This window comes from Gemmobacter aquaticus, from assembly GCF_007859075.1.
Classification (GTDB): domain Bacteria; phylum Pseudomonadota; class Alphaproteobacteria; order Rhodobacterales; family Rhodobacteraceae; genus Gemmobacter; species Gemmobacter aquaticus.
In genome coordinates, this window is sequence record NZ_VOAK01000011.1 from 1 (window position 1) to 57,161 (window position 57,161).

General features: G+C 61.6%; 52 protein-coding genes and 6 pseudogenes (1 of these 58 running past the window's edge). 32 read left to right on the forward strand and 26 right to left on the reverse strand.

Annotation, left to right across the window (positions count from 1 at the left end):
- On the reverse strand, positions 1-138 hold a 138-nt coding region (locus tag FQU74_RS01975; RefSeq protein WP_146284773.1), incomplete at its 3' end, for a transposase.
- A 167-nt stretch (positions 139-305) separates the two neighbouring features.
- Between FQU74_RS01975 and FQU74_RS01980 the strand changes: the two are divergent.
- Positions 306-518: pseudogene (locus tag FQU74_RS01980) on the forward strand (ATP-binding protein); the annotation flags it as partial.
- 82 nt (positions 519-600) lie between these two features.
- Here the strand turns inward: FQU74_RS01980 and FQU74_RS01985 are convergent.
- The gene (locus tag FQU74_RS01985; protein ID WP_188781574.1) at positions 601-1,242 is read right to left on the reverse strand and encodes a hypothetical protein; all 642 of its coding nucleotides are present in this window, start codon (positions 1,240-1,242) and stop codon (positions 601-603) included.
- Positions 1,239-2,765 carry a coiled-coil domain-containing protein gene (locus FQU74_RS01990; RefSeq protein ID WP_158635509.1) on the reverse strand — a complete coding sequence of 509 codons (1,527 nt, stop codon included), beginning with the start codon at positions 2,763-2,765 and terminating at the stop codon, positions 1,239-1,241. Before FQU74_RS01990 ends, FQU74_RS01985 begins: the two co-directional genes overlap by 4 nt.
- Positions 2,766-3,299: 534 nt before the next feature.
- Here FQU74_RS01990 and FQU74_RS19210 point away from each other — a divergent pair.
- The gene (locus tag FQU74_RS19210; RefSeq protein WP_206664986.1) at positions 3,300-3,548 is read left to right on the forward strand and encodes a hypothetical protein; all 249 of its coding nucleotides are present in this window, start codon (positions 3,300-3,302) and stop codon (positions 3,546-3,548) included.
- Between the two features lie 225 nt (positions 3,549-3,773).
- Here FQU74_RS19210 and FQU74_RS19555 read toward each other — a convergent pair whose 3' ends face one another.
- Positions 3,774-4,139, reverse strand: coding sequence for a hypothetical protein (locus FQU74_RS19555; protein ID WP_229704337.1), 366 nt, complete (start codon positions 4,137-4,139; stop codon positions 3,774-3,776).
- Positions 4,140-4,715: 576 nt separating this feature from the next.
- Here FQU74_RS19555 and FQU74_RS02010 point away from each other — a divergent pair.
- From FQU74_RS02010 to FQU74_RS02040, 7 genes and pseudogenes are all read left to right on the forward strand, one after another.
- Entirely contained in the window at positions 4,716-6,836 is a 2,121-nt protein-coding gene (locus FQU74_RS02010; RefSeq protein ID WP_158635511.1) for a glycosyltransferase family 2 protein, read from the forward strand.
- 253 nt (positions 6,837-7,089) lie between these two features.
- Complete coding sequence (locus tag FQU74_RS02015) at positions 7,090-7,632, forward strand: hypothetical protein (protein ID WP_146284777.1); 543 nt, start codon at positions 7,090-7,092, stop codon at positions 7,630-7,632.
- Positions 7,633-7,638: 6 nt separating this feature from the next.
- Entirely contained in the window at positions 7,639-8,622 is a 984-nt protein-coding gene (locus tag FQU74_RS02020; protein ID WP_146284778.1) for a glycosyltransferase family 2 protein, read from the forward strand.
- A 1-nt stretch (position 8,623) separates the two neighbouring features.
- Complete coding sequence (locus FQU74_RS02025) at positions 8,624-9,760, forward strand: glycosyltransferase family 2 protein (RefSeq protein WP_146284779.1); 1,137 nt, start codon at positions 8,624-8,626, stop codon at positions 9,758-9,760.
- A 327-nt stretch (positions 9,761-10,087) separates the two neighbouring features.
- Complete coding sequence (locus FQU74_RS02030) at positions 10,088-10,744, forward strand: hypothetical protein (protein ID WP_229704336.1); 657 nt, start codon at positions 10,088-10,090, stop codon at positions 10,742-10,744.
- A complete protein-coding gene (locus FQU74_RS02035; protein WP_146284781.1) occupies positions 10,744-11,634 on the forward strand; it encodes a DUF6473 family protein in 891 nt (296 codons plus the stop codon). The genes FQU74_RS02030 and FQU74_RS02035 overlap by 1 nt, the downstream gene beginning before the upstream one ends.
- A gap of 299 nt (positions 11,635-11,933) precedes the next feature.
- Positions 11,934-12,188, forward strand: a pseudogene (locus FQU74_RS02040) (transposase); the annotation flags it as partial.
- A 4-nt stretch (positions 12,189-12,192) separates the two neighbouring features.
- Here the strand turns inward: FQU74_RS02040 and FQU74_RS02045 are convergent.
- The 4 genes and pseudogenes from FQU74_RS02045 to FQU74_RS02060 form a co-directional block, all read right to left on the reverse strand.
- Positions 12,193-12,324, reverse strand: a pseudogene (locus FQU74_RS02045) (helix-turn-helix domain-containing protein); the annotation flags it as partial.
- A gap of 115 nt (positions 12,325-12,439) precedes the next feature.
- Positions 12,440-12,796 (reverse strand): hypothetical protein, encoded by a 357-nt coding sequence (locus FQU74_RS02050; RefSeq protein WP_146284782.1) that lies wholly within the window; start codon positions 12,794-12,796, stop codon positions 12,440-12,442.
- An 18-nt stretch (positions 12,797-12,814) separates the two neighbouring features.
- Positions 12,815-15,958, reverse strand: a complete 3,144-nt coding sequence (locus FQU74_RS02055; RefSeq protein WP_146284783.1) for an efflux RND transporter permease subunit — start codon at positions 15,956-15,958, stop codon at positions 12,815-12,817.
- A 12-nt stretch (positions 15,959-15,970) separates the two neighbouring features.
- The gene (locus tag FQU74_RS02060) at positions 15,971-17,449 is read right to left on the reverse strand and encodes an efflux RND transporter periplasmic adaptor subunit (RefSeq protein WP_158635513.1); all 1,479 of its coding nucleotides are present in this window, start codon (positions 17,447-17,449) and stop codon (positions 15,971-15,973) included.
- A gap of 1,158 nt (positions 17,450-18,607) precedes the next feature.
- Here FQU74_RS02060 and FQU74_RS02065 point away from each other — a divergent pair.
- The 8 genes from FQU74_RS02065 to FQU74_RS02100 all read left to right on the forward strand — a co-directional run bounded on the left by FQU74_RS02065 (position 18,608) and on the right by FQU74_RS02100 (position 26,450).
- Positions 18,608-19,078, forward strand: a complete 471-nt coding sequence (locus FQU74_RS02065) for a nucleoside deaminase (protein ID WP_146284785.1) — start codon at positions 18,608-18,610, stop codon at positions 19,076-19,078.
- Between the two features lie 191 nt (positions 19,079-19,269).
- Positions 19,270-19,731: a universal stress protein gene (locus FQU74_RS02070; protein ID WP_146284786.1), complete on the forward strand. Its 462-nt coding sequence runs from the start codon at positions 19,270-19,272 to the stop codon at positions 19,729-19,731.
- A 281-nt stretch (positions 19,732-20,012) separates the two neighbouring features.
- Positions 20,013-20,648, forward strand: coding sequence for a sulfotransferase family protein (locus FQU74_RS02075; RefSeq protein WP_146284787.1), 636 nt, complete (start codon positions 20,013-20,015; stop codon positions 20,646-20,648).
- Positions 20,649-20,896: 248 nt separating this feature from the next.
- Positions 20,897-21,268 carry a hypothetical protein gene (locus FQU74_RS02080; RefSeq protein ID WP_158635514.1) on the forward strand — a complete coding sequence of 124 codons (372 nt, stop codon included), beginning with the start codon at positions 20,897-20,899 and terminating at the stop codon, positions 21,266-21,268.
- Positions 21,269-21,337: 69 nt separating this feature from the next.
- Entirely contained in the window at positions 21,338-22,783 is a 1,446-nt protein-coding gene (locus FQU74_RS02085) for a multicopper oxidase family protein (protein ID WP_146284789.1), read from the forward strand.
- A 309-nt stretch (positions 22,784-23,092) separates the two neighbouring features.
- Entirely contained in the window at positions 23,093-25,426 is a 2,334-nt protein-coding gene (locus FQU74_RS02090; RefSeq protein ID WP_146284790.1) for a heavy metal translocating P-type ATPase, read from the forward strand.
- 32 nt (positions 25,427-25,458) lie between these two features.
- The gene (locus FQU74_RS02095; protein WP_146284791.1) at positions 25,459-25,938 is read left to right on the forward strand and encodes a DUF411 domain-containing protein; all 480 of its coding nucleotides are present in this window, start codon (positions 25,459-25,461) and stop codon (positions 25,936-25,938) included.
- A 128-nt stretch (positions 25,939-26,066) separates the two neighbouring features.
- The gene (locus FQU74_RS02100; protein WP_146284792.1) at positions 26,067-26,450 is read left to right on the forward strand and encodes a RidA family protein; all 384 of its coding nucleotides are present in this window, start codon (positions 26,067-26,069) and stop codon (positions 26,448-26,450) included.
- Between the two features lie 508 nt (positions 26,451-26,958).
- On the opposite strand, the gene FQU74_RS02105 is transcribed toward FQU74_RS02100, so the two are convergent.
- Both FQU74_RS02105 and FQU74_RS02110 read right to left on the reverse strand, forming a co-directional pair.
- On the reverse strand, positions 26,959-27,450 hold the full coding sequence (locus tag FQU74_RS02105) for an ester cyclase (protein WP_146284793.1): 492 nt from the start codon (positions 27,448-27,450) through the stop codon (positions 26,959-26,961).
- Between the two features lie 229 nt (positions 27,451-27,679).
- Positions 27,680-28,585 (reverse strand): LysR family transcriptional regulator, encoded by a 906-nt coding sequence (locus tag FQU74_RS02110; RefSeq protein WP_146284794.1) that lies wholly within the window; start codon positions 28,583-28,585, stop codon positions 27,680-27,682.
- 237 nt (positions 28,586-28,822) lie between these two features.
- On the opposite strand from FQU74_RS02110, the gene FQU74_RS02115 reads away from it, so the two are divergent.
- From FQU74_RS02115 to FQU74_RS19560, 7 genes and pseudogenes are all read left to right on the forward strand, one after another.
- Entirely contained in the window at positions 28,823-29,248 is a 426-nt protein-coding gene (locus FQU74_RS02115) for a DoxX family protein (RefSeq protein WP_206664987.1), read from the forward strand.
- Positions 29,249-29,271: 23 nt separating this feature from the next.
- On the forward strand, positions 29,272-30,207 hold the full coding sequence (locus tag FQU74_RS02120; protein WP_146284795.1) for a VOC family protein: 936 nt from the start codon (positions 29,272-29,274) through the stop codon (positions 30,205-30,207).
- Positions 30,204-30,854, forward strand: coding sequence for a protein-methionine-sulfoxide reductase heme-binding subunit MsrQ (locus tag FQU74_RS02125; RefSeq protein ID WP_229704335.1), 651 nt, complete (start codon positions 30,204-30,206; stop codon positions 30,852-30,854). The genes FQU74_RS02120 and FQU74_RS02125 overlap by 4 nt, the downstream gene beginning before the upstream one ends.
- A gap of 27 nt (positions 30,855-30,881) precedes the next feature.
- Positions 30,882-31,382, forward strand: a complete 501-nt coding sequence (locus FQU74_RS02130) for a cytochrome b (RefSeq protein WP_146284796.1) — start codon at positions 30,882-30,884, stop codon at positions 31,380-31,382.
- Positions 31,383-31,604: 222 nt separating this feature from the next.
- Positions 31,605-32,392, forward strand: a pseudogene (locus tag FQU74_RS02135) (IS5 family transposase).
- 228 nt (positions 32,393-32,620) lie between these two features.
- Positions 32,621-34,474 (forward strand): OmpA family protein, encoded by a 1,854-nt coding sequence (locus tag FQU74_RS02140; protein ID WP_146284797.1) that lies wholly within the window; start codon positions 32,621-32,623, stop codon positions 34,472-34,474.
- A gap of 301 nt (positions 34,475-34,775) precedes the next feature.
- A pseudogene (locus FQU74_RS19560) lies at positions 34,776-35,015 on the forward strand (transposase); the annotation flags it as partial.
- A gap of 45 nt (positions 35,016-35,060) precedes the next feature.
- Here the strand turns inward: FQU74_RS19560 and FQU74_RS19215 are convergent.
- Positions 35,061-35,183: pseudogene (locus FQU74_RS19215) on the reverse strand (transposase); the annotation flags it as partial.
- 259 nt (positions 35,184-35,442) lie between these two features.
- On the opposite strand from FQU74_RS19215, the gene FQU74_RS02150 reads away from it, so the two are divergent.
- Both FQU74_RS02150 and FQU74_RS02155 read left to right on the forward strand, forming a co-directional pair.
- Positions 35,443-36,453 (forward strand): SDR family NAD(P)-dependent oxidoreductase, encoded by a 1,011-nt coding sequence (locus FQU74_RS02150; protein ID WP_146284799.1) that lies wholly within the window; start codon positions 35,443-35,445, stop codon positions 36,451-36,453.
- On the forward strand, positions 36,422-36,979 hold the full coding sequence (locus FQU74_RS02155) for a helix-turn-helix domain-containing protein (RefSeq protein ID WP_146284800.1): 558 nt from the start codon (positions 36,422-36,424) through the stop codon (positions 36,977-36,979). The genes FQU74_RS02150 and FQU74_RS02155 overlap by 32 nt, the downstream gene beginning before the upstream one ends.
- Positions 36,980-37,008: 29 nt before the next feature.
- Here the strand turns inward: FQU74_RS02155 and FQU74_RS02160 are convergent, their stop codons facing one another.
- The 15 genes from FQU74_RS02160 to FQU74_RS02230 form a co-directional block, all read right to left on the reverse strand.
- Complete coding sequence (locus tag FQU74_RS02160) at positions 37,009-38,058, reverse strand: SDR family NAD(P)-dependent oxidoreductase (RefSeq protein WP_229704334.1); 1,050 nt, start codon at positions 38,056-38,058, stop codon at positions 37,009-37,011.
- A gap of 28 nt (positions 38,059-38,086) precedes the next feature.
- Positions 38,087-39,856, reverse strand: coding sequence for an alginate export family protein (locus tag FQU74_RS02165; RefSeq protein WP_158635515.1), 1,770 nt, complete (start codon positions 39,854-39,856; stop codon positions 38,087-38,089).
- A gap of 460 nt (positions 39,857-40,316) precedes the next feature.
- Entirely contained in the window at positions 40,317-41,537 is a 1,221-nt protein-coding gene (locus FQU74_RS02170) for an MFS transporter (protein WP_146284802.1), read from the reverse strand.
- 271 nt (positions 41,538-41,808) lie between these two features.
- Positions 41,809-42,837 carry a trans-3-hydroxy-L-proline dehydratase gene (locus FQU74_RS02175; RefSeq protein ID WP_146284803.1) on the reverse strand — a complete coding sequence of 343 codons (1,029 nt, stop codon included), beginning with the start codon at positions 42,835-42,837 and terminating at the stop codon, positions 41,809-41,811.
- Positions 42,838-42,843: 6 nt separating this feature from the next.
- On the reverse strand, positions 42,844-44,520 hold the full coding sequence (lhpI, locus tag FQU74_RS02180; protein ID WP_146284804.1) for a cis-3-hydroxy-L-proline dehydratase: 1,677 nt from the start codon (positions 44,518-44,520) through the stop codon (positions 42,844-42,846).
- The gene (locus FQU74_RS02185) at positions 44,517-45,518 is read right to left on the reverse strand and encodes a 4-hydroxyproline epimerase (RefSeq protein WP_146284805.1); all 1,002 of its coding nucleotides are present in this window, start codon (positions 45,516-45,518) and stop codon (positions 44,517-44,519) included. The genes lhpI and FQU74_RS02185 overlap by 4 nt, the downstream gene beginning before the upstream one ends.
- 7 nt (positions 45,519-45,525) lie before the next feature.
- Entirely contained in the window at positions 45,526-46,770 is a 1,245-nt protein-coding gene (locus FQU74_RS02190) for an NAD(P)/FAD-dependent oxidoreductase (protein ID WP_170246187.1), read from the reverse strand.
- A 7-nt stretch (positions 46,771-46,777) separates the two neighbouring features.
- Positions 46,778-47,500, reverse strand: a complete 723-nt coding sequence (locus FQU74_RS02195) for an amino acid ABC transporter ATP-binding protein (protein ID WP_146284806.1) — start codon at positions 47,498-47,500, stop codon at positions 46,778-46,780.
- The gene (locus FQU74_RS02200; protein WP_146284807.1) at positions 47,493-48,146 is read right to left on the reverse strand and encodes an amino acid ABC transporter permease; all 654 of its coding nucleotides are present in this window, start codon (positions 48,144-48,146) and stop codon (positions 47,493-47,495) included. The genes FQU74_RS02195 and FQU74_RS02200 overlap by 8 nt, the downstream gene beginning before the upstream one ends.
- A 12-nt stretch (positions 48,147-48,158) precedes the next feature.
- Complete coding sequence (locus FQU74_RS02205) at positions 48,159-48,824, reverse strand: amino acid ABC transporter permease (protein WP_146284808.1); 666 nt, start codon at positions 48,822-48,824, stop codon at positions 48,159-48,161.
- A 69-nt stretch (positions 48,825-48,893) separates the two neighbouring features.
- The gene (locus FQU74_RS02210; RefSeq protein ID WP_146284809.1) at positions 48,894-49,703 is read right to left on the reverse strand and encodes an ABC transporter substrate-binding protein; all 810 of its coding nucleotides are present in this window, start codon (positions 49,701-49,703) and stop codon (positions 48,894-48,896) included.
- Positions 49,704-49,867: 164 nt separating this feature from the next.
- Positions 49,868-51,382 carry an aldehyde dehydrogenase (NADP(+)) gene (locus FQU74_RS02215; RefSeq protein ID WP_146284810.1) on the reverse strand — a complete coding sequence of 505 codons (1,515 nt, stop codon included), beginning with the start codon at positions 51,380-51,382 and terminating at the stop codon, positions 49,868-49,870.
- 161 nt (positions 51,383-51,543) lie between these two features.
- Complete coding sequence (locus FQU74_RS02220) at positions 51,544-52,506, reverse strand: dihydrodipicolinate synthase family protein (protein ID WP_146284811.1); 963 nt, start codon at positions 52,504-52,506, stop codon at positions 51,544-51,546.
- A gap of 111 nt (positions 52,507-52,617) precedes the next feature.
- Positions 52,618-53,322 carry a GntR family transcriptional regulator gene (locus tag FQU74_RS02225; protein ID WP_146284812.1) on the reverse strand — a complete coding sequence of 235 codons (705 nt, stop codon included), beginning with the start codon at positions 53,320-53,322 and terminating at the stop codon, positions 52,618-52,620.
- A gap of 70 nt (positions 53,323-53,392) precedes the next feature.
- A complete protein-coding gene (locus FQU74_RS02230; RefSeq protein ID WP_146284813.1) occupies positions 53,393-53,992 on the reverse strand; it encodes a TetR/AcrR family transcriptional regulator in 600 nt (199 codons plus the stop codon).
- 71 nt (positions 53,993-54,063) lie between these two features.
- On the opposite strand from FQU74_RS02230, the gene FQU74_RS02235 reads away from it, so the two are divergent.
- The 6 genes from FQU74_RS02235 to FQU74_RS02260 all read left to right on the forward strand — a co-directional run.
- The gene (locus tag FQU74_RS02235) at positions 54,064-54,834 is read left to right on the forward strand and encodes a crotonase/enoyl-CoA hydratase family protein (RefSeq protein WP_146284814.1); all 771 of its coding nucleotides are present in this window, start codon (positions 54,064-54,066) and stop codon (positions 54,832-54,834) included.
- Between the two features lie 13 nt (positions 54,835-54,847).
- Positions 54,848-55,228 carry a VOC family protein gene (locus FQU74_RS02240; protein ID WP_146284815.1) on the forward strand — a complete coding sequence of 127 codons (381 nt, stop codon included), beginning with the start codon at positions 54,848-54,850 and terminating at the stop codon, positions 55,226-55,228.
- Positions 55,225-55,530, forward strand: a complete 306-nt coding sequence (locus tag FQU74_RS02245; protein ID WP_146284816.1) for an antibiotic biosynthesis monooxygenase — start codon at positions 55,225-55,227, stop codon at positions 55,528-55,530. The genes FQU74_RS02240 and FQU74_RS02245 overlap by 4 nt, the downstream gene beginning before the upstream one ends.
- An 87-nt stretch (positions 55,531-55,617) precedes the next feature.
- Entirely contained in the window at positions 55,618-56,481 is an 864-nt protein-coding gene (locus tag FQU74_RS02250) for a helix-turn-helix transcriptional regulator (protein ID WP_146284817.1), read from the forward strand.
- Between the two features lie 104 nt (positions 56,482-56,585).
- Positions 56,586-57,062 carry a YbhB/YbcL family Raf kinase inhibitor-like protein gene (locus FQU74_RS02255; protein ID WP_146286171.1) on the forward strand — a complete coding sequence of 159 codons (477 nt, stop codon included), beginning with the start codon at positions 56,586-56,588 and terminating at the stop codon, positions 57,060-57,062.
- A 19-nt stretch (positions 57,063-57,081) separates the two neighbouring features.
- Positions 57,082-57,161, forward strand: partial view of a gamma carbonic anhydrase family protein gene (locus FQU74_RS02260; RefSeq protein WP_146284818.1) — the start only. It continues 523 nt past the right edge of the window; 80 of the gene's 603 nt are visible here — the first part of the coding sequence; its start codon is at positions 57,082-57,084; its stop codon lies off the right edge, out of view.

The following is a 57,161-nucleotide window of genomic DNA, read 5'->3' on the forward strand; positions in this document are numbered from 1 at the left end:
GCCATACTTGGCCCGCCACTTGTAAAACGTCGCACTGCTGATGCCGTGCTCGCGGCACAGCTCGGGAACAGGCATCCCGCCCTCCGCCTGACGCAGCACGCCCATGATCTGGGCTTCGGTGAAACGGTTCTTCTTCATCGGAATCTCCTCGTCCATCCTGCCGAGAAAATTCTACTTCCGCATCCCCTTAACCATCGGGAGGATTACCCGACGGCCTCACCCCGCGGGAGTTCCTCAACCGGTCGACAAAGGACCAAACCACTAACAGAACTAACTTCTGAACGAGGACAATACGGGGAGCAGGTCAGCGGACCAGCGTCGCGATCACCACCAACCTCAGCTTCAGCGAATGGGCCGCAGTCTTCGGCGACGCCAAGATGATTACGGCCTTGCTCGACCGTCTCACACACCGCTGCCACATCCTAGAAACCGGAAACGCCGGCTACCGCTTCAAGGCAAGTTCAACCGCCCCAGCCCGAAGAAAGAAGGACGCAAATCATGCCTTGACCCCAGAATGACACAAAATCCATAATCAAAGGTGGGTCACTTCTCGATGGAAAACCCGGGTCACCTCTCACTGCAAATCAACAGGTCTGGAGCCTAGGTGCTACCGGTCGCACTTTTCCCGTAGTCGAAGTTCTTTTGGGTGCTAAAAGTTGCTTGGGTGCAAAGATCCATCAGCATGTCCTGCACCCAGAACTGCCAATGCTGCGGTTCGATCCGAAATTCTGCCATGCGGCCAATGGTGCGCAGGGGCTTCGCCAGGCGCTCGATCACATGATATGCTGGCCTGTCGGTGTAATCATCGAACAGAACGGTGACCGGGCGACTGATGCGCAGGCAAGCCGTGACGAAACAGGCGGGGCGGAACCTGCCGTCGATCAGGATCAGGTCCGGGTGGCGGAAGAAGGGTTGAGTCCAGACCGAGGTGGGGTAATGGTGGAATTTTCGCCAAGCTGCTTCACTGACGGGGCGCCCCCATTCTCCGGTCGGACCGATATCGGCATGCCAGATGATGACGGGCGAAGGCAAGCTAACAGCATTGAACTTGCGTTGCAGGTCTATCGCCCAGTTCCGGTCGCTTTCAACACTGATTACCAACTTTCCGGGCAGTTCTGCGGCGAGAACGGTAGAGCCGCCTGATCCGTATTCGAGAATGACCGTGGCAGCCTTGTAGGCCATGCGCAGATGGTTCGCCTCGGCTTCAGGGAAAGTTAGAACAGGCCAGCCCACGTTGTTCATTTCTGAGGCCTTCTCCTGTTCAGCGCACGAAACCGGTCGATCGCGCGCCGGGCCGGACGAGTAATGCACCAAGATGTGCTATTGATAACCGCATTGTATCGCTCCAGATGCTGTTTGGCCTCGTCTTCCCAAGCCTTTCGCTTCATCTCCAGCTCGTGAAGCTGCGCCTGCAGTGTCGCAACCTGCAGGCTGTGCTCCTGGATCAGAAGAGTTCGCTCTTCGACAGAACGCTGGGTCCTCTCGCGTTCCTTTTCGAGCGTCGAAGTCAGAACCGCGATTTCACGAAAGCGTTCCTCACGCCCAGCCTCTGCCTCTTGCCGTCGAATGGATTGTTCCTCTCGCTCGGCCTCTAGCGCTGCGATCCGCTGTTTGGCCGTGTCTTCCCAAGCCTTTCGCTTCATCTCCAGATCGTGAAGCTGCGCCTGAAGTGTCGTAACCTGCAGGCTGTGCTCCTGGATCAGAAGAGTTCGCTCTTCGACAGAACGCTGGGTCCTCTCGCGTTCCTTTTCGAGCGTCGAAGTCAGAACCGCGATTTCACGAAAGCGTTCCTCACGCCCAGCCTCTGCCTCTTGCCGTCGAATGGATTGTTCCTCTCGCTCGGCCTCTAGCGCTGCGATCCGCTGTTTGGCCGTGTCTTCCCAAGCCTTTCGCTTCATCTCCAGATCGTGAAGCTGCGCCCGAAGTGTCGCAACCTGCAGGCTGTGCTCCTGGCTCAGAAGAGTTCGTTCTTCCAAGTCTCGGCTCAGTTCCGTGTTTTCTTTTTGCAGGCGGTCGAGACTGCGTTGCTGCTCGTGTAGGCGCTGGCTGTCCTTGCGGCTCTTCCATTCATACCGATGCGCGGCACCCAGCCGCTGAAAGACCTGACGGACATCAAAATAATCTGGGGTTTCCGGGGCGAGGTTGGCGAGCCCCTGAAACCGCTCCTGACGCTCGGTACCCCAAAGCAGGACGCTGAGACCGTCGCCACCGTCGAAATGCACGGTTGGGCAGCGAGCCCCTAGATCGCGCAGCAATACCGCGCCGGGGGTTTCCTCGAAGCCGGGTCGGCCGGTGCCATGCACCAGCACCACCGCACGCTCCGATAGCTTGCAAGTCCAGTCCTGCACCAAGCTGTTCATAGGGGTGTCGTCGCCCTGCAAGTTGACCAGCAGCAGATCGACGCTGCCGTTGTGGATGCGGCTGGCAACCTTAGCGGGAGGTTCGGTAAGGATCTGCGAGAATTCGGCGTAGAATTCGGAATTGCGCCAAAGGATGCCTTCAGGGATCGTAGCAGGCTTCCCGCCTGTCTGGTGCCAGATGCCCGTGCAGACCGCATCCGGCTCGATTTTATCCATGGCCTGGCAAGCCGCAAAGTACGACACCGCCTCCGTCATGTTGATTTCGACATAGCGGCGCGGGCGCAAGATGGACAATAGCCAGAACAGGAACGGCAAATGCTGCAGAATCGGCGATTCCTGCAGATAGCGCGCCCTCCAGAACAATGCGCGCGCCGCCTGCGGCGAGGTGAGATCGGACGAGGCCACGAAAGAATGGGCGACAAGTGTTTCGAGAGCGACAGATTTGTTTCTTGGGGGCATATTCGGAGATCAAAAGGTTGCGCAGGTACCATATCTTAGTCACCTGACTTAGTTCGTAAAAGGGCGTTGTTGCAGAACTCTGCGCATCGAGGATTCACATCGCGAATCCAGACTGCCAGGCGGGGCGGATCAGCAAGCCATCATCCTACCGCTGCCGCACGACGAACCGGTCCAGCTACACGGCTTCGCTGCGCAAGCGCGCGTCACTGAGCTCTACCGAAAATCGGACAGCGACGGAAGCTACGATCTGACCTCTTCTGGTCTCCAGGCGCAAGGAGATCAGGGCATGTCGAAACGCCGGAATTACGAAGCGGCATTCAAGGCGCGGGCATCTGCACGCCCGGGAAACCGGATCAAAGGCGAGGGCAGGCATCGGGCGCTGGATCATCCGTCGTCGGCGCCGCCCACAAAGAGCGAAGGTTCGCGCCGAGCGTGGCGGCGTCGCGTACCGCCGGGGAGGACGGTTTTGGGTGCCGTGGTGTGGTGGGCAGCAATCCCGGCCTCGATCTGGGCGGCCATCGCGAGAGCAAAGTTCGACCGCACATCGAGCTTCCCGGCTACAAGCCGGTTCGCGGGATCGGAGGCAGCGATGGCGCCGGGTTCGACGACCCGCAAGAGCGCGTCCTCGATGGTGTCGTCGCCCCGCATGCCGCCGAGGGCGATGCAGCGCGGTTCACCATTGTCGAGCAAGCCTCGCCAGCAGGAATGGCGCGGGATGTCGTGATGTAGCCCGGTGTAGGGGGACGTCAACTTGCGACCGCAGCACCGACAACGGAGGAGACCGGGGTAGCGACGATCAACTTACCACGGAGAGCCCTCTCGTAGTGGGCTGACATCGACCGTCGCCGCAGCAGATCAGGCCCATACTCGTTGAGGCTGTGCAGCACATTATGGGCCGAAGATTGCCCAACATAGAGGATCGCTTTGCGCTGCAGATGATGTGGCCCGATCTTCTCATGCATCATATCCGGCATCCTTCCGTTGGCTCGCCGCGCCGTTGGCGAGGTTGAGGATCAGGCGAACCATCAACTCGGCCGGCGTCAGCCGCGCCTCGTGGGGCAAGCTGCGCCATTGCGGCCTTGGAGTTCGCTTGCCGTCGCATAGAGGGCTGAAGAGGTCGAGCTTCTGGGGTTTGTCGGTCAATGTGGCATGGGCATCTCCCGAAATCACCTTTGGGGAGCCAGATGCTGCGTCCGGATCGACGGATCGCGATGGGAGTGCTGCGTCGCTCAAGAATGCCGCCAGGGCCGTCAGAGCCGAACCCGCCACCAGCGGCGCGGCTTTCAACTGCCAAGACCGGCAGACGGCCCGGTCGAACATCCAGATCGGGATCTCCAGCCAACGATCGTAAGCTATGCTGGTCAGGCCGAAGCGAAACGCCGCAATACTTGCCTGCTAGGTAACCGCATGGACGTGAACCCGCCGACCTGTCCACGGATGCCACGGATAGAGAAGCTCACGTTCCACGTTACTGTGGGCGTTCCTTGACCGAGTTGTACAACCACCAGCGGCCCCACACCGCCCAAGGCTGACAGCCGCCTGCCGTGGGCTACTTCAATGCAAGCGAAACCGATCCGCAGGTCCAGGCGACAGCTTAAATGACGCCGACAACTGCACAAAGACCAACGTGTAGTTTACCTAAGGGCAACCACAATAACAACCGGGTGGTTACGCTTGACAGCCCCCGGAAATTGAATAGAGGTGTTCTGCCGTCACAGATCCGCGAAGACATTTCGCAGATGAAGTAGCGCAGCGCAAAATTTTATTAAGCGACGCAAGATGAATAGAATAGGGCAAACTACACCATCTATTGATGGCTCTCCATCCCTATCCCGCCGAACCGATGACAGCCTGTTCAACGCAACGTGGTACCGGGCGCGCTATGGTGATGTCGACATGTTAGGCGCTGATCCGCTGCAGCACTTTCTAGCTTGGGGGCGCTTGCTGGAGCGCTCGCCCGGGCCGGATTTCGATACGCGCTTTTATCTGTCGCGCTATGCCGATGTCGGGTCGGAAAATCCACTGCGGCACTATCAGGCCTTACCCGAAAGCGACAACCGGCCAGTCACGCCCGCGCAACTTCAGGCCGAAATGCGTGCGTTGGTCCGGCAGATGGATGCCCAATGGCAACCAACCCCGCCGGCATCGCCACGCGGCGCGCCGCCAGTAGTGTCTTACTGTATTCCACTAATGGGCCGACTGGACGATATCCGCGGCACTCTGGCGGAGAACCTGGCGGCCCATGTGGAACTGGCCGATCAGGTCGAGTTCCTGGTCTTGCTCTTTGGCGACAACACAGAAAGCAAGGCTTGGATAAGCGAGAATTTTGGCACTGCTCTTGAGTCCGGGCTGCTGCGAGTAGTCTGCGATGACAGTCTCGATTCTTGGCATTTCGGCAAGGCAAAGAATGCCTTCAGGCCGCATATGTTGGGCCGTATCTACTCCAGCCTCGACGGCGACAATTTCGTTACCCAAGCTGAGACCCTTCGGTTGCTGGCGGTGGATGCCGAATTCGACGGCCACTTCCTACTGCACCACTTTTCCGGTCAGTGGGGCGACGGAACCAGCGGCCGCATCAGTATGCCGACTGCGGTCTACCGCAGTGTCGGTTATGACAGTTCCCTGCTACCCCGTCAGTTCGACGAGATCGATTTGATCCTGCGCGCTCTGAAGCGGTTCTCGTCGATGCCCTTTCTATGCATCGACGCCGACCAAAACATTTTTGGGAAGTCGTTTTTCGCTCGTAAGTTCCGTGACGAAGAGCGTCTGCCCAACCGGACGATCGCCATCGGCGATTACCCACGTCGGCCTCCTCTTAATCCGCGTGGCGAAGGCTATGCGCAGCAGACACCATATCTCAATCATATGGGTAATCTGAACGCGAGACTTAGCGGATTCGCTGCCAGTTCGGACTCCATCAGGCGCAATAGCTATTTGAATGACCTGACCGCGGACAAGCACAGGCTTCTCGATACGATGCCGCGGGAAATTCTGCTTTCAACCTTTTTCCACGCTCCCAGGGAAAGGGATATGAACTGCCGCATCCAAGCCGGGCGGGTCTGTGCTTTCCTTGTTGTCAAAAACGAGCGACATTTTCTGGCGCCACTTCTGGCACATTATCGCCGCTGCGGTGTCAGTGATTTCTTCATCGTCGATGACGGTTCGGACCAGCCTGTCGAGGACTGGATTACGGATGAAGATGTTCATGTATTCCACCCCAAGGTAGGCTCTTTCCGCACACTCAAGACTGCTTGGGTCGAAGCGCTAATGACATATTTCCTGCCTTCAGGCGCTTGGGCGCTAACTATTGATGCCGACGAATTCATTCATCTACCCTCCGATACCAATAGCTTTACGACCCTTGCCGCCAGTTTAGAGCGGGAGGGACATGACTTCATGCCGGGGCTGCTGATCGACCTGCTGCCCGCACCGGACACGCCTCTCGAGGCGTTGCAGCATGCCGATTGTGATTTTATTCAGCTTTTTACCCATTGCGGAAATGCGGACTACTCTCCTCCGGAAAGCTACCGCAGCCATGCTTCGGTTGCCTGGGCTTTCGGTCCCTATGCCCACCTTCCATGGCAGGTCGATGTGCGCAACCATGCATTCGGCACATTCGATTCGTTGCGAAAGATCCCCTTCCTGCGTTGGCAGACCCAGCGGCATCTCAATCAGGGGTTCCACACGCTGCACCACACCGATGGCCGTCCACAACCTGGCCACGACATCTGGGAACGGTCCATTCTGCCAGTGTATCACTACAAGCTAGTGCGACTGTTTTCGGAAGAGGCCCGTGCGCAGATGTTGCGCGAAGCGGGAAATTACCATTCCCGCACCAAGGAGAACCTGGTCCGGATCTTCGGTGGCGAAGCGGCAGGGGTTATGGCCCGGTTGCGCGATCTACCCACAATGCCGGCAGTGCAGATCCACGACCGACTCAAAGCTGCACGGGATCTCGAGACTATCTTAAGCCCCGCCTTGCCGGGAACAGCCGGCGGAGTGCGGCTCCATGGCTGACGACATGAGAATGATCAATGGTGCGCCATCAGAGCAACAGTCAGCGACGTATGCAGGAGCGACGTTTGGACCGGCATTGGGGCTAATGCCGTGGTGACAGATGATATTCCCCCTCTATGCGATCATGGTAGGCAGCCCTGGCCATGTGCGTCATTACCGCCTCGGATCGCTACAGATCATATGACACCCTGAGACTATTGCTTGCCCCTTGCGGTGGGCAACGATGTTACGTCTTGGTTAACGGGAGAAGTAGTTGCAAAGTAATCTTTTTTTGGGTCCAGATGCCGATGGCCGCTTCGCCCTGAGTGCCTTGCGGGCTTACGAGGCGACCGGTACGATCTCGTCTGAGAAAACCGTTATCCTGAATGGAATTACCCTGTCCTACGGAGGGGGTGGGCAACTGAGGGGAAAGTACGTGAGCAGGCGGGACAATATGCTGTCCCTGAGCCTTACCTGCAGGTCGCGCTCACTCCCGCAATGGCAATGCCTGACAGTTCCTCTAGGCGCGATGGACCTGACAGGGGCTGCCGCAATCGGCATCATCGTGCGCAGCTGGTCGGATCAGTCTACTGTGTCCCACTTCGCCCTCCGATCTGGGCGGGACGGGGATTTCGTGGATCAGGCCTTCGGAAAGACAATGGTATCCTTTGCCGCGGCCTCCACCCATCTAGACGTGATCGAAATCGCCAAAGCTCCCAACCTGCCCATTCAGGCTCAATGGCGAGATCTGGTCCTGTTTTTTCGCCCTGGACCGCTTGAGATCGAGCTTCTGGATCTTCGCTTCTTCGTCGTGTGACATCCGATGACAGATAAAGCTTCGCTGGGGATCGCCATCCCGGTCTGGAATCTTCCTGATGATCTGGCGCATCTGCTGGAGCAGGTGTCCCAGATGGGAATATTTTCCGAGATATTGGTCTCGGACGATGGATCGGACATGCCGTGCGATCCTGCGAGGCTGGGCTTCACGGAGGAGCGATTGGGCGCACGCCTGGTTTATCTCCGATCGCCCAAACAGCGGGGTGCGGGTCATGCGCGCAATCTCGCGCTTGCCTCGGCGACCACGCACAATCTTTTGTTCTTCGACGCAGACGACCATCTGGCCCCCGAGTTTCCAGCCATCTGGCAGCAACATCTGGATGCCGACTGTCCTGATTTTACGATCTTTCGGCACAGCGATACCCGTGTCCTGGAAAGTGAGGGCCGTGAAGGCACGTTTTCGCCCGACGAAGCGCGGTGGAAGTTGGCCTTGGGAGCCCGGCCATCCACAATCCTGACCCTGGCTGAGGCGGCGGAGCTATGTTCGATTAGCGCCTATCCTTGGAACAAGATCTACCGGACAGATTTTCTGCGCCGTGCAGGGATCAATTGTTCTGAGACACCGGTTCACAATGACGTCCGCCTACACTGGCTTAGCTTTCTCAAGGCGCAGCGGATTCAGGCCGACACCCGCATCGGAGCGGTCCATCTCATCCAGGATCGCGAACATCACTTGACGATACGCCGAGGCGCCGAGCGGCTGTGTCTGGGACCCATTCTCGAGGATCTGGTTGGCGAGTTTCAGTCGGCACTAGATCGCCGGATCTTCATGCGTCAGTTCATCCAGTTTGCCCACGATCTGTGTTTCTGGAATCTTGCTCACATTGACCCGCCGGTGGTGCCCGATTTCAAGCGGTTGATGATCAACTTCTACATGCGGCTTCGATTCGAGGATTTTCGGATATTCGCCGAATGTCGTCCCGATCAGGCCGAGGAAATCGTAGACTTCCTGCTGCGCGAAGGAGGTTGAGATGACCATCAGCTTCATCCTGACCAGCTACAACATCCGGCCCTATCTGCCCCAATGCCTGCGATCTTTGTCCAACGTCGCCCGGCCGGGCGACGAGGTGATCGTTGTTGATGACGGCTCCACGGACGGCTCAGCCGAACTTATCGCATCCAAGCTCAGTGACTTTGGCTTCGGTCCCGGCGTAAATCTGCAGCCGGTGTGCTTGGGGGCCAATACCATGGGCGGCGTTGGGATCCCCGCTAACATAGGCCTGTCGTTGGCCACCCAAGAGACCGTATTCTTCGTGGATGGAGATGACTGGATCATCCCCGAGGGCTTCAACCGCGCGCGAGCGCAGATGCTATTGACCCCTGCGGACATCCTTATTGCGAATTACAAGGTCTTCGACGAAACTCGCCAGACATCTAGCCAGCCTGCAGATGACGATAAGTGGCACAAGCTGGTTCACAAGGGCGACATCGAAATCCTGCGCGTTCAGGCCCTTTCCTTGATTGGGGTGCCCTGGCGCAAGTTCTATCGCCGCGGATTCCTGCAGGAACGAGCGTTGCGCTTTCCCGAAGGGGATTTCTTCTACGAAGATAATCCCTTCCATTGGGCAGTCTGCCTTGCTGCCGGCAGTATCCGCTTCCTAGATACGGCTGTCTGCCAACACCGGGTGAACCGGCCTGGTCAGACCATGGGCGAAAGCGGTATGGCGCTTACGGCATTCTTCACGCATTTTGAGACGATCAGCCGAATGCTACACCGGAGGGATGCTGAGTATCACCTGCTGGCCGTAAGGTGGCTTCTCGAGAACATGGCATGGCACACCAATCGCCTGTCCGCTGAAGCGTTCTATCCATATGCGGTTCATGCCGCTGCGGTTCTGTCCGCCATTCCCGAGCCAATCTGGGTCGAGGCCCTTGCAAGGAGCGGACATCTCCACCCTGTCTGGTTGGTCGCCGATCGGCTGCGGAAAGGCGATATCTCGGGACAAGTCAATAGTTGGGAGCATGCAAGGTTACATGGGCGGCTAGCTGAGATCGAAGCGCATTTGGCAGACATCGGAAAGACATCTAAAGAATCCTTAGACCGTCTGCGCGGCCAGGATGCCGCTGATCGCTTCGCTGCGATCAAGGCGACTTTCGATATGCGTTGATACAGAACTCCCCTCTGAGATGTTAGAGCCCCTTTTAACTTGAGCATCAGTTCACGTGGACGATTCAGGCGGCGCCGAGGGTAGAGAACCTAGTGGCAAGGGCTCAGAACTTGACGGCAGCCAGCAGGACGGGTAACCCATCGGTCGCGACGGAAAGTATAAGTACTTCTCTTATTCTTCGCCCTACGTGACGATGCCTCCTGTCTAGGTGAGGCTTAGGTAATTTGGAGAGATATCTTGCCCGTATCATCTAATAATTACTCCAATTCGATCCTAGTATCGTCTGCACGATCAGGTACGAATTACTTCCTTTCGATATATGCCAAGATGTTTCCTCGGGACCTGGTTCTCAAAGAAATTTTCAGGCCGCAATCCGACAGCTTGCATCTGCTTGCCCCTCATATTGGTAAAAACCCTGAGGCTATTGTTGAGATGGCAAACAAGGATCAGCTTAGCCTGTGGCGGGATGTCGTTTCTCGTTCTGAGGCAGTCGACCGGCGGACGATGGCTAAATTATTCTATTACCATACCCCCCGCAAGGGGCCACTGATGGAATACTTCCGCGCCCATAGCAACGTCATTCACCTGATACGCCGCAATATCTTTGACGTATACGTTTCTACCATGATTGCGCGTCGAACTGGCCAATGGCAGTTAGTCGGAGATCATACACCTGCTGTCGAACCAGAGCCGTTCGAGATCATTAGAGCAGAGTTTGAAGATTTCCGCTGCACTCGAATGAATGACATCAGCCTAACGCGCGAGTTTTTTTCCGGATCACCGAACTACCACGAAATTTTCTATGAAGACATTTGTGATCGTCCAGAAGACTGCAGGCAGGTGATTGGGGAGATATTCGGTGTTAATGCGGCCTCGGAGATATCTACCCAGCAGAGAAAGCAGAAATCTACCCCTAACAGCGCCCTAATAACGAACTACTCCGAAGTGGCGGATCTTGATTGCCCTATTTCGTGGAGCGTGTGATGACGATGAACTATCACTTCGAGAGCAGCCACATTGCGGACTACGATCTTTATACCCTTCCGGGTATTGGCTTCACCTTGCGCGGCCCGCGATGGCCACTCCACGCTTCCACTCCATCCATCAGCTTCTTGGGCGCGGCACAGACGTTTGGTGCCTTCTGCAAGTATCCCTTCGCAAATCTCATCGGCGAGATGTGTTCAGCGCGCGTCTTGAACCTTGGCAGAGGCGGGGCCGGACCAGGCTACTATCTGAAGCAGCCGAAGGTGTTTGAGTACGTCAATACAACCAAGTGTTGCATTGTGCAGGTCATGTCGGCGCGTTCGTCGATTGAAAACTCGTACATGACTGCTCCATACGGGCTGGCTTCTGTTGAGATCAAGAAAGGCCAATTGGCGGGCCAGACCCTCATAGGGCATAATGCATTTCAGAAACTGTTCGAAGAACTGCCGCGTGGCGAGTTCCTTGATCTCATCCGACAGACCCGCGAGGCCTACATTGAGCAGATGATAGACCTTTCGGCCCAAATCAAGGTTCCCAAGGTCTTGCTTTACGTCGGCAGGAATGAACCTCTCACAGATGCGACCTTAGATGAAAACAGTAAGTTTTCTGACATTTTTGGCATCCACCCGCACATGATTACCAAGAGTATGGTTGCTCGCATGGGTGCGCACTTCGACCAGACAGTAATCGTTCATGGAAGTGAAGGTTTCGATCAGCGACTGATGAGCCGTTTCACCGGAGAGTTTGTGTCAGTAAAACGGTCAGAGACATACACTGTAAACTCTCACGATGCCTATATCTCACCGACCCTCCATGTGAAAGCAGCCCAAGAACTTTATCCTACGATCAGTGCAATCATTCGTGGCAGGAGCAACGCGCAGACTCGATAGTTCACTTCACCCCAACGGTCAGCCTCCGCAACGAATGCCTTCTGTAATCGGGACGTGGCTGTCAAGCTTGATCGGCCCTTCCCTTGCTCCGTCTGGGATCATGCTTCTGTCCGCGGTCGGCATCTCGGCGCACCGCATAATGGTGGTCGAAGGTGAGGCTGACAATGCTGAACGGCGGGCTTGCAGATTTACGCACATTTGCAGCCCAGACACTCGTGCGGCCTTCGCCTGTGACCTGCCCCCCGGAAGTTTCCTCGCCGTGATGTAAAGTCTGCCCAACTTGAGAAGGATCAGACGACATGAGGAAGAGCCGTTTCACCGAGGCGCAAGTCATTGGGATGCTCAAGGAGCAGGAGGCAGGCTTGCCGACCTCCGAGCTTTGCCGGAAGCACTGGCTGAGCCCGGCCACATTCTACAAGCTGAAAGCCAAGGATGGCGGGATGGACCTGTCGGACGCAAAGCGGCTGAAGCAACTCGAGGACGAGAACGCGAAGCTGAAGCGCCAGGTTGCGGAAGCCATGTTCGACAATGTGGTGCGGAAAGATTTTATGGGGGATCCGTCTCTTCAGACCGCAGGATCCTCCGGATCGTATTCCGCGACACATGCAGTTCCCGCGCGATCTTCTTCACTGACCGGCCCTGAACGTAGAAGGCCCGCCGGACCCGCGCGATCGTATCCACTCGCTTCAACTCCCCCCTCAGTTCGCGGCCTCGCAACGAACGGTCCGACATAACATCAGGGGGTAAAACTGGACGCCGATACCGCGCCTCAGGGAGTCAAAGATGCTTGCCGAAACACACCTCGTCAGAATTTGGCCTGAACCGTCTTCCCGTCAGCGCCGGTGATCTGGATCGCCCCCTTTACGTCGGCGGGGATTTCCACGCCGGTATCGGCAGACAGGACACCCGGCGTCGTGGGCGCGAGTGGCGCGCGGACCGGTTTGCCGCCGATCAGCAGGATGGCCGTTCCGGTCATCGTCAAGGTGTCGACGGCGCTTTCGTCATCCATAGTGACATAGACGTTCACCACCGTGCCGCTTGGCACCAGTTCGACACGGTAGGGACTGGCGTCCACGCGCATACCACCGTTCGGTCCGATGCCAGGTTCGTGGGCGGCGAGTGGGGTCGCGAGGAAGATCAGAAGTGTGGCGATGCGGAGCATGACGTTTCCTTTCAAGGATCAGAAGGTTTGGACCGCCGCGCCTTCGGGGGCGGTCCGGTCGGAGGTCGTAGATTTGGCAGCCGCAACAAGGCGTTCCAGCGAGGCGCGACCGTAACGCAGGAAAAGAACCGGCGTCAGGAAGGTGTCGAGAAGTGTCGACGAGATCAGCCCGCCGAAGATCGTGATGGCAACAGGGCTGAGGATTTCCTTTCCCGGCGCATCTGCGCCGACCATCAGCGGGATAAGCGCCACACCTGCCGAAAGCGCCGTCATTAGCACAGGTGTCAGCCGTTCGAGCGATCCGCGGATGATCAACTCGCGGCCGAACGGCAGACCTTCATGCAACGCAAGATTAATGTAATGGCTGATTTTCAGGATGCCGTTGCGGGCCGCGATTCCGGTCAGCGTGATAAACCCGATCATTGACGCGACCGACAGTGGTTGCCCCGCAATCCACAGCGCCGCGACCGAGCCAATCAGGGCGAGGGGGACGGAGCCCATAATGATCAGCGCGCAAACGGTGGATTTGTAACGGCTGAAAAGGATCGCAAACACCATAGCAAGTGAAACGAGGGAAAGGAGGGCGATGGTGCGGCTGGCCTCTTCCTGCGCCTGGAACGTGCCTTCGAGCGTGGCGGTGTAACCTTCGGGGAGTTCGGCGGTGGCGAGCACGGCACGGATCTGTTCGACCACTCCGGCCATGTCGACCTTTCCGTCGGTATTTCCTAGAACCACAACTCGGCGACTGCCGTTTTCGCGCAGGATCTGGTTCGGCCCGTCGGTTTCGCGCACCTCGGCAAGTTCGCGCACCGGCACCCAGCCCGCGGGGGTTTCGATAAGCAGGTCACCCAAGGCCTGCGTCGTGCGATATTCATCCGCAAGTCGCATGACGACATCGTAGGTGCGTGCCCCGTCCACCAGTTTCGAGACGACGCGTCCGTTCGAGAGCCGCTCCAGCGCTTCGGTGATAGCGGCAGGCTGGATGCCGTAAAGGGCGGCACGGTCGTAATCGATACGGATTTCGAGCTGCGGAATGCGGACCTGCTTTTCCACCTGAAGGTCGACCAGTCCGGGGATCGTGGCGATGTCGGAACGCAAGCCTTCGGCCACGGATCGCAGGGTGTCAAGGTCGGGGCCGTAGACCTTGAGCGCCAGTTGCGCCCGCACTCCAGACAGCATGTGGTCGAGACGGTGCGAGATCGGCTGGCCCACGTTGACGGCGACCGGCAGGACCGACAGGCGCGCGCGGATGTCAGCGACGATCTCAGTCTTGGGGCGGTCGGAGGGGTTGAGGTCCACCTCAATTTCCGACGAATGGACCCCTTCGGCATGTTCGTCGAGTTCGGCGCGCCCGGTGCGGCGGCCCACGGCGCGCACCTCGGGTACTTCGAGGATCAGCTTTTCCGCGATCAGGCCGACGCGATGGGATTCAGCCAAAGAGATGCCCGGATTGAAGAGCATCGAGATGGTAAAGGTGCCCTCGTTGAATGGCGGCAGAAAGGCGCGGGGCAAAATTGTCGCCGCTCCGGTGGCTATGATCACCGCTGCCGCCGAGAGGATCATCAGGGTTTTCTGCCAGCGGAACACCACGTCGAGCGCCGCCCTGTTGCCGCGCTTGAGCGTGCGGACGAGCCAGCCTTCATGTTCATCGAGCCGTTTCAGACCAGGAAGCAGGTAATAGGCCATGACGGGGGTCAGGGTGATCGACACCAGCAGGCTGACCAGAATCGAGATGATGTAGGCCTGACCCAAGGGCGCGAAGAGCCGCCCTTCGATGCCCGAAAGGGCAAAGAGGGGGACGAAGACCAGCACTATGATCATCGTGGCATAGACGATGCCCGAGCGGACTTCCTGACTTGCCGAGACGACCACGGCGAAGGTCGAGCGCGGGTTGCCCGCCTCGCGGTTCTCGCGCATCCGGCGGAAGATGTTCTCCACGTCTACCACCGCATCGTCGACCAACTCGCCGATGGCGATGGCAAGGCCCCCAAGCGTCATGGTGTTGATCGACAGGCCGAGTAGCTGGAACACGATGGCCGTAACAAGTATCGAGACGGGAATGGCGGTGAGCGAGATAAAGGTGGTGCGAATGTTCAGCAGGAAAGCGAAAAGCACGATTGCAACGACGACAATCGCTTCGACCAGAACGGTCTGCACATTCCTGACCGATGTTTCGATGAAGTCAGCTTGCCGGAACAACACCTCGTCGGCACGCATGCCTTCGGGCAGGCTGGCGGTGATTTCGGTGAGGGCGGCTTCGACGCGGCGGGTCAGATCGACGGTATCCACATCGGGCTGTTTCTCGACCGAGATGATGACGGCGCTTTCGCCCATGTATCCGGCTTCGCCCCGTTTCAGGCGTGCGCCATAGCCGACATCTGCCACCTGATGCAGCAGGATCGACTGGCGGCCATCGCTTTTGACCACCACCTTGCGCAGGTCTTCGAGGCTAAGCGTGCTGCCGATATTCCGGATCAGGAATTCACGGGCGTATTGGTCGGTGAAGCCGCCGCCGGTGTTCACGCCAAAGGCGGTGATGGCGGTTTCGACCTCTTCCAGCGTGACGCCCAGGGCGCGCAGAGCGGCGGTATCGGGGGCGACGCGGAACTGGCGCACCTCGCCTCCGATGGGGATGACCTGTGCCACGCCGGGGATCGTAAGGAGGCGCGGGCGGACGATGAAATCGGCGGCTTCGCGCAACTCCATCGGCGTCACGCCTTCGGGCGCGGTCATGGCGACCAGCATGATCTGGCCCATGATCGAGCTGATCGGCCCCATCTGCGGGACGACACCTGCGGGCAGTTGCGCTGCGACAAGCGTCAACTTTTCAGCGATCTGCTGGCGGTTGCGGTAGATATCGGTGCCCCAGTCGAACTCGACATAGATGATGGACAAACCCACTCCGGAAACCGAGCGGACACGGTCCACACCGGGCAGACCGTTCATCTGCGTCTCGATGGGGTAACTGACCAGCTTTTCCACCTCGGGCGGGGCAAGGCCTTCGGCTTCGGTCATGATGGTGACGGTGGGGCGGTTGAGGTCAGGGAAGACATCGACAGGAAGTTTCATGGCGATGAATGCGCCGTAGCCCATCAGGACCACAGACAGAACAAGCACCAGCACGCGGTTGCGCAGCGACTGCGTGACAAGGAAAGTGAACATCCCTGCTCTCCCTTACCGCAGCTGGTTAAGAAGTTCGGCCCCTCGGGTGACCACGCGGTCCCCCGCATCGACGCCCGCAACGATGATGACCCGCCCGCCATCGAGCGGTTCGGTTCTCACGGCGCGGGGTTCGAAAATTTCGGGTCCGATGTGGACAAAGACAATGTTTTCGCCGTTCGCGCTGCGGATCACCGCTTCGCGCGGGGCGCTGATGCCCTTTGTGACGCTGGTTGTTTCGGCATAGACGGTCACGCGGTCACCGACACGCAAACCCGTCGCAGGATCCGCGATACGGAATTGAACCGGCTGCGCCTGTCCGTCTTCTGCAAAGCCCGCGCCAACAAGTTCGAGGGATACGGCTTCTTCGTCGGGACCGGCGACCGAGGCTTGGTCGGCCACGGCCACGTCAGCAAACAGTGCGGCTTCGACCCAAAGCTTCGCCGGATCGATTATATGGAAGACTTCGGTATTCGTCTCGGCGATCAGGCCGGGGGCGGCGTTGGCCTTGGACACCACGCCCGACACGGGTGCGACCAGTGTTTCCGCCGCCATCCGCAGGTTATCCAGTTCGGCGCGGCGGTCGCGCAGGCCCTGTAGGGTCAGTTCGGCTTCTTCCAGTTGGGCCTGCGATACAGCCCCACTTTTCGCGAGCGGGCGATAGCGCTCCAGCTGCCGTTCGGTCAAGGCGATGTCCTGTTCCAGTTCCGCCTTGGATTGGCGGATGGACGTCTGGTCGGCGGCGGCGAGAGAGGGTTCGACGAGTGCCATCACATCACCCGCTTTCACGGTCGTTCCGAGGGCCGGAAAGCCGCCGGGCGGTGGGAGAAGACGGCCACCGATGGCGGTCTGGACCAAGCCGCTGGCGTTGGGGTCGGGGACGACACGTCCGGCCATTTCGATGCTGCGGCGGTGCTCGTTCTCGACCGCGGCAAGGGTGCGGATGGCAAGGATTCGTTGTGAGGCCTTGGGTACGAAGATGCGACCGTCCGGCAAGCGCTGTGCCACGTCGCGGATCACGACTGCGCCCTGTGGTGCGGTTTCCGCAAGCGCCATGGGCGCCGTGGCTGCGAGTATGATGCCGAGGACGAATAGGCTCGCGACGACTGATCTGCCCCTTTTAAGTGCCATGACCAGCACTCCGGCAAGGAAGCCTGCGATGCCAACGGCGATCAACGCCAGATCGCCAGCACGCAGCCGTTCGGCGACCGATGCGAGGCCGCTTGGCAATTGCCACGATCCTGCAAGTGGCGCGGTATCAGCACCGGCAGCGATTTCGGGGATGGTCAGGGTGGCAGTCAGGAAATCGATGTCGGTTCCGGCTTCGACGGTAAAAAGGAGTTCATATTCACCCGACTCTGCCGCCCAAGGGGCATCGAGCAGAAAAACGTCACCTTCCAAGGTGGCCGTTGCCGGTCCTGCGGGGGTTTCGACGTAGACTGTCGCTTCCGTCACCGGCTCGTTCGTGTCGAAGCGATCGATATAGACCGTCAAGTTCTGCCCGTTTGCCACTGCGACCAATTCAAACAGCGTTGAGGCCGCAGTTGCTCGGGGCGCAGTCTGAACGGTATCGGGCGGCGCTTCGTCGCCGTGGGAATGGCCCTCGTGTGCGAGGGCAGTACCTGCGGTCAGGGCCGCGAAAAGGGCTGCGAAAACGCCCGTGCGAAAGGAAATCACGTGTCACCTCGAGAAGTTGTTTGCTTCGGATCCGCAGCGTTTCTCACTGCCGCGATGATGCAGTCAGCTTCTTGGGGGGCGTTTAAGGGTGTCTTGGTCGAATAAGGCGCTCGTTACCGCATGGGGAACGGCAAAGGCGTCCTCTGCGGCCAAAGTCGGATGCGTGTTGGCGTCCGCCGCTGCCAGTCCCGCAGCACAATGCGCGGGAGAGCAACATTCGACGCGGCATTCGGTTTCTATCGAAGCAATGCTTTCAACCCTTGTTGCCTCGACGGGTGACGCAGAAGCAGCAGTCTCGACCGCTTCTGGGAGGTGCAGGACGTGGGCTTGAGCGCCACCTGCAGAGAAGAAGCTGAAACCGAGAGCGCAGAACAGCACAGCAAAAGCCCAGAGGGTCGCACCGATGACGTGCGGCCAAAATGTGTTATTTGCTGACGCAGCAGATACAATCAAGCTGTCGGACCACCTCACATCATGGGTTGCACTTAGCCTTAAAGAGGTGCCATGGCGATATCAAATCTCTGTGATCCGAGGGACCCGCCTTTTGGGTGATGAGGATACGCCTATTCCCTGGAGTGGGCTCTTGTGGCGACACATGGCTGACCCAACTGGTTTGGTTTGTCTAGAATTCCGCCGCAACCCAAGGTTCCCACCCATGTTTCGAGGTACCACGCACCACATCGCGGAACTGGTGCAGGAGGATGTTACCAAATGGTGGTCCAGAACGCCCGGTTTGGCGCTGCGGATCAGGTCAGTGCCCTAAGCGCAGGGCTCGTCTCGATGTTGTGACCGGCCCGGAGTGAGATTGCAGAAATTAACGCTCTTCGCGCCTGCAGTTTCTGCGCTCGAAATCCAGCAAACATGGGCAATAGACGCTGAACACGCCCGGACAGAGCCGCACCTGCGGGCAAAGATCCTCGCCAGAAGACCGGGTGTTGCAGTATCGTTTTGAACGGGAAGCCCAAGGAGGTGGCCATGCGGAGTGATACCGAGTACCTGCGCCTTGCCGTGGAGATCGCCCGCGCCAGCAGGGCAAGCGGAAATCATCCCTTTGGCGCCTTGCTAGTCGGGCCGGACGGCGACGTGCTGCTGACATCAGGCAACACTTATGCACGGGACCGAGGTGTCGGCCATGCAGAGGCGAACGTGGCCCGTGAGGCTGCACAGCGCTATGATCCAGCCTTTCTTGAGCGATGCACCCTGGTGACCTCGGTCGAGCCGTGCTGCATGTGCGCGGGGGCCTGTTACTGGGCCGGGATCGGCGCTGTCGTCTACGGGTTGAGCGAAAAGCGGCTGGCTGAGCTGACCGGGGATAACCCGGAAAATCTGACGCTCGATCTGAGTTGCCATCAGGTGTTTGCGGCGGGTCGACGGCATGTGGATGTCCGTGGCCCCTTTGTTGAACTTGAGAACGAGATTTCAAGCGAACATAAGGATTTCTGGTAACAGGATCGATGGAGCGGGGCATGAACTTGCACCGCGCAGAACAGACGCTGCCCTGCGCCCTGCTCAGTCGGGCATTCCCTCGACTTGCAGCCAAGCATCATTCTCCGATGCGTGGGGCGCGTTTGCCAACGAAGCCCGCGTCAGGTATACTACATATGTCTGGACCCTTCTGATGTTTGTCGGAGGCGACCATGTATCGGACAGTTCTTCTGGCTTATGACGGGACACGTGAAGGGCGGCTTGCTCTGCGTGAGGGAGCGCTTCTCGCGAAGCGTTTCCGTTCGAACGTTGTGCTCTTGGCTGTCGTTGAGGCGTCGTTCATGCCGGTGGCGGTGGATACCGGTGTGGCCTATGTCCCGAACGATCAAAGCGAGGAGTATCGTCTGGTCCTCGACGAGGGGTCGGAGCGGCTGAAGAAACTGGGGCTGACACATAGCGTAAACATGCAGGTGGGTGACCCGGTGACTTGCATCGTCAATGCAGCCAAGGAAGCCCAGGCCGATCTGGTTGTGATCGGACACCATAAGTCGGGCTGGTTGGCGAGGTGGCTGCATGAATCGGTGGCGAGCGCACTGATCGAAAGTCTGGACTGCAGCGTCCTCTTGGGGCGCATGGAGATTTCTGACGACGATCTCTTTAGGTCTGACGAATAAGGCCGTTGGCCTGGACGAAAGCCGCAATTGGTATGGGGAGATACGCGGGAGCCGCCAAATTTTCTGCCGCGCGCCGCCTTGATGTGCAGACGTTTCATCCCGTTGGCTGAGCTTTCCGAGACGTGACGCTATGCGGGCCCTCTCGGCCCCCTTGTGATGGCAAACGATAGGCGAATGACCGAGCGCATTTTACCCGCCGTTCCGAATTACAGGGCCTTCGGGTGCAAGGACGTGGAGAACCTGCGCGGGGGACACCGTGCGAACAATCAGGAGGGCAAGTCATGGCACTGGAGGTGATCGGTTCAGGTTTCGGACGCACTGGGACGAAATCCCTGAAGGCAGCACTCGAGCGTCTCGGCTTTGGGCAATGCCATCATATGCACGAGATCGTCGTGAACCCTGAACAGGTGATCCACTGGCAACGGCTGGCGGCGGGCGAAGCGGTCGATTGGGAGGTCGTCTTCGCCGGCTATCGGTCCCAGGTGGATTGGCCAGGCGCCCATGTCTGGCGCGAACTGGCGACCGCATTCCCCGATGCAAAGGTCGTTCACACGATCCGTCCCGAGGAGAAGTGGTGGGCAAGTTTCGACAAGACGATCGGCAAGCTGATGGCCCGCTACGGCGATATCCCGCTGCCACCACATATTCACGATATCCTCACCGCGTGGAACGAATTGGCGGGTATGGGCACCTTCGGCGGTGTCCTTGATGACAAGGAAGTCGCATTGGCCGCCTATCGACGTCGGACTGCGGATGTGCGCGAAGCACTTCCCGCCGATCGGTTGCTGGTGTTCGACGTGGCAGAGGGGTGGGAGCCCCTTTGTGCCTTCCTTGGCGCCGAGGTACCTGACGAACCCTTCCCGCACCACAATTTGAGGGCCGACTTTTGGGAGGTTCTCGGCGGAGAACCTGCGTGAACTTGAGCTGCCGCACCGATCGCCTTGCACGAGGCCATTGCCAAGCCCCGTGTGTTGTCCCCGTGTGTCGGGAATTTCTCTCTGGTATCCCCTTCCATGTTTCCTTCAACCCCGGTTGCGTCAGGCAGCGCGCCGGGTTTCCTCGTTTCATGGAGGGACATTGCTACCGGGCCTTTGACCTGCGCGTCTTGGACCCGTGCTGCGGCCTCGAAGCTGCGACAAGGCCGACATTGGACACGGCCGCTCAAATGGCGCATGATCAAAGCATGATCCACCGCGCCATCGCATTGATCGCCGTCTTGTGTTTCGCGATTTTCCCCGCGATCACCTCAGCGCATGCGACCGCACTTGCCAAGGGTGCCTCGCAGGACCACCATGTGGCGCATCTGCTGGGTGGAGCAGCAGACCACCATGATTGCATGGAAGGCTCATCCTGTGACGTCGGTGATGCTGGTGCTTGTGCGGCGGCCTGTGCCGCCCTTGTCGGCTATTTCCTCCCATCAGAGGGTGTCGCCCCGGCCACGCTGATCCTTCAGGTCCATCGTTGCCCTGCCGAGATCGTTGCAACTGGTCGCGTTCCAGGATTGGCCGAACGCCCACCCATATTGCGTCTTAGCTGAGAGCTGTCCGGGCCTCGCCCGGTGTTCCATCGACTGCTTACGGGGGATACATGCCCCCAGGAGACGCACATGATCACCTTTTCCCGACGCGGCTTTCTGGCCGCAAGTAGCGCAGCTATCGCGGTTCCGCATCTTGTACACGCCACAGCCGCGGACCCTGCACCCGCGCTTGCGTTGGCCGCATCCTCCCGCACGCTCGATATCAACGGCCGCGCCGCCACAGTCTTTGGCCTTGCCGGGCCCGCGGGTCAGGGACTGGTCCTTGATCCCGGCCAGTTGTTCCGGGTCGATCTGACAAACCGGCTGACAGTTCCGACGATCATCCACTGGCATGGCCAGATCCCGCCCAATGAACAGGATGGGGTTCCGGATATGCCCTTGCCGTTGCTGGCGCCGGGCGAAATGCGATCGTTCGACTACATCCCACGCTCTGGCACGCACTGGATGCACAGCCATGTCCCAGTGCAAGAGATGCAGCTTCTGGCCGCGCCTCTGATCGTGCGTCGGTCCGAGGACTTGGCTGCCGATCGGCAGGAAGTGGTGCTGTTCCTGCACGACTTCTCGTTCAAGCCACCAGAGGAGGTGCTGGCCGAGATCACCGGCGGCACTGGCATGGCCACGATGGATCACGGCGCATCGGGGCAGATGGGCATGGGCCAGATGGAGATGCCGATGGGCGGTATGATGGGCCATGGCGGGATGTCCATGGACCTGAACGACTACGACTGGGACGCCTACCTCGCAAATGACCGCACGCTTGATGATCCCGAGGTGGTGATGGTCGAGCGCGGCGGGAGGGTGCATTTGCGGGTGATAAATGCGGCGGCGGCCACTGTGTTCTGGATCGACAGCGGCGAGCTATCCGCGCGCCTTGTCGCCGTGGACGGCCATGACGTGCAGCCGGAAGCGGGCAGCCGCTTTGGTCTTGCGATGGGCCAGCGGCTGGATCTTGAGATCGACCTGCCGGCAGGGACTGGTGCCTGGCCGATCTTCGCGCTGCGTGAGGGCAGGCGCGAACGTACCGGGCTGATCCTCGCGACCACCGGCGCCGAGATTTCTCGTCTCGACACGCTGGCTGAGGCCGAGTCGCCTGCCTTCGACCTCGCGCTGGAGGCGCGACTGGCGGCCCTGGATCCCTTGCCGGACCGGGCGGCGGATCGTGGCCAGATGCTGATGCTGGGTGGCTCGATGCAACCCTATGTCTGGACGATCAATGGCGCGACCTGGGGCAAGCACGAACCAGTCAGGGCACGCAAAGGCGAAAGGGTGATCCTGTCCTTCCACAACATGTCGATGATGGGCCACCCGATGCACCTGCACGGTCATGTGTTTCAGGTCGTCGGGATCAATGGCCATCCGATCGCCGGTGCCTTGCGTGACACAGTCTATGTTCCGCCAATGTCGATGGTGGATGTGGCGCTCGACGCAGGTGAGGCCGCGCGCTGGATGCTTCATTGCCACCACATGCCGCATCTCTCGACCGGCATGATGACGGAATTCGTCGTCTCGGCCTGACATCAGCAGGGCGGGACGGCTCCCCGTCGCCCCGCCCCTATCGATCCCGGTGCAGGGATTGCACCAGCGAAAGGGAGACTTCATCATGATGAACGGCATCGGAATGGGCTTTGGTTGGCTATTTGGCCTGCTGGTACTTGTCCTGGTCATTCTGGCGATCGCCGCCCTGGTCAAGTACCTGCGCAAATGATCGCCGAGCGGCAGTAAACTGCGGACGGAACAAACGCCACGCGCCCCAAACCGGTGCAGCATCGGCGTTTCCGCTCATGCACAGGGCTGCCCAAATTCGTTAGGAAGGGTAGGCACATCATGGAACACCACCATTCGCATTCGAAGTCAGCCCTCCCCGGAGCGGGGCTGACCGCACAAGACCCGGTCTGCGGCATGACCGTCGCAGTCGGCGCGGACACCCGGCATGAGGACTTCGGCGGGACGAGTTTCTATTTCTGCTCGGACAAGTGCCGCGCGGCCTTCAAGGCCGACCCCTGGCATCATGCCAGCGGTCGCGCCATGGCCCTGAAACCCGCCCGTCCAGCAGGCACCCGTTGGACCTGCCCGATGCATCCGCAGATCGTCCGCGAAGAGCCCGGCTCTTGCCCGATCTGCGGCATGGCGCTTGAGCCGATGGTGCCAACCAGCGTCTCCAGCCCCGAACTTGCCGATTTCACGCGCCGGATGTGGATCAGCCTTGCGGCCGCGATCCCTCTGGTCGTCCTGACCATGGGGGAGTTGGTGTCTCTGCCTGTGCGGGACTGGATCGGCCATGGCGCCGCGTCTTATGTCGAATTCCTGCTGGCCACGCCCATCATCCTCTGGGCTGCGACTCCCTTTTTCGTCCGCGGGTGGGCGTCGGTCATCAACCGCTCTCCCAACATGTGGACGCTGATCTCGATCGGCGTCGGTGCGGCCTATGCCTATTCGATCGTTGCCACCTTCCTCCCGGGTATCTTCCCAGAAGTCTATCGTATGGGCCACGGCGTCGGCACTTATTTCGAGGCCGCAGTCGTCATTGTGACGCTGGTCTTCGTGGGCCAAGTACTGGAACTGCGTGCGCGTGAACGCACGGGCGATGCGATCCGGGCTTTGCTGGATCTTGCACCCAAGACCGCGCGCCGGGTGCTGGAGGACGGCAGCGAATATGATGCACCCCTTGAGAACATCATGGTGGGCGACCGGCTGCGGGTGCGGCCCGGCGACAGCGTGCCGGTGGACGGGATAGTGGTCGACGGGCACTCGTCTGTGGATGAAAGCATGATCACCGGCGAGTCTGTTCCGGTTGAAAAGGGCGAGGGGGATGCTGTCACTGGCGGCACGATCAACCGGAACGGCAGCCTGGTCATCACCGCGCAGCGGGTGGGGGCCGATACCGTGCTGGCACAGATCGTCGAGATGGTCTCAAGTGCGCGGCGATCCCGCGCGCCCATTCAGGGTCTGGCCGACCGGGTGTCGGCGGTGTTCGTGCCGACGGTGGTGGCGATTGCCCTCATCGCATTTGGCGTGTGGCTGGTCTGGGGGCCGGATCCGGCGCTGGTCTTTGCCATCGCCGCTGCTGTGTCGGTTTTGATCATCGCCTGTCCCTGCGCTCTTGGTCTCGCCACACCGATCTCGATCACCACGGCGGCGGGGCGCGGAGCGCAGGCGGGCGTATTGATCAAGGACGCCGAGGCGCTGGAGCGAATGGCTGCGGTCGATGTTCTCATCGTGGACAAGACCGGCACCCTGACTGAAGGGCGTCCGAAGCTGACCGATGTGGTCGCCTTGGGGCCGACTGATGAGAACAGCCTGCTTGCCTTCGCTGCGGCGCTGGAACGCGGATCAGAGCATCCCTTGGCTGAAGCGATTGTCGAGGGCGCGCTGGCGCGCGGGACCGAGACCCTCGACACAATCCGGTTCGAGGCTGTCACCGGCAAGGGCGTGCAGGGCGAGGTTGCGGGCCATGCGGCGGCACTCGGGAATGCCGCGATGATGGCAGATCTGGGACTGGACACGACCGCTTTGGATGTGCAGGCCGACGCGCTGCGCCGCGATGGCAAGACGGCAATGTTCGTCGCGCTCGACGGTCGGCTTGCGGGCATCGTCGCCGTGGCCGACCCGATCAAGCCCTCGGCCGCCGAGGCGATCCGCACCCTGCACCAGCTCGGGATGCGCGTCATCATGGCGACCGGCGACAACCAGCGCACCGCAGAGGCTGTTGCTGCAACGCTGAACATCGACGAGGTGCGCGCAGGTGTTCTGCCCGAAGGCAAGAAGGCCCTGATCGACTCTCTGCGCAGGGATGGCGCGGTGGTCGCCATGGCGGGCGACGGGGTGAACGATGCCCCGGCCCTTGCTGCGGCTGATGTCGGCATTGCCATGGGCACCGGCGCGGATGTCGCGGTCGAAAGCGCGGGACTGACGCTTCTTGGGGGCGATCTGATGGGGGTGGTTCGCGCCAGACGGCTGGCGACCGCAACGCTGCGCAATATCCGGCAGAACCTGTTCTTTGCCTTCGCCTACAATGCCGCCGGCGTTCCTATCGCTGCGGGTATTCTTTACCCGCTGACCGGCATGCTGCTGTCCCCGATGATCGCGGCGGCGGCGATGAGCCTCTCCTCCGTCTCGGTGATCGCGAATGCGCTGCGCCTGCGGCGGCTGGAGCTTTGACACCTCACGCAAATCCATGAAAGGAACTGTAGATGACCCAATTCACTGTGACGCGCCGTCGGCTGCTGGCTATGGGCGCAGGGCTTGCCGCACTGTCCGCCACACCCGCATTTGCCGCGACTGACGCGACCCCGCTCCATGTACTGAAGGACCCCGATTGCAGTTGCTGCGGCGCCTGGATCGGGATCGTTGAGTTCGAAGGATTCGTCGTCACCACCGACTTCGCCTCCGCCACGGACCTCATGCAGTACAAGCTGGACAATGGCATTCCCGAGGCGCTGGTCTCGTGCCATACGGCGCGGGTCGGGGGCTATATGATCGAAGGCCATGTTCCGGTCGCCGACATGCGCCGCCTACTCTCGGAACGTCCAGATGCCATCGGACTTGCCGTGCCGGGCATGCCGTGGGGATCGCCCGGCATGGGCCCCGAGGCCGAGCGCGAAGCCTATGACGTGTTCCTGATTCACCGCGACGGAAGCACGACGGTCTTCAGCCACTACCCCGCTGCGTGAGCAGAGGGGTCAGATCTCTCTTGCCCAAGGACACCGCGTCGTAGTGGCCGCGCACTGCCTTCAAGGATCATCTGGTAGTGTGCTGGAGTTCAGGCGCCAAGCGTCCATCCACGCTCGGGAGGGCAGCCATGAAGCGCTATATCACTGAAGTCGGGGGCGTACCCCCATCACCTTCGCCGATCAGCAATGCAGTTGTTGTTGGAAATCACTGCTGGATCAGCGGCCAACTATCGGTTGGCGCCGACGGGACCTATCTGCGAGGGACTGCGCGTGAGGAGGCGGAGCGCGCCTTTGGCCACGTATTCCGGATCGCTGAAGCCGCAGGCTTTTCGCGATCCGACATCGTTTATGTCGATCTTGCTTTCACGGATCTGAGCGACCTCCGCGAGGTGAATGACCTCTATGCGAGCCTTTTCCCTGAGGGAAAGAGACCCGCCCGAACGGTCTACCAGGCTGCAAGACTGCCGTTCGGCGGTAAGGTCAAGGTTCAGGCCGTCGCTGCGCGAGTGTGATCGCCACGCGGGGCTCCTGCCTTGGGGGCGCTATCCTGCCAAGTGCGTTCGGTGGCGTTTGTCTTTTCGCCATGGGACGCCCGCACTTTCATGCAACCGTCGGCGCCCGAACTCGCAGCACCGACGGACACTTGTTGGCAGCTTTAATCGCTACCTACGACACCTGCCGATCCGTTCTTGTTGCTTGGTACACTGGTTGGCGCAATGAGCGGGCATTTGAACGAAAACACGATTGCCCGACAGAACTCTGGGGCGCTGACTCCCGCAGCTTCGTCGTTCCGAGGTTTGTCAACGTGGACCGCCACCCATCGGCGGCTGGCAACACGCCGCAGTCCACGTCGACAAACCTTCAGGATAGCGGCCGTTCGGCACCCCCTGCTCTATCAAGGGCGTGAGGTCAGAGATGACCAAGCTGTCGTCCTTTCGACGAACGTAAACCGGCCTCGGACAAGCTGACACGGCCAGAGGCTTTCGCTTCGGGCCGTGGGTTGATTTGCAGGTTGCGTGATTACTTTTCGAAGGCGCCCATCTGAAACAGGCCGCCGAGCCAGTCTTCGAGGTGCCAGGTGGTCTGCACCATGCCCTCTTCGTTGAACTCGTGGATGTCGATGGTCATGATGGTGAAGGGCCTGTCCTTGGCCGGAAAGCCTGCGAAGGGCCCGACCTGGGTGGCGGTATAGGTCGAGCGGACGGCGACTTTGTTGCCATCCTGGACGATGTCCTCAATCTTGATGTTGCCGTCCTTGAAGGTGGCGGCATAGCCCGGGATCAGCGTCTTGAAGCCCTCGCGGCCCGGTTCTTCACCCGGGGCGGCGGGGATGTGGACCCAGTCCTCGGCGATGATCTGGTCCAGAAGCGCCGGGTCGTTCTGGTTGAAGGTTTCGTAGAAGATGCGGATCTTCTCCTTGTAGTCGTCCTGCGCCATGGCTGCCCCGGCAAATAGCGACAGGGTGGTGGCGGCGGTGGCTAGGGCCAATGTGGCGCGGCGGGTGATGGACATGATGGTCTCCTTCTCTCTCGTTTTGGGGTAAGGCCACCGGATCGGTGCCGCGCGTTATGCGCGGCCCGGCGGGCCTTTCGGGTTTCGGGTTTGGATCGGGGCTGCTTGGCTTGTGATGTCTCGCAGCCCGATGAGAGGAAGCTAAGCCTTAATCCTCAGGAGATCATCTGGCGGCCCGTTAATCCAGACTTTCCTGCAAGGAGATGATCACCCTCGTCTGTTGCCCACATCACAGCGCCCCCAGCGGGCCGCCGAAGCCTTCGGGGCCAGCAAGGTAGTCAAGAAAGCTGCGGGTCTTTGCGGGCAGGTAGCTGAGGTCGGGGTAGATTGCTGACAGAGCCACCGTAGGCGCGGGTAGGTCGGGAAGAAGCCGCTCTAGCTTTCCCTCAGCCAGGTAGCTGCGGCAAACGGGGTGGGGCATGATCGCAATGCCCATCCCTTCCAGCGCGGCCTGAAACAGCAGCGTCTCATTGGCGCTTTGCATGACGGGGGTCATGCGGACCTCGGGGGCATTGGGACCAAGCCCCAGACGGACCCGCCCCCCTGTACTGACCGGGCTGTAGGCAAGAAACGGCATGCCGTTCAGGTCTGCAACCTCTTGAGGGCGGCCGATCCGGTCCAGAAGCGGGGGGGCGGCGACGACGTGGAAGGTAATGTCCACCAAGCGCCGCGCAATGAGCCCCTCGTCCAGCGCCGGGCTGACTCGCAGGGCGAGGTCATAGCCGTCCTCGACCAGATTGACAGGCCTTCCGCTGAGGTCGAGATCGAGGGTCACCTCCGGGTACCGAGCGCGATAGGCCGCCAGCACGCGGACGAAGCCGGGCTCGGCCAGCCAGACCGGCAAGGACATCTTCAGGGTCCCGCGCGGGTCGATGGTCGATTGCGCAAGCCGCGCCCCGGCCTCGTCCAACCCTTCCAGCAAGGGGCGCACGGCGGCAAGGTAGATCGCGCCCGCCTCGGTCAGGCTGACACTGCGGCTGGTGCGGTTGAGAAGCCGGGCACCCACCTCGGCCTCAATGTGCTGCACATGCTTGCTGGTCATCGCGGCCGAGATGTCCAGGCGGTCGGCGACGGCGGCGAAACTCCTCGCTTCGGCCACGGCGGCAAAGACCCGCAGGCTGAGAAGGCTGTCCATGATTTCCCTTTGGTAAATCAAGCTATGATTCGGGCTTGGATCAATTTTCCATAAGGAAATCTAGCGATGCAAAGATTTCCGATCAATGCGCAATACTGACCATTATCGCAAAGATCATCAACTGAGAGGAAAGACAGCCTTCGCCCTTGCGCCAATGATCAGAGGCGGCGGACCGAGTATCTTTTGGGGGCACAGAACAAAGGGGCCCCGCCCCCCCCAATAGCTAGAGGACAGACCATGACCATGACTTCGACTGCTTCCGTAACCTCGAGCCGTGGCTGGAACATCGCCATCTGGGTAGGCCAGATCGCACTTGCAGGTCTTTACCTGATGGGGGCCTGGTTCCATTTTCTCTCACCGGAAGAGGCCGCAAAGATGGGCGCGGTCTGGATGTCGGAAGTGCCGATTGCACTGCCCCGGTTCATTGGAGTGATGGAAGTTCTTGGCGTGCTCGGGCTGATCCTGCCTGCTGCGACCCGCATCATGCCGCATCTGACCGTCTGGGCCGCGGCTGGCCTTCTGGGGATCCAGGCGCTCGCCATTCCGTTCCATGCCATCCGCGGCGAATTCGAGCCGCTCCCCTTCAACCTGGTCTACGTCGCACTGGCCGTGTTCGTCCTCTGGGGCCGCGCCCGGAAGGCACCCATCGCGCCTCGAGCCTGATCCTCACCCCACAGGAGACCGACATGGAAACCGCAGCCCTCGCCCTTGCCCGGCAACGCGCAGCCGACAACCTTCCCGAACGGCTGACTTGGGGCCCGCTGACCTTGTCGGTCACCAACCTTGACCGCGCCGTGGCGTTCTGGACCGAAGTCACCGGTTTCTTGCGCCGCCCCGACGAGGGGCCGGGCGTCGCGCTTGGCACCCCCGACCGGACACTGGTCGTGCTTGCCCCCGGCGCCACCAGTCCGGTCACGAAGGGATATGCGGGCATGTACCATGTGGCCTTCGGGATGCCTTCACAGGCCGAATTCTCGCGCCGGATGCAGCGGTTCATAGGTCTGGGTGTTCACTTCTCACCAGTAGATCACCTGATGTCGAAGGCAATGTATCTTGACGATCCCGATGGCCACGGCATCGAGATCGCCTATGAGACGCCCGAACGCTTTGGCCGGTTCAGTTTTGACGGCGGCCGCTTTGCCATGTTCGACGCACAAGGCCGCCCCCATAGCGGGCGCGAGCGGCTCGATCTGCGGGCCGAACTGGCTGGGGCCGATGGCACTGATCCGGCCCTGCCTCTGCACCGAGATGCGACGGTCGCGCATCTGCACTTGCACGTGCCAGCCCTTGACCCTTCGCTCAGCTGGTTCGAGACCTTAGGGTTTGCGCGCAACCTGAACCTGCCCGACTTCGGCATGGCGGACATGGGGACGGGTGCGCCCTACACCCACCGGCTGGCGATGAACCTCTGGGCGGGCTCCGGAGTGCGGCCGGCGCCGCGCAACTCGGCCCGGCTTTTGTCCTACCGGCTGGAGGCGGCCGACGCCGATATCTTCGCCTCCGCGAAGGTGCAGCTGGCTCAAGACCCGGCAACGGGCGTCTTGAGCGGCACCGATCCCGCCGGTGTCAACCTGACCCTGGCCCTGCGCGCCACCGAACACGAGAAGGATGACGCAGCATGACCCTGCAAAGTCCGATCGAAACAGCCCCCGCGCCTACACCCTCTCTGCTGCGGCGCCTTCTCTACCCCTACGGCCTCTGGGCGCTTTTCGCCTTGCCCGGTGTGGCGATGACCGTGGCGATCTTCATCTCGGCCACTCCCGCGACGATGATCCACGAGATGATCCATCCCGCGGGCGAGTTCTCGGCCCGCTTCCTGATTGTCGCGATGATGGCCACACCGCTTGCCATGCTGCTGCGCGGCTGGCGCGGGCCGCAGTGGATGAAGAAGAACCGCCGCTATCTGGGCGTCGCGGCCTTCGGCTATGCCCTTCTGCACACGGTGCTCTACCTGATCGACAGGGCCACGCTGGACTCGGTACTGTCAGACCTTCCGAAGTTCGATATCTGGACCGGCTGGGTTGCCTTCCTGATCTTCGTGCCGCTGGCCATCACCTCGCATGACTGGTTCGTGCGCCGCATGGGCACCTGGTGGAAGGGACTTCAGCGCTGGACCTATGCCGCCGCCGTGCTGACACTCGCTCACTGGGCCACGCTGAACGACTGGGGCGGTGTTGCCCCGGTGCTGATCCACTTCGGCCCGCTGTTCGCGCTTGAGACCTACCGCATCTGCTACTGGTATCTGCGCCCCCGCCCCACCTCCGCCTGACCCAGCCCTTAGCCAGGAGACCCCATCATGGCCATCGCCCCCACCGCCTACCGCCCTGCCCAGATCTGGCTGCACTGGATCGTCGTCATCGGAGTCATCCTGCAGATCGGCTTCAACAGCGCCATCGTCGCTGTCGTCGATGCGCGAGAAGCCGGGCAGGTCCCCACTGATGCCGACATAACCTGGGCCTGGTTCCATGTCGGCATCGGCAGCGTGATCCTCTTGTCCGTCATTGCCCGCCTTGTCTTGCGCTTCCGCCATGGTGTGCCCGGCCATGCCCCCGGCACATCGGCCGCACAGGCGCGCATCGCCAGCATCATGCACAACACGCTTTATGGCCTTCTGCTGGCCATGGTCGTCACCGGCATGCTGACCTGGAACGAGATCGTCCCCCTCGGTGGCCTGCATTTCGCCCTCAGCACGGCGCTATTCTTCGCGGCTCTCGCCCATGGCCTTGCCGCCATCTTCAACCAGTTCGTGCGCAAGGATGGCACACTGGCGCGGATGGTCCCCGCGCTGCGGAAGTGAGGTGCCATGTCCAGCCCTGACACCCTGGCCTGTCAATCGGCTTGCAAAACTGACCGCCTGTCGGCGTCCGAGATTACCCCCTTGCGCTTCGTCGAGATCAGGGCCTGAGCCGACGGAACTGATCACAGACTGGAGGCGGGGCACGCCCTGATCGCGGTTAGGCCGTGTTGGACAAAAGGGATTCACAGGGCGGTCAGAACGTGATTCAAGCTGGTATCTGTGATGGGGACCAGCTTGGCACGAGCCCTGATGTCGGACGTTGAGTGGGCGTTTCACGAGCGCTTCAACCTGGCGATCCGAGCCCTGAACGGGCGCAAACCCATGAACCATCGGCTTGTTCTGGATGGGATTTTCAGGGTTGCACGCATCGGTTCGCCGTGGCGTGACCTGCCGGAGGAATTCGGAAAGTGGTCGTCGATCTATCGCCAGTTCCGACGCTAGACGCTGGCCGGGTTCTGGGAGGGGATACTGAAGGCCCTGAACGAGAGCGCGCTGGTCCCGGACAGGCTCCAGATGATCGACAGCACTATGGTCCGCGCTCATCATCAGGCAGCGGCCGCTAAAGGGGGCCTCCGCGACAAGGTCTCGGCCGTTCGCGTGGTGGCTTCACGACCAAGATCCACCTTCGCGTCAAAGCTGCGGGCCTGCCCATGAGATCGACCATCACGCCGGGCCAGACGTCGGACTATCTGGGCTTCGACTTGGTCATGGACAACAACCTGCCAGAGCCCTGCGTCCTGCTGGCGAATTGCGGCTATGACTCTGCCAAGGTTCGAGAAACCATGGATGCGCGAAACGGCGTGCCGGTCATCCCGATGCGCAAGTCCCCAAAGCTGCGCGTCACCGTGGATCGCTCCCTCTACCGATTGCGCAACTTGGTCGAGCGCCGCTTCAACAAGCTGGAAAACGCCCGCCGCGTCGCAACCGTCTACGACAAGACCGCCGAGAGCTTCCTGGGCTTCATCGACATCACTTCCATCCGCCTGTGGCTACACCATTTGTCAACATGACCTGGTGGCGGGATGAACCGCGACCGACAAAATGGCCCAGAAGGCTAACTCAGATCAGCCTTGAGGAAGGCGTTCCCGGCTATTGGGATAATCAAGTCAGCTTTTGTTTTCAGTCCTCATGCGGTGCCTGGACGCATGAACGCGCCGTGTCCGTACCAGAGGTAGTGCAAGGCCCACCAGGATGACCAAATGGTCTCCAGAGAGGCGCAACATTGAAGGAAGCCCCAGATGATGACTTCCAAATCGCGCAAGACTACCACGGCAATGCTCGCGGTGTTGTCGCTGATGCAACCGGTGCCGGCTTCGACACAGGTCCTTAAGGGCGCCAACGATAACGAAAACGGAGCGATGTCGGATCGGAAAGAGCGCCGCGACCGTGTCGAGGCCCGTTCGTTCGAAGAAATTTGTGCCGAGGCAATGATTGCAGATCCGCGCGCCTGCGCAGCCCTGATCCGCGACCTTAAGGCAAAGGCCGAACTCAAAGCCCGAGCAGCGACCGACAAGGCTGGACAGGCCGCGATCGAAGCCAAGGCAGCGGGAAAACTGGCGAAGGAGACCAAGGGCGCTGAAAAAGGTAAGGCCAAGGCAGTGGCAGCGAGGCTCGCCCGCGAGGCGGATGTCGCCGCAGCCCAGGCCAAGGTGGCGACTGAAACCGCCGAATTGCTTGCGGCCCAGGCACAAGCGGCTGAACAAGCCGCGGACGGCGAGGCGCAAGCACGGGCGAAAGCTGCCGCATTTGCTAAGGCCCAGGTGGATGCCAAGGTCGCGGCTGACACGACTGAGCAAGCCCAGTCCGAGGCCCAGTCCGAGGCCGAGGATATGGCGGATGCCAAGGCTGGGACAGAAGCAGAATCCGTTGCTGGTGACCAACAAACCGTAGAGGACACTGCCGCCGCAGAATCTGAACAACCCGCTCCTGCGGCAGGTGCGGACGACTGTCCGGCCCAGGTCATCGATGCGGACGGAACAATCCGCTGCGTAGATGCGCTGACGTCCGACGCTATGGCAGCGATTGCGGTCGGGTCTGATGCCGGGACCGAGGAGCAGGCCGAGGTAATCACCGAGACCGTCACAGAGAGCAAGCACCGCTCCAGCAGCGAGGAATTCGGCCATAGCGACCCGGTTGAGGAAACAGCGGGCAAGGAGGCCGGCGACGGTAATGCGACCGTTGCGGCCAAGGCGCAACCCGACACCGGACTGAGCGATCTTGAAAAGGCGGGCCTGATTTTCCTAGGCGCCGTAGCGGTCGGGGCGATCCTGTCCAACGGTCAGCGGGTGGAAACCAACACCGGCGATCGGGTGATCGTGCAGGAGGACGACGGATCCTTCCGGGTTCTGAAGGATGACGATGCTCTGCTTCGCCAGCCGGGATCAAAGGTGCGCACGGAACGCTTCAACGATGGTTCGACCCGTACCACTGTTACGCGTGCCGATGGCACCCGGATCGTCACCATCCGCGATTCCTCGGGACGCGCGCTGCGCCGCATGCGCATCGAGCCGGACGGGCGCGAGTATCTTTTGATCGACGACACACGCACCTTCGAGCCCGTGACCGTCGAGGAGTTGCCCAGTCCTGCCCAGGACGCTTACGATTATCGGGAGGCATCCGACGCAGAAAGCCTGCGCCTAGCACTGCTTGCTGCCGAGAGGCGCGACATCGGCCGCAGTTTCAGCCTGCGCCAAGTGCGGGAATATGCCGAAGTGCGCGCACTGGCGCCTGTGATCAACCTGCAGTCCATCACTTTCGCAACGAACTCTGCCGCTCTTCAGCCATCGCAGGCAGAACAACTGCGACAGATGGGTCTGTTGATGCGCGAACTGATCACAAAGGATCCGACCGAGTTGTTCCTCGTCGAAGGCCATACCGATGCGATGGGAAGCGCGAGTTATAACCTGCTTCTGTCGGATCGGAGGGCAGAGTCGGTGGCGCTCGCCTTCAGCGAGTATTTCGGGGTTCCCGCCGAAAACATGGTCGTTCAGGGCTATGGCGAGAGCTTTCTGCGGGTTCCTACCCAGGAGGCTGAAAGGGTGAACCGTCGCGTGGCTGTCCGCCGCATCACGCGGCTTCTGTATCGCTATTGATGCGCTGCACACTGGCGGCAGGATGTGTGATTGCCGCTGAGAACTGACCCACCCTTCAATTATGTTCTGTGGGGCATGTTTGGGTCAATGCACTTGCGGCTCCCTTAATTGGTTTGACGGCTGCCGTCGATTGGCCTGTGAATAGCCCCGGGTTTTCTAGACGCCTTCGTGTCTCATCATCTGCCGCCGTTAGAACTCAGCAGGCGAAAGGCTCCCGTTCCGCGCATGCTTGCGCTTCGGGTTGTAGTGGACTTGCCCGGGAAAAGTGGAGAGCACCAACTGAGGGACCAGGAGGTGGTCTATGGGAAACGGGGACAGGCCGACGCCGGAGTTTCGGCGTGAAGCGGTGCGGCTGGCACAGACCAGCGGCCGGACGCGGCGGGAGATCGCGGAGGATCTGGGCATCGGGCTGTCGACGCTGACGCGATGGCTTGTTCAGGAGCGCGATGCATCTGAGCCGAGTGAGGCACCGGTCGATGTCCATGACAAGTTGATGAGGCTGCGGCAGGACAATGCGGTCCTGAAGCAGGAGCGTGACATCTTTATCGGCATCACCCGAGGTTGCCTTCGCAAACTTGCGCTTCTAGGCAAAGAGCGAGTGCAAACTCACCCCCAAGCGTTCCGACACCTCTTTGATCGGGAAGCCCCGATCGGTGATCTGCGCAACCGCATCACGCTTGAAATCGTCGCTGAAATTGCCGGTGCCCATCATGGCCTCCTTGCCTCACAGTCAGCAAAGAAGACCCCCAAGAAACATGGGGCTATTCAGTTCCGGGGTGAAACGCAGGTGGTGTAGGTCGGCACATGCCGACCAGTCATTACGTTGAACCCACGACATCAATACCTCAGGGGGGTGGTGCCTTGGAGCAAACGGCTACGGTGCCAGATACCCAAAATGGGCACACACTCTCTTGTGGTCTGGTGGATGGCCTTTACGCTTTGGCAAAGAAAATCCATGGGAGAAGCAGATGGAACGGCGCGATGTGCTGAAAGCTGCAGCCTTGACAGCGACGACTGCAGCAACGCTGGGTGGCATCATGGGCGGCGGGGTCACCCCCGCATCGGCGCAGGGCACCAAGGGTGTTGGTGTGATCGACATTCCGCCGGTCGACCCGGCCTATTTCGTGCCTGGCAGGTTCACGGGCAAGACGATGATTGTAACCGGCTCGGCCCGGGGTTTGGGTGCCGGGGCAGCCATCCGCGCGGCGCGTGAGGGGGCGAATGTCGTCGGCGTCGACATCCTGGGCGACCTTGGGCAATCGGTGATCGACGCCATCGTGGCCGAGGGCGGCAAGGCAGTGTTCGTGGCCGGCGACATTGCAGACGAGGACACCTCAACCAGGATGATCGCCGCGGCGGTGGACAATTTCGGTGGGCTTGATCTTGCGATCAACAATGCCGGGGTGATGGACGGGGCATTTCCGGGTGATCCGCCAGACTATGCCAGCCAGAAGGACCTGGTATTCGCGCGCCTGCATGAAAGTACCGATGCCTATTGGGAGGGCGTGATCCGCACAAACATTACCGGCACCTGGCGCAACCTGCGGGCGGAACTGAAGCAGATGGTCGCCCAGGGCCGCGGCGGGGCCATCGTCAACGTCGGCTCGATCGCCGGGCTGACCGGGCTTGCCGGCAACCCGGCCTATGTCACGACAAAGCATGCCGTCAACGGCATGACCCGCAACGCGGCAGTGGACTACGCGCCCTATGGCATCCGCGTGAACTCGGTCAACATGGCCGCAACGGACACGCCGATGATCGCTCGGGCGGGGGCAATGGTGGCCGCCTCGATGGCAGAGGTCCAGGGGCCAACCATGGGCCGGGTCAAGACTCAAAGCCTTCTTGCCTATGCCGACAGCGCCAATCGGCCTTCAACAGTGGCCGAACAGGTTGCCATGATGCTGTTTCTGCTGTCTCCTGAAGCCTCAAACTTCACGGGGGCGCTTTATGCCACGGATGGCGGCTGGACGACCTACTGACGCTTCTGGCGACAGCGCGACGCCAGAGACCGCGCGCGGTGCTGTATCTGCTGTGCTTGAGGCAAATTACCCGACCGTGCAGTACCACTATGTCCAGTTTCTGACCGAGCACCTGATCGATTGCCGCAAGACGCTTGGCGGCGATTTCGATGACCTGATGCTGCTGGCGGTCATGGGGCAACGCTTTCTGCAGGCGCGGCGCGACCGCGATGCAGGAGATGCTGCGGCTGCCGAACGGATCTGGATGTCGGCTCTGCGGCTCTCGGATGTAACAGGCATCCCGCGCGAGTCCGTGCGTCGCAAGTTGAAAGGGCTTGCCGCGCGGGGGTGGGTGACACAAGACCCGGCGCGAGGCTGGGGGCTGGCCGGGTCGCTCGATTATGCCACCGCGCGGATTGACCTTGGCGATCTGGACCGGCGCGGGCTCGAGCGACTTGGAAAGTTGATGACAGCACTCATGCCCCTGCTGCTCGACAGGCAAGCGCCTTCGTCCGACGCTGGCGCTTGCGCGATGAAGAGCGTGTAAGCCTGCTTTGCCCTGCGTCACCAGCGCAATCAGAACACCGTGAAGCCGCCATCGGTGTTGTATGTGGAGCCGGTAATGTTCGACGCTTCCTGTGATAGAAGGAACAGCATGATCGCCACCTGCTCGGCCGCAGTGGAGCCGCGCTTTTGCTGGTCGCTGAACTGAAGAAGGCTCATGCTCTTGTAAAGGCCGATACCGGTGTCGGCAAAGCCGGTCTCCCGTCGTTGTCCGATGATCTCGTAGGCGCGCTCAAACATCGGGGTCAGGGTCGTTCCCATCCCGACCGAATTTACACGGATGCCGTAGGCCGCGCAGTCGATGGCGGCGGTCTTGGTCAACCCTTGCACCGCGTGCTTTGACGCGACATATGGCGCCGTACCGCCGAAGCCCCGGATTCCGGCGACCGAGGCCACGTTGACGATCGCGCCGCCGCGGTTCTGGGCGATCATCTGCCGGATCTCATGTCGAAGCGAATAGAACGTCCCATAGACGTTCACCCTGACCACGCGGTCCCAATACGCATCGCCCGCCTCGTCGATCCGCGCCATCACGCGGTCCTTCTGATTGACGTAATCGATGGGTTCGTCGGGAAAGAGGGCATCCATGACGCCCGCATTGTTGATCGCACCATCCAGCCCGCCATAGGCCGAGACCGCAAGCCTCACCATCTCTTCGCAGACAGCGTTCTCGGCAATGTCACCGCCAAGGAAGGTGGCGCTGCCGCCCTGAGCCTTGATGTCGTCGATCACCGAGGCACCAAGATCCTCGAGTATATCGACACCGACCACGTTTGCGCCTTCCTTCGCCAGACGGCGAGCGGCTACCTCGCCCATGCCGCGGGCCGAGCCTGTGACAATTATGGTCTTGCCGGAAAAGCGGCCGGGGATGAAATAGTCATCGGGCACGGGCTCGACGTTCATTCGGCCGGGGATCTGCGGGTCGGCGGGGTTCCACGGCGTTGCCATGGGGCCGGTCGGGGCCAGGGCCTGTGCTTTCGCGTCGTCGGTGGCGGACGATACGGTGGCCGCAGCGGCAGCGGCAATTCCTATCCCCTTCAGGATCTCGCGGCGTTCCACCATGGAAAATCTCCTTGCGACTGGGACAATGTCAGAAGGCGTAGCGGACAAAGACCATTGCGCTAAGCCAGTCTTTTGCGGTGCCCCCCAAAGCGTCGGTCACGGCCTGACCGGGCACGGTGTAGGCAATATGGCCGTGAACATAGGTGTTCCGGCTGGCGAACCATTTCACCGTGACATTGGCCTCGTAGCCGTATTCGTCGTCCGACATGAAGGTCAGCGCCGGGTTGCCGCCAATGTTGTTGGTTTGATCGGCGTAGAAGGCCCAGAGTTGCGGCACCACCTCGACTTTTGGTGTGACGCGCAGGCGGGCCTGCAGGCGATGCGCGATGACATTGCTGTCCTGCACCACCTTGAAATGGTTCGCGCCCTGCACCCACTGCTCGCCATTGCCACCAGACAGAAGCGGATCCCACCTCTCATAGGCTGCGGTGGCCGGGTCATCACCTGAAAAGTAGGACAGCCGGTAGCTGACTGCGGGCGTCCACTTCGCCTCGGCAAATGAATAGCCAAGCTCGGCATAGCCGGCCCATGCGTCCATGTCGAAATTGTCGTTGGTCTGACGGGCGACTTCTGCCCCTCCGAAGAACCCCGAGGTGCCCGCAGGCTGACTGTAGGTGAAGCGAAGATCCCAGAGGTTCAACCCCTCACGCGTGCCGGCGATGCCGCCAGTGGGACTGAAATACTGCTGCGTCGATTGTGGCACAGTCAGGTAGCTTGCCCCGACCAGAAGCCCGGGTCGAACCACGGATTCGACGTTGACCCCGGTTATGACGGTGTCGCTGTCAATGATCGGCAGCTCATCCGGGTCGACATAGAAGGCTTCAAATTTTGTGCTGTTCCAGCCGATCTGGCCGAGGACCAGCATATCGGACGACCAACGCGCGTTGGCCTGCAGTGCAGCGCGTTCCGAGCCGTTGGCGGCGGTGTTCGCAATCAGAAATGCATTGGCCAGCGTGAACCGCTGCCGCCCGGCAGAGAGGTTGAAGGTCAGCCGGTTGCCGGCCTCATCGGTGTTGCCGGTGACAAAGCCTGCATAGGCATCCTCGACCCCGGTGTAGGTGCGCGCTTCGTCAGTGAAAAGCTCTTGCCCGCGCGATGTCGCAGAGATGGCGCTCAGCCCACCATAGACGAAGAACGTGTCTGACAGCGGGGTGATCCCGTATAGCCCATAGTGCAGATAGGCCTCCCCCCACTGATCCCACCCAGCCCCGGCGGGCGATCCGGATACCAGCGGGTTGCCCGCCAGCATCAGGTCAGGGCGGCCATACCATGCGTTGTTGTTGGCGTAGTAAAGGGTCAGGACGTCCAGCTTGTAGCGAAGGATGGTGCCGTTGCGGTCATAGAGCAGAGGCAGATCGTCACGATCGCCCGTCAGGAAATACCCCTTCGCCACTTTTTGATTGGCGTCATCGGTCAGGGTGACGGTGACAGAGACATCCAGACTGCCTGCCGCGCCGGGGGCAAGGTCATAGGCAATATCGGCGATCTCCGGGTTGCGACGGGCCTGGCCTACGGCGGCGTTCGCGCGGTCACGCGAGAAGGCCGAGCCCGGAAACAGCGCCAACGATCGACGGACGCTGTCGACAACGCGGTTGTTCAGTGCGGCATCCCCGGACGGATTGGCAATCGTGACGCTGACGGTGCCGACCGGTCGGTCCTCGAACGGGTCGCCGACGTAGGACTGTGAGAAGGCTGGCGACGTGGTGATCGTAACAATCGCGACAATGGCTGCGAGACAGCGCGCAAAGGCCTTCGATCCGTTTCCGGCGCGACTGGTGAATGCTGGTCGGCTCCGCATGTGCGAGTCCCTCGCGGCAATCCTCATGCGCATAGTAACTACATCGACATCAGCCGACAGCAACTCGAGAGTGCGCCTTCGCGGTGGCGTTACTACCCAGAATGGGCATCAACAAGGATGTGGGCCTGCCTTTGGCAAAGGTGGCGAGCAGCCGGTAGCGAAGTGATCCCGCAAGTTGCCCGATGTGGAGAGAACCGTTCGCGCGGTCGCTGGTCATAATCACCAGTATGTTGATGGGCTTGCCTTTGGGAAAGCCGGATGACTTTTCAGGGGCAGGTCAGCGGAAAAAACAACACCACGCGGATAGAGAGCGATCTTGCCGCAAACACTGCGGGGGCTATGCACGAGGGGGCTTCGGATCGTCCTCCTTCGTGATATCGGGCAAGGTCTTCCGGGGGCTCGACCGCTTTGAGGACAGGATACTCTGGGCCAGACGCGGGCAGTGCTTGCCAGAAGTGGGTCAGCCCTCTTTCGGCAACCTCAACACCAGAATGATCGCCAGAATCTTAAGGCCACAGGGCAAAAGCGCATAAGCGAAGGCAAGACTGGACAGGGCTTCGGGGCCATTGGGCTGGCCCGGAACGAAGCCGTTCCGGGCCAAGAGCGGCAGAACCATGAAGGCCGCCAGCGCCAGCCCAAGCTTGCCCGCGAAAGACCAGATGCCGAAGGCAACCGATGCGTTGAGCCCGGCCCTGCTGAGCGCAACCGAGAACATGGCGGGCAGGATGACCATATCGGCGCCCAACGCCACGCCGGATGCCGCACAGATCGCCCCAAATCCGATCAAGCTGCCCGGCTCAAGCAGGGCTGCGCCGACAAAGCCGAGAATCGCCAGAGGCATGGCCAACAGCAGGGTCGCTTTCGCCCCGATCCTTCCGCTCAATCTGGTCCAAAGCGGCACGCTGACTCCTGCCGACAGAAAAAACAGAACAAGCAGCGGTCCGGACCAGCCCGCGAGTTTCAGTCGGTCTTCGACGAAGAACAGGAACAGCGTCGAGGTGATCGCCACAGGCAGGCTGTTGACCAGGGCGATCGCCAGAAGGCGGAGAGCGCCCGAGCGGACCAGCCCGGAGGCCGATAGCGGTTCACCGGCCAAAGGAGGCCTCTGCCAGATTGGCCGGGTTACAAGGGCAGTCACCACCGCGATTGCGCCAAGCAGCAGGCCAAAGGCCGGGTAGCCCTGACCGCCTGCACCAAGCCCGTAGAATATCGATGGCGCAACCGACGCCGTGACCACGCCGGCCAACATTCCGCTTTCGCGCCAGCCTGCCAGTACCATCAGTTCCGCGGGCTCGGGCCGGAGCGCCAGCGTGGCGCTGCGCCCATAGAGCAGGATCGACCCGAGGCTGTAGGCTGTGAACAACAGCACCAGCGTGGCCAGAAGCTGCACGGCGACCGATGGTCCAGGGCCGAGGTTGAACAGAATGGGAAAGCCAACCGCCAACCCCGCAGCCGCACTCATTGCAAACAGGCCTTGCGCGCGCGGCCAACGGTCAATCGCCCAGCCGATCAATGGGTCCTGCACCAGATCGACCAGACGAATGACAAGCAGAAGGGTGCCGATCGTGGCGAGCGATATTCCAAGCTCGGTCGATGCGAACCGCGGCACGTGGATATAGAGCGGGATGCCAGCCGCCGCCAGCATAAGCGCATAGAGACTGACGCGTGGATACACCTTCATTGGACCGACATCCTGACCTACGGCGGCGCAAAGTCAATCGGGCAGGCCCGGGATCGTGCCTATAATCGGGGTCAGGTGCGTTTCTTGCCCAGCAGTTTGGCTGTCTGTCACGCGCAACATACGCCGCCAAACTCACCGAAATGGGCGACCGGATGTCCCGGACGAGAACGATCCGCCGCTCGCCCGTTGCTCCCACACCGCAACCGTACCAAATTCAACCACCTGTGCCGGTTTCAGCTGAATGAGAGCAAGGGATCTCAGCAGCCTGAGCCTAACGCGCGCCCCAGGTGTCGCTCAGCTTGTAGCCTTCTGGCCAGGGATCATCGGGGTCCAGCATGTGTTGGTGGATGCCGGTAATCCAGCCCCGTCCCGAGATCTCCGGCAGGATCGCAGGTTTGCCGCCGACGGTGGTCGTCCCGACGATGCGCCCAGCGAAGGTGGAACCGATCAGGGACTCGGCGGTCAGGCGGTCTTCCGTCCCCATCTGGCCACGCGCGTGCAGCACAGCCATTCGGGCGGAGAGTGCTGTGCCCGTGGGAGATCGGTCCACCTTGCCCGGCTGGATGGCGACGGCCGCTTTGGCGCGCAGTTCATTGCCAGCACGCTCGACCGCCCCGGCAAACAGGCAGAACGAAACGTGCCGCCAGTCCGGGTTTTCCGGGTGGTGAAATCCAAGCTGTTCGGTCGCGGCATTGGTGATCCGCACGCCAAGCGTCGCGATGTCATGCGCTTCGTCCTGGGTCAGTGAGAAACCGAGAGACGGGGCGTCGACGAACACGAAGCTGTCGCCGCCATAGGCTGTGTCGACCTGAAGGCTGCCCAGCCCTTCGACCTCAATCCGGGCGTCGAGCGTTGACGCGAAACTTGCAAGGTTTTGCACGAAGATCCGCTCGGCCTTGCCGTTGCGGCACTCGGCGCGCACGCGCACAAGCCCGCCCGGTGCCTCGAGCGTGATATGCGTTTCGGGCTCGGTCATGGGCAGGATGCCGCTGTCCAGCAATACAGTAGAGACGCAGATCGAGTTCGACCCCGACATGGGGGGCGTGTCCTCCGGTTCCATGATGATGAAGGCCGCATCTGCATCGGGATGCTTCGGCGGGACCAGCAGGTTGACATGGCGAAAGACCCCGCCGCGTGGCTCGTTCAGAACGAAATTGCGCAGGGTCTGATCACGCGCAATCCAGCGCGACTGCTCCCAGACCGTATCGCCCGGCGGAGGGGTGACACCGCCCACGATGACATCGCCAACCTCGCCCTCGGCATGGGCGGAAATCACATGGATCGTCTTGGTCGAGCGCATGGCAGATTACTCCAGCCAGTGTGGAAGCGCATGGGGCGCTTTCCCCGTGATCGCAGCCTCGGCGCAGGCGGCAAGCCCGCCAAACCGGATGGCGCGGCCCGAAAGGCCGGGCCCGTAGTGGGCGTATTTCCCCGAGTTCGTCATCAATGCACGGGTTGCCGGCGGAAAGACCGGCTCCGAGATCGAACACCAGCAAAGGTCCGGCAGCACTTGCACACCATCTGCCTCCAGTCTGGCAAGCGTACCCTCGGCGCGCATGTTTTCCATCACGGCGCGGCCGGCGGTTACGATGGTCGGGATCGCAACCCTGCGCCCGTCAAGGGCATCGGCCAGAGCCCGGCATTCCTCGGCAGAGGCATGGGGGCTGCCGATGGCAACAAGCTCGACCGTATCGGGACCTGCGTTCAGGACCTGCCACCCAGCAACCATGTCGGCGCGGGTGATGCAGGCATGATCCGCATCGGCGGCGATCCGGTGTGCCTCGGGCGTCACGCCTTCGACGTGCAGCATGGGGGCGGCAGAGGTGGTGCCAAAGGCCGCGCAGACAGCCTTGAGGTTTTCCGGCGTGGGTTTCGCCGCGGCGAGGCCGCGCAGCAACGGGATGCGATCTGGTGCGGCCTTGCCCGCAAGCCAGCCGATCAGTGGCCAGAAGGCATCGTCGATGGCCTCGGGCAGCTCCACATCGAGGATCCGCCGCGCCTGGCGCGGGGCGTCCAGATAGACCCCGGCAAGCGGCGCGCGCCCGGTCATTGCGATGCAGAGGTCCAGAAAGTCCGGATGTTTGGCCGTTCGGGCACCGAGCACGGTATTTGCATAGATCACCGCGTTCGATTCCGCCCAGGCGATGGCCTCGCCCTCATGCGGGGCGGTGTCCAGCAGATAGGGCGAACAGGTGAAGCTGGGCTGGCAGCCCATCCGGACATAGGCATCGGCAAGCCGCTGCGCCGGCCCCCCGAAACTGGGTGGTACGCCCTGCGTCCGCCAGTTCCCGTGATCGACAGAGATCGCGTTCATCGTCGTGGGAATGCGCACGCGCGCACCCATGTCGGCCATCTTCTCGGCAAAGGTCAGATTTGCGGGGCTGGCGTAGATGCAGCCGTCGATATGTCCCTGCGTGACATCGATCAGGCGTTCGGCCCCCTGATTGGCCGCCATCGCACAAAGGATGCGCATGGCCTGCGCCACGGCCTCGCCCTCGGCCCCTGCCAGCATGGCCTTATCCGTGTCAGTCAGCGCCAGCGTTGTGGTGGCGGGCGGGTGAACCGGGATTAACACGCCCTCGGCCTCGATCGTGTCTCTCCCGATCCGGGCAGAGCCGGCCTGCGCCAGCGCGTCAAAGGCATCACGCGTCAGGCGCAGGACGGGCAGGGTCTTGCCGAACATCTCGGCCGCGATCAACGCGCCAAGCGTCACCACATCTTCTGGTTCGGCAAAGACCAGCGCCGCAGGCGCGCGCTGGTTCAGAACCATGTCGAGCAATACGCCCGACCCGGTACAGGACCCGCGTGTCCCAGGCATCACGAGAATGCGCCCGACAAGGCTTTTCCCCGCCAGCGGATGATGCACATCGATCACGCATCCCGTGGCCGGGTCAACACCGCCCCAGAAGCTGATCGGCTCGGTCGTGGCAATGATCTCGCCCGAAGCCGCGCCCGGCAGGATCGACAGCGCGTGCCCGGTCATTTGACCACGAACCCGTGGGCAAAGGGGTCGCGATCATCGATGAAGATGGTGTTGTACCCCGTCATCCGCGCCCAACCGGCAATGGAGGGGATGATGGCCGGGCGGCCCGCCACGGTTGCCGAGGCTTCTACCCGGCCCTTGAAGATCGAGCCGATGATCGACTCGTGGTGAAACTCGTCGCCTACTGCCAGCTTGCCCTTGGCGGCCAGCTGCGCCATGCGGGCCGAAGTGCCGGTTCCGCAGGGGCTGCGGTCGATTGCCTTGTCGCCATAGAAGACCGCGTTGCGCGCATGGGCGCCGGGGACAGTCGGCTGGCCGGTCCACTGGATATGGCTCAGGCCGTTGATCGCCGGATGCTCGGGGTGAACGAAGTCATACTTCGCGTTCAGCGCCGCGCGCAGCTTTGGCGAGAAACCGATCAGCTCTCCGGCCGTGAAATCGGCCATGTCGCGGAAGTTCTTCTGCGGCTCGACGATGGCGTAGAAATTCCCGCCATAGGCCACATCGACCACAACTTCGCCCAGCCCCTCCACCTCTGCCGTCAGACCTTCGGAGTGAAGGAAGGAGGCGACGTTGGTCAGCCGCACCTCTTCGACAAAGCGGCCCTCCTGGCGGTAGGCGATATCCACCTTGCCCGCTGGCGCCTCGATCGACAACCGTCCCGGTTCGCGGGGGCTGATCAGGCCGTTTTCGATGCCCATGGTGATCGTGCCGATGGTGCCATGTCCGCACATCGGCAGGCAGCCCGAGGTTTCGATGAACAGCACCGCCACGTCGCAATCCGCCCGCGTTGGCGGATAGAGGATCGAGCCCGACATCATGTCATGCCCACGCGGCTCGAACATCAGACCGGTGCGGATCCAGTCGAACTCGCGCAGGAAATGGGCGCGCCGCTCCAGCATGTCGGCGCCCTCCAGACGGGGTCCGCCACCGGCGACGAGGCGGACGGGGTTGCCGCAGGTGTGGCCGTCGATGCAGGAGAAGGTATGGGTTGCCATGATTGCCTCAGAAGCGTTGTGGCGAGAAGGGGGTCATGTCGATCGCGGGGGCCGTTCCGGTAACCAGATCCGCCACCAGCCGCGCAGTGCCTGCGGATTGCGTCAGGCCCAGATGGCCGTGGCCAAAGGCGTAGGTCACGCGTGATGTGGCGCGCGCCTTGCCGATGGCGGGCAGGCTGTCGGGAAGCGACGGGCGGAAGCCCATCCATTGAACACCACCCGTGGGGCGCAGCCCGGGAAGAAAGCTCTGTGCCTTCTTGAGCATGGCCTCGGACCGGCGGAAGTTCGGCGGCAGATCCAGCCCGCCCAGTTCGACCGCGCCGCCCACGCGGATGCCACTGGCAAGCCGGGTGATGACAAAACCATGCCCGCCAAAGGTTATCTGTGTGCGCAGGTCAAAGGCATCGCCGGGCAGGGTGGTGTTGTAGCCGCGCTCGGTTTCCAGCGGGATACGCTCACCCATACCGCGGGCCAGAAGATGGGAATGCGCGCCTGCCGCCAGCACGACCTGCGCCGCGCGCCGTGTCTGGCCGTCGGCCAGCGTCAGCGTGACGCCTGCGTCATCGGGAGTAAGGGCCACGACCTCGCCTTGGGTCACCTCGCCGCCCTGTGTGCGCAGACGTTCGGCCAGGGCGAGCGTGTAGTCCTTGGGGTCGGTGATCGAGTACCAGCCGGGGGTAAAGGTGCCGCGGATGAAGCGGGGCGAAAGGCCGGGCTGAACCTCGGCCATTTCTTCGGGGTCCATATGGCGGAAGTCGATCCCGTGATCGGCCCGCGCCTGCCAGCCCGGCAAGGATGCGCGGAACTCGGCCTCTGTCTCATAGACCTGCAGGTTGCCTTCCTTGCGCAGCATCGCGAGCAAGCCTGTTGCCGCAAGAAACGGCTCCAGCTCGGCCTTGGACAGATCCATCAGCGCCGTCTGTGCGCGGGTCGAGGCTGCAACCCGCGATGGTGCGCAAGCCCGCCAGAAGCGATACATCCAGGGCGCGATGCGCAGCGCATAGGCGGGTGGCACGCTCAGCGGTCCGAGCGGGTCGAGGAGCCACTTGGGCGCCTTGCGCAGGATCCCCGGAGAGGCCAGCGGCAGGATGTCGGTAAAGGCAAAGGCGCCGGCATTCCCCGCCGAAGCCCCCGCAGCCGGCCCTTCGCGGTCAAGCACGGTCACGGTTCGCCCCCGCGCCCGCAAGGCCAGTGCGGCCGACAGGCCGACAACACCCGCGCCGACCACGATCACATCAATATTCCGGTCCAATTTGGCCTCAGTGGGTAGCGGCAAGGAACTTCTGAAGCTCCGGGTCTTTCGGAGCGCCGAACAGCTGGTCAGGCGCTGCAATCTCGGCCATCACGCCCTTGTGGAAGAAGGCCACCCGGTCAGACACCTCGCGCGCAAACTTCATCTCATGCGTGACGCAGATCATGGTCATCCCCTCGGATGCCAGCATCCGCAGCGTATCCAGCACCTCGCCCACAAGCTGCGGGTCCAGCGCCGAGGTCACCTCGTCAAACAGCATGTAATCGGGCGACATGGCCAGCGCGCGGGCAATGGCCATGCGCTGCTGCTGCCCGCCCGAAAGCCGTGACGGATAGACCTTGAGCTTCTCGCCCAGACCCACGTGGTTCAGCTGCTTGACCGCCTCGGCCTCGGCGTCAGCCTTGCTGCGCTTCAAGACCTTGACCTGTGCAAGCATCACGTTTTCCAGCACCGTCAGGTGCGGGAAGGCGTTCCATTGCTGGAACACGATGCCGATCTTGCGGCGCAGCTTGTTCAGGTCTGTCGTCTTGGCGTGAACCTCGACACCATCGACGAGGATCCGGCCGGAGTCGATGGGTTCGAGCCCGTTGATGCAGGTCAGAAGCGTTGACTTCCCTGACCCCGAGCCGCCGATCACCGTCAGCACCTCGCCCTTGGCCACCGTCAGGTTGATGCCCTTGAGCACCTCGAGCGGGCCAAAGGATTTGCGGACATTCTCGATCTCAATCATTGGACCACCGTTTTTCCAGATAACCGCCAAACCGGGCGATTGGGAAGGAAATGAGGAAATAGAACAGGCCGCAGATCATCAGCAGGAACAGTGGCTCCTGCAGGCGCGTGATCAGGATCTGGGTGGATTTCAGCAGTTCCACCACCTGCACGATATAGACAAGGGCCGAGTCCTTCATGACCCCGAGCGCAAGCCCGATCCATGAGGGCAGGGCCACACGCGTGGCCAGCGGCAGCACGACATAGGTCATGTCCTGCCCCCAGGTCATGCCAAGCGATCGCGCGGCCCGGCGCAGGGTCTGCGGCACCGACTCGATCCCGCCGCGCACGATCTCGGCGCAATAGGCTGCGGTGTAGAGTGAGAGCACTCCGCAGGCCACGGCAAAGCCCGAGATGCGCAGGCCGAGGACGGTCGTGATGAAAGCATTCGCCAGAACAAGCTGGATCAGCAGCGGGATGGAGCGGAACACATCCAGCACAAGCGTCATCGGCGTCGCCCACCAGGGGCCGATCTGATAACGGATCACCCCGAACAAGATCCCGAGGATCGTACCGAAGAAAACCGAGATCGCCGTCACAAGGAGCGTCATCCCGGCGCCCTTGGCGAGGAAGACCAGATCGTTCGCGGTCAGTGCGGTATCAAACATCTGATTTCCCCCTCAATACCGGAAGAGCCGCGCCGCAAGCAGGCGGGCCGAGAGGGTGATCGCCTTGGTGATCACATAGAAGATGACCGCAGCGATGGCGAAAAGCTCGAAGGTCCGGAAGGTGCGGGCATTCAGCTCGCTCGTCACACCATAGAGGTCGGTGTTCATTGCGACGACAGCGCCAAGCGACGTCATCAGGATGGCCCAGACCATCTGGTTCGTCATGGGCAGGAAGGAAATGCGCAGCATCTGCGGCAGGATCACATTCTGGAAGGCCTGGATCGGCGACATCCCCAGTGACCGCGCGGCGCGGGTCTGTGTCTCGGGGATGGCCTTCAGCGCGCCGCGGAAGTTCTCGGTCAGATAGCCCGCATTGTTGAACGCGATCCCGATCAGCAGCGACAGATAGGGTGACAGGTGGATGCCGAAGCCGCCAAGGCCGAAATGCACCATATAGATCTGGAACAGCGCGGGCGTATTCCGCGCGATCTCGACCCAGGTGGTTGCGATGGCGGAAAGCGGGCGACTGCCCGAAAGGCGGAACAGGGTCAGCAGAATGGCGACGGTGATCCCGATAGCCATCGACAGCACGGCGATCTCGATGGTGACGAGCGCCCCTTCCAGCATCTGCGGAAGTGAGCTTAGCGCCTGGTTCCAGCGGAAATTATAGTTGAACATGGCCGCCTCTGGTCAGGGAAGGCGGTGGCGACGCGGGCGCATGTCCCGCGTCGCCACACGGTTCCGGTATCAGCGATAGACGCCCTCGACGATCAGGCTGGCGGGTTCGCCGTCGCCGACCCATTTCTTGTAAAGCTCGTTGTAGCGACCGGTACGGACCTGCTGGTTGATGAACAGGTTCATGTAGTTGATCAGGCCGTACTCTTCGCGAAGCGTGATCAGGGCCACATAATCCGGCACCATCGGGGTCTTGTCCACGATCTTGATGCCCGGGTAGTTGCCAGACTTCACATTGGCCTGGGATACCTCGACCGTCGCCACGGTCGCATCAAGCTGGCCCTGGCTCAGCGCGAGGAAGACATCAGCCTGCGTCTGGTACGGACGGAACTCGCCCTCGCCCCATTCCTTGACCTTGCCTTCAAGCCAGATCGCCTCATAGGTGCCGGCGGTGGCGCCCACGACCTTGCCCTTCATGTCTTCCCAGGTCGACATCTCGATCTTCTCGTTCGCGACGACAGCGTTTTCGAACGAGTAGTATGGGATGGTGAAGCCGACTGTCTTGGCGCGCTCCAGCGTGTCCGAAGTCGAAGCGACCGCGATGTCAACGCGGCCGGACATCAGCGAGGGGATCCGCTCGGGGAAGGTGGTTTCCACGATCTCGGCGGTCACACCAAGAGCGGCGGCCAGATCGTTGCAGTAGTCGACGTCAAAGCCCACCGGGTTGTTGCTGGCATCGCGCGACCCCATCGGCGGGAAGTCGAGCACCACAGCGCAGCGCAGCGTGCCCGAGGCGATGATGTCGTCAAGCTTGTCCGCCTGCGCCGGAAGCGCCAGTGCGGTGGCCGCCAGAAGGCCTGCGGCAAGAACTGAAGTCTTCATGTCTCTCTCCCTTTTTATTGTCGAACGTTACGAGTCACTCACCAAAGACTATCCCACCGGCACCACAACAAAGCAATCTCTAAATACAGCCAGTATGCAAGAAGTATCCAAGATTATCTATGCCCCATGCAATCGCACCGGGGCGAGGGCGCGGGACGGGCGGATCACATCTGAAAGTCGGCCGGCAACAGCGCCGCCGGAATGTTCTGGTAGCTGACGGGCCGCAGGAATCGGCGGATCGACAGCGTGCCGACCGAGGTGGCACCGAAGTTCGTGCTGGCGGGGTAGGGACCGCCATGGACCATGGCATCGCAGACCTCGACCCCTGTCGGGTAGCCGTTTGCCAGGACCCGCCCGGCCTTGCGTTCCAGCACCGGCATCAGGCGGCGGCCAAGGGCGGTGTCCTCGGCATCAAGATGCAGCGTCGCTGTCAACTGGCCTTGCAGGCTCTGCGCAATGGCAAGCATCTCTTGGGTATCGGCGGCGGTGACGATCAGGCCAAGCGGACCAAAGACCTCTTCGGCCAAGTCGTGATCCGCCAGCCAGTCGGCGCCCCGGACCATGAACAATTGCGGCGTCGCCTGCCGCCTGTCGCAGACTTGCGTCAGCAGCGACTGAACGCCTGGCGCCCCGGCGATCCGGTCGCGGCCCTGAACATAGGCTTGTGCGATCCCCTCGGTCAGCATCACCTGGGCGCCCACGGATGCGAGGGCCGCGATCGTTGCCTCGGCCAGCGCCTGCGCCTGATCGGCCATCACAACCGCGATCCCCGGATTGGTGCAGAACTGGCCAGCGCCCATCGTCAGACTGGCGGCCCATCCCTGCGCGATCTGTGCGCCGCGGGTGCTCATCGCCGCTGGCAGCAGGAACATCGGATTGACCGATCCCAGCTCGCCAAAGAACGGGATCGGCTCAGGGCGTGCCGCGCAGAGGTTGAAAAGCGCGCGCCCCCCGGCCAGCGAGCCCGTGAAACCCACCGCCTTGATCATGGGATGCGACACCAGCGCCTCGCCCACACGGCGGTTTCCGCCTTGGATCAGGCTGAAGGCGCCCGGATGGACGTTGCATTTTTGTAGCGCGGCGAGGATGGCTTCGGCCACGATCTCGCCCGTGCCGGGGTGCGCCGAGTGACCCTTGACCACGACGGGGCAGCCTGCAGCCAGCGCCGCCGCCGTATCCCCCCCGGCGGTCGAGAAGGCGAGCGGAAAGTTCGATGCGCCAAAGACAGCGACCGGCCCGATGGGCCGCTGGATCATCCGGATCTCGGGGCGCGGCAGAGGCTGGCGGTCGGGAAGGGCCGGATCGATACGCCGGTCGAGATAGGCGCCCGTCTCGATATGATCGGCAAAGAGCCGCAACTGACCGGTCGTGCGTCCGCGCTCGCCATTCAGCCTGGCCTCTGGCAGGCCGGTTTCCTCGCAGCCGATCTGGGTAATGGCGGCGGCACGCGCGTCAATCTCATCGGCGATCGCACGCAACAGGGCGGCGCGTTCTGCCCGCGACGACCAGCCAAAAGACCAGAAGGCATCTTCTGCCGCCCGCGCGGCCTGATCGACAAGCTCGACGGTTCCGGCCGCGAAGTCATGGGCAGGGCCATGCGCCGGTTCCGAGCGGAACGTGCCCTCTCCACCAAGCCAGGTGCCCGCGATCAGGTGTTTGCCATGGGGGGTGAAGGTCATGCCTCTGTCCTCTTCCACGCAACGAAATGCTGCCCCCTGCGTCCAAAGTCGCCTTTGGCTGTGCAGAGCGTCTGGTCTCGTGCGTCTTTTGATGATGCGTGTCAGATATTCATCGCCCAAGGCCCCGTGTCGTAAGGCCTTGGGCGGTCAGTTCGATCCGATCAGACCTTGCAGGACTGAACGACGCCCGGAAGCTTGCTCCACTCTGCATACCACGTCTTGAACTGGTGGTACTGCGTCTCGGCCCAGGCTTTCTGGCTCGGCGTCAGGGCATCGGTCGGGTTGAAGTGGAGCTCGTATTCGGCGTCGCCCTGCAGCACCATCATGTGCTTGTAGTAGAGCACGAGGTCATAGCCTTCGTCCCACGACGAAAGAACATCCAGCGCCTCGCCCAGTTCCTGTGCGCGCTGACGTGCTTCAAGGTTTCCGCGCGCGGCGACCTTGGCAAGCTCGACAAAGTGCAGGATTTCTTTCGGCAGCACGTTGCCGATCCCGGTGATCGTGCCGGTGGCGCCACATTTGACATATCCATGGTAGACGCCGGTATCCACGCCCGCCATCAGGATCACGCTTTCATCGGCGCTGGTGATGTGTTCGGCCGCATAGGTCATGGCCTTGGCGCCACCGAACTCCTTGAAGCCCACGAGGTTCGGGTGCTCGGCCCGCAGGGCAAAGAACAGATCGGCCTTGGTTTCGAACCCGTAGTAGGGGCTGTTGTAGATAACGGCTGGCAGGTTCGGCGCGGCGGAGAGCACAGCCTTGAAGTGGTTGCGCTGCGCGATCGGCGAGCCGCCACGCGACAGCACGCGGGGAATGACCATGAGCCCAGCCGCGCCCACCTGCTGCGCATGGCCGGCAATGGCAGCGGCGCTGGCCGAATTGATTGCCCCGGTTCCCACAATGACCGGAATCCCGGCCTTCACCAGACGCTCCACCCCTTCCATGCGCTGTGCATCGGTCAGCAGTGGCCAGTCGCCCATCGACCCGCAATAGACGACTGCCGACATGCCGGCTGCGATCAGCTCGCCCCCCTTGCGCACAAGCGCGTCGAAATCAGGTGTACGGTCAGCCTTGCAAGGCGTCATGAGTGCCGGGATCACCCCGGTGAAGATCGCGGTATCCATCAGAATCTCCTGTTGATCGGGCTTGGCAGCACCGGACATGCCCCGGATGCCACCGAATCTCACAGGAAGAATACACCTTGCATTTTATTTGTCGACATAAATTCGGCGCCGCTAGAGCTTCACGTCCTGACGCATGTCGCGGCTGAAGAACTGCTTGATCTGACGCACGATCTGGTCGGCATGTTCGCGCGCCAGACGGTCGCACAACTCGACATCGCGGGCCGCGATCGCGTTTATGATGCCTTCATGTTCGTCGGAGTATTCCTTGGGCAGGCGGTCATTGAATGACTGATAATAGAGCCGAAGGATGCGCCGCCCCTCGTCGAGCAGCCTTAGGGTAAGTGCGGTGTAATAGGGGTTGCGACCCGCCTCTGCGATGGCGGCATGAAAGTCGCGGTTGACGGCGATCATCGCAAGCGGGTCTTGCGCTGCGACAGTTGCGGCATAGCGGGCCTGGTGTGCCCGGATAATCTCCAGATCCTCGGGCCGGTGATGCTCGGCGGCCAGCCGCGTGGTGACCCGGTACATCAGCGTGATCGCGTCGAAGAAGGTATAGAGCTTGGTGAAGTCGATGTTTGCCACGATGGCCGAACGGTTCGGCAGTGTCTCGACCAATCCCTCGCCGGCCAGACGGACAAGTGCCTCGCGGATCGGGGTGCGTGACATGCCAAAGCGCTCGGCCAGATTCACTTCGTCGATCGGGCGGCCAGGTGGCAGTGCAAGGGTCAGGATCTCGTCCCGCAGCATCTCGTAGACCAGTCGCACGCCAGAGCCACGCTTGCGCTCGCCTCCAAGATCTTCGGCAGTTTCCGTCATATGGTGGCCCCTTGGAACGCTGTTTGTCGACAAAGTTTTTTTAACGCGCCGAGGTTGGCGGAGCAACGGCTTATGTTGGCGCCGCGGAGCGTGAACCGGTTGCCTGACCAGAGGCAACCAGTATCCGCGCGGCCTGACCTGCTGCCAGCGCATAGCCGGGGTCGCGGTGGACCAGCATGGCCGAGAATGCGCCGTCAATCAGCACGGCGATCTGGCGCGCGGTGGCCTCTGGCGCGGCAAGGCCAGCCTCGCGGAAGGTTTCGGCCAGCCAGCCCTCGACCTTCTTCTTGTGCGCGGCCCCCACGACCCGCGCCGGATGTCCCGGCATGTTCGCCAGTTCCGCAGTGGTGCGCAGGAAGCCGCAGCCTTTCCAGGCGGGGTGCCGGGCCGCCCTGGCCATGCGTCCGAAAAAGGCCTCCATCCGGTCGGGGAGGCTGCCTTCAGCCTCGTGCAGCCATCGGGCGAAAGCGGCGAGGTTCGGCGCATCGCGCGCGCTGAGATAGGCCGCCACCAGATCGTCCTTGCTGGCAAAGTGATAGTAGAGCGTCTTCTTTGTCACGCCGGCTTTCTCGGCGATCGCGTCGACGCTGACCGCCCTGATCCCCTCGGCGTAGAAAAGATGGGCGGCAGCCTTGATGATGCGGTCGCGGGTCGGGGTCTTGGCATCCATGTATACTGACCAGTGAGTTTTTTATCTGCCTCAGCCTGCTACGGTTTCCTTCAGCCATCAAGGAGGTTGCGATGGAAACGGTACTTCACGACAAGCGCGGCGCGGTCACCCTGTTGACGTTGAACAGGCCCGAGAAGCTGAATGCCTTGAACTATGCGATGATCGACCGGCTGATGGCGCGGCTTGACGCGGCCGAGGCAGATCCGTCGGTCAGCGCGGTTATCCTGACAGGTGCCGGGCGGGCTTTTTCGGCGGGGGGTGACATCCCCGAGTTTTCCGCCAGCATCGAACGCAGCACGGAAGAGGCGGTGCGGGAGTTCTCGCGCAGGGGACAAGCGATGACCGCGCGCCTTGAGACTTTCCCCAAGCCCGTTATCGCGGCGGTCAACGGCCTTGCCTATGGTGGCGGGTGCGAGATCACCGAGGCCGCCCATCTCGCGATAGCAGCAAGTGATGCCCGTTTTGCAAAACCCGAGATCACCTTGGGAATTCCGCCGACCTTTGGGGGCACGCAGCGTCTGCCACGGATTGCCGGCCGGAAACGCGCGCTTGAACTGCTTCTGACCGGTGAGAGCTTTTCTGCGGACCGGGCGCTGGAACTTGGGCTGGTGAACGCCGTGGTTCCGGCCCCCGATCTTATGCCCGCAGCACTTGACCTTGCTGCCCGTATCCTGCGCCACGCGCCGCAGACCACCGCCCGAATCCTCGCCGCCGTCACGCGTGGCTTGAACGCCCCGATGGGCGAGGGGCTGGAGATAGAGCGCGCCGAGTTTGCGCGCATCTGCGGAACCGAGGCCACCCGCGACGGCCTGACAGACTGGCTGAACCGCCGCGTATCGTGAATTGGAGGAACTGATGGGCAGTCTTGGCTATGCCTGCATCGGCACAAACGACTTCGATGGTGCCTTGCGTTTCTACGACGCGCTTTTCGGGGCGATGGGCGGGCGTCGCCTTATGACGACCCCGGCGGGCGAGATCTACGCACTGGAAAGTGGCGCGGCGGTGGGTATCGTCCGCCCGTTCGACGGACAACCCGCGCATCCCGGCAACGGCACGATGCTGGCCTTTCGGGTTTCAAGCCACCCGGAGGTCGCGCGTTTGCATGAGCTTGCGATGGCGCTTGGTGCAAGCGATGAGGGTGCCGCCGGGCCACGGGCAGACTTTGGCACCTTTGCCTATGTCCGCGACCCCGATGGCAACAAGCTCGCGTTCTATTACCGTGAGAGGAACTCATGACGACTGCAGACCCGGGCTTTGTCCTCATCCTGCACGAGGTGGAGGATTATTCGACTTGGAAGGCGATTTTCACCAATGCTGCAGCGATGCGTCACGCTGCGGGCGAGATTGACTATCAACTGCTGGCGGATGAGGCTGACGAGCGGAAGATCGTCCACTTCTCGCGTTGGCGATCATTGGGGGCGGCACGGGAATTCTTTGAATCTGATGCTCTGGTCGAGATCCGTAGGCGTGCCGGTGTCCACGCGCCAGAGTTTCACTACCTGCGCGAGATCGAGCGTGACTTGCTGGGGAGGGGGTAACCATAACGCGCTGTCATCTGGCAGGTCGTTGCGCCGACACTGCTGCACACCGGGCGCAGGCGGCCCGGCACAGGACGGGCCAAAGGCATGAACGGCACAGTGACCCTTACGATACGACAATTCCGTCGCGCCACATTCAAGGCGGTCAACAGCAGCCAGCCGGCCTTGATCCGTGTCCTTGCAGGCGCAAAGCGCGTGCGGTCCATCCTCGGGGCGATGGATGTTGTCGCTGGCGGGGTCGCCGTTCTGGCGCCGCGTCTGGATATGACGATCGAGAATTGCCCTGCGCCCGATGGCCCCTATCAGGCGCAGCTCATGGTCATCCCCGAGGAACTGGTCGGATGCACCGATCACGCGGACGCCGACAAGTGTAATCCGATGCGGGCCACGACACGGGAACGCGTCGTTGCGGCCTTTGACCGGTCGGCAGTCTATGCCCGGGATCCAGCGGTGCCAGAGCGGATCAGGCTGAACGCGGTGCGCGAGGTTCTGTTGTGGTTGGCCGAAGAGGGCATCGGCTTTGGCCGGTTGAGGCAACCCCTTTTGGCAGACAGGTTGCGGGCCATTCTGTCTGCCGATCCGGGTCGCGAATGGCGATCTGCCGAGGCTGCGGAAATGCTGGCGGTCAGCGAACCCACCTTGCGACGGCAGCTTGCCCAGAACGGGGCCAGTTTTGGCGTGCTTCTGGCCGATGTGCGGATGAGCGTTGCGCTGGGTATGCTGCAGTCCTCGGATCTGCCGGTGAATCGTGTTGCTCTGGATGTCGGATATGCCTGCCCCTCGCGTTTTGCGGTCAGGTTTCGCAAGCGCTTCGGGTTGGCGCCATCGTCGATCCGTATGGCCGCAACGCAGGGCGATGACAGGGCTTCGCTTGACGCCGCACCCGCCTTTGATCGGATCGGCACCAAGAACGATCGATCCGGCACGATACCGGTCGTGTCAGAGGCATAACATGACCCTGTCCAAACAGAGGATCCATGATGCCGAAACTTTCCCGCGCCTTGATACATGTCTTTATCCTTGCCTGCGCTACGGCCGCGCCGGCCCATGCCGAAATGAGCCTGTCCCTGCCGGGGATCAGCGAAGACGGATTTGCCCCCGATCAAGTGTTGTCAGGCTTTGGCTGCGAGGGCGCGAACCTCTCGCCGGAATTGGTCTGGAGCGATGCGCCGCCCGAGACCAAAAGCTTCATCGTGTCCATCCATGACCCTGATGCGCCGACGGGGTCAGGGTTCTGGCATTGGTCGTCGTTCAATATTCCAGCGACCGTCACGGGCCTTTCCGAAGGGGCGGGCAGTGCATCGGGCGAAATGCCTGTGGGTGCGGTCATGGCGCGGAACGACTTTTCGCACAACCAGTATGACGGCGCTTGCCCGCCCGAGGGCAGCACGCACAAATACCTTGTGACGGTTTTTGCCATGCCGACGGAATCGATACCGCTGGATGAGACGGCGTCGGCGGCGATTGTGGGTTTCTTTGCGAACACGGCCTCGATTGCGCGTGCCAGCGTCGTCGTGACCCACGGGCGATGACAGGAAGGCGGGCTGCAAGATGAGCGATAGCCAAGACGCGGGCGGGCGGGATATCAGCGCGGCCCTGCCTGACATCAGCCCGCTCGCCTGGGTTGCCCC

Coding starts and splice junctions, on each gene's coding strand:
- FQU74_RS01985 (WP_188781574.1), bottom strand. CDS start 1,242: ATGAACAACGTGGGCTGGCCTGTTCTAACTTTCCCTGAAGCCGAGGCG.
- FQU74_RS19555 (WP_229704337.1), bottom strand. CDS start 4,139: ATGTTCGACCGGGCCGTCTGCCGGTCTTGGCAGTTGAAAGCCGCGCCG.
- FQU74_RS02010 (WP_158635511.1), top strand. CDS start 4,716: ATGTTAGGCGCTGATCCGCTGCAGCACTTTCTAGCTTGGGGGCGCTTG.
- FQU74_RS02020 (WP_146284778.1), top strand. CDS start 7,639: ATGACAGATAAAGCTTCGCTGGGGATCGCCATCCCGGTCTGGAATCTT.
- FQU74_RS02025 (WP_146284779.1), top strand. CDS start 8,624: ATGACCATCAGCTTCATCCTGACCAGCTACAACATCCGGCCCTATCTG.
- FQU74_RS02030 (WP_229704336.1), top strand. CDS start 10,088: ATGTTTCCTCGGGACCTGGTTCTCAAAGAAATTTTCAGGCCGCAATCC.
- FQU74_RS02035 (WP_146284781.1), top strand. CDS start 10,744: ATGACGATGAACTATCACTTCGAGAGCAGCCACATTGCGGACTACGAT.
- FQU74_RS02050 (WP_146284782.1), bottom strand. CDS start 12,796: ATGCTCCGCATCGCCACACTTCTGATCTTCCTCGCGACCCCACTCGCC.
- FQU74_RS02055 (WP_146284783.1), bottom strand. CDS start 15,958: ATGTTCACTTTCCTTGTCACGCAGTCGCTGCGCAACCGCGTGCTGGTG.
- FQU74_RS02065 (WP_146284785.1), top strand. CDS start 18,608: ATGCGGAGTGATACCGAGTACCTGCGCCTTGCCGTGGAGATCGCCCGC.
- FQU74_RS02070 (WP_146284786.1), top strand. CDS start 19,270: ATGTATCGGACAGTTCTTCTGGCTTATGACGGGACACGTGAAGGGCGG.
- FQU74_RS02075 (WP_146284787.1), top strand. CDS start 20,013: ATGGCACTGGAGGTGATCGGTTCAGGTTTCGGACGCACTGGGACGAAA.
- FQU74_RS02080 (WP_158635514.1), top strand. CDS start 20,897: ATGGCGCATGATCAAAGCATGATCCACCGCGCCATCGCATTGATCGCC.
- FQU74_RS02085 (WP_146284789.1), top strand. CDS start 21,338: ATGATCACCTTTTCCCGACGCGGCTTTCTGGCCGCAAGTAGCGCAGCT.
- FQU74_RS02090 (WP_146284790.1), top strand. CDS start 23,093: ATGGAACACCACCATTCGCATTCGAAGTCAGCCCTCCCCGGAGCGGGG.
- FQU74_RS02095 (WP_146284791.1), top strand. CDS start 25,459: ATGACCCAATTCACTGTGACGCGCCGTCGGCTGCTGGCTATGGGCGCA.
- FQU74_RS02100 (WP_146284792.1), top strand. CDS start 26,067: ATGAAGCGCTATATCACTGAAGTCGGGGGCGTACCCCCATCACCTTCG.
- FQU74_RS02105 (WP_146284793.1), bottom strand. CDS start 27,450: ATGTCCATCACCCGCCGCGCCACATTGGCCCTAGCCACCGCCGCCACC.
- FQU74_RS02110 (WP_146284794.1), bottom strand. CDS start 28,585: ATGGACAGCCTTCTCAGCCTGCGGGTCTTTGCCGCCGTGGCCGAAGCG.
- FQU74_RS02115 (WP_206664987.1), top strand. CDS start 28,823: ATGACCATGACTTCGACTGCTTCCGTAACCTCGAGCCGTGGCTGGAAC.
- FQU74_RS02120 (WP_146284795.1), top strand. CDS start 29,272: ATGGAAACCGCAGCCCTCGCCCTTGCCCGGCAACGCGCAGCCGACAAC.
- FQU74_RS02125 (WP_229704335.1), top strand. CDS start 30,204: ATGACCCTGCAAAGTCCGATCGAAACAGCCCCCGCGCCTACACCCTCT.
- FQU74_RS02130 (WP_146284796.1), top strand. CDS start 30,882: ATGGCCATCGCCCCCACCGCCTACCGCCCTGCCCAGATCTGGCTGCAC.
- FQU74_RS02140 (WP_146284797.1), top strand. CDS start 32,621: ATGATGACTTCCAAATCGCGCAAGACTACCACGGCAATGCTCGCGGTG.
- FQU74_RS02150 (WP_146284799.1), top strand. CDS start 35,443: ATGGAACGGCGCGATGTGCTGAAAGCTGCAGCCTTGACAGCGACGACT.
- FQU74_RS02155 (WP_146284800.1), top strand. CDS start 36,422: ATGCCACGGATGGCGGCTGGACGACCTACTGACGCTTCTGGCGACAGC.
- FQU74_RS02160 (WP_229704334.1), bottom strand. CDS start 38,058: ATGGTGGAACGCCGCGAGATCCTGAAGGGGATAGGAATTGCCGCTGCC.
- FQU74_RS02165 (WP_158635515.1), bottom strand. CDS start 39,856: ATGCGGAGCCGACCAGCATTCACCAGTCGCGCCGGAAACGGATCGAAG.
- FQU74_RS02170 (WP_146284802.1), bottom strand. CDS start 41,537: ATGAAGGTGTATCCACGCGTCAGTCTCTATGCGCTTATGCTGGCGGCG.
- FQU74_RS02175 (WP_146284803.1), bottom strand. CDS start 42,837: ATGCGCTCGACCAAGACGATCCATGTGATTTCCGCCCATGCCGAGGGC.
- lhpI (WP_146284804.1), bottom strand. CDS start 44,520: ATGACCGGGCACGCGCTGTCGATCCTGCCGGGCGCGGCTTCGGGCGAG.
- FQU74_RS02185 (WP_146284805.1), bottom strand. CDS start 45,518: ATGGCAACCCATACCTTCTCCTGCATCGACGGCCACACCTGCGGCAAC.
- FQU74_RS02195 (WP_146284806.1), bottom strand. CDS start 47,500: ATGATTGAGATCGAGAATGTCCGCAAATCCTTTGGCCCGCTCGAGGTG.
- FQU74_RS02200 (WP_146284807.1), bottom strand. CDS start 48,146: ATGTTTGATACCGCACTGACCGCGAACGATCTGGTCTTCCTCGCCAAG.
- FQU74_RS02205 (WP_146284808.1), bottom strand. CDS start 48,824: ATGTTCAACTATAATTTCCGCTGGAACCAGGCGCTAAGCTCACTTCCG.
- FQU74_RS02210 (WP_146284809.1), bottom strand. CDS start 49,703: ATGAAGACTTCAGTTCTTGCCGCAGGCCTTCTGGCGGCCACCGCACTG.
- FQU74_RS02215 (WP_146284810.1), bottom strand. CDS start 51,382: ATGACCTTCACCCCCCATGGCAAACACCTGATCGCGGGCACCTGGCTT.
- FQU74_RS02220 (WP_146284811.1), bottom strand. CDS start 52,506: ATGGATACCGCGATCTTCACCGGGGTGATCCCGGCACTCATGACGCCT.
- FQU74_RS02225 (WP_146284812.1), bottom strand. CDS start 53,322: ATGACGGAAACTGCCGAAGATCTTGGAGGCGAGCGCAAGCGTGGCTCT.
- FQU74_RS02230 (WP_146284813.1), bottom strand. CDS start 53,992: ATGGATGCCAAGACCCCGACCCGCGACCGCATCATCAAGGCTGCCGCC.
- FQU74_RS02235 (WP_146284814.1), top strand. CDS start 54,064: ATGGAAACGGTACTTCACGACAAGCGCGGCGCGGTCACCCTGTTGACG.
- FQU74_RS02240 (WP_146284815.1), top strand. CDS start 54,848: ATGGGCAGTCTTGGCTATGCCTGCATCGGCACAAACGACTTCGATGGT.
- FQU74_RS02245 (WP_146284816.1), top strand. CDS start 55,225: ATGACGACTGCAGACCCGGGCTTTGTCCTCATCCTGCACGAGGTGGAG.
- FQU74_RS02250 (WP_146284817.1), top strand. CDS start 55,618: ATGAACGGCACAGTGACCCTTACGATACGACAATTCCGTCGCGCCACA.
- FQU74_RS02255 (WP_146286171.1), top strand. CDS start 56,586: ATGAGCCTGTCCCTGCCGGGGATCAGCGAAGACGGATTTGCCCCCGAT.